The sequence below is a fragment of the Rugamonas rubra genome, assembly GCF_900114705.1.
Taxonomy (GTDB): domain Bacteria; phylum Pseudomonadota; class Gammaproteobacteria; order Burkholderiales; family Burkholderiaceae_D; genus Rugamonas; species Rugamonas rubra.
In genome coordinates this window covers 1-57,671 of record NZ_FOTW01000020.1, presented here as the reverse complement: position 1 = coordinate 57,671, position 57,671 = coordinate 1, and the positions used below count along the sequence as shown (strand labels likewise).

43 protein-coding genes, 4 tRNA genes and 1 pseudogene (1 of these 48 running past the window's edge) are annotated in these 57,671 nt (G+C 66.6%); 5 read left to right on the top strand and 43 right to left on the bottom strand.

Translation table 11 applies throughout. The features are described 5' to 3' along the window. From BM252_RS20300 to BM252_RS20260, 9 genes are all read right to left on the bottom strand, one after another. A protein-coding gene (locus BM252_RS20300) for an RHS repeat-associated core domain-containing protein (protein ID WP_093389495.1) crosses the window boundary here: on the bottom strand, positions 1-1,162 show its 5' end (the start). It extends 4,085 nt beyond the left edge of the window; the window shows 1,162 of its 5,247 coding nt (coding positions 1-1,162); the start codon lies at positions 1,160-1,162; its stop codon lies beyond the left edge, outside the window. A 6-nt stretch (positions 1,163-1,168) separates the two neighbouring features. Continuing rightward, positions 1,169-2,500, bottom strand: a complete 1,332-nt coding sequence (locus tag BM252_RS20295) for a DUF2169 family type VI secretion system accessory protein (RefSeq protein ID WP_174900601.1) — start codon at positions 2,498-2,500, stop codon at positions 1,169-1,171. An 86-nt stretch (positions 2,501-2,586) separates the two neighbouring features. Further along, positions 2,587-4,767 (bottom strand): type VI secretion system Vgr family protein, encoded by a 2,181-nt coding sequence (locus tag BM252_RS20290; RefSeq protein ID WP_093389493.1) that lies wholly within the window; start codon positions 4,765-4,767, stop codon positions 2,587-2,589. Between the two features lie 106 nt (positions 4,768-4,873). Further along, a complete protein-coding gene (gene tssG / locus BM252_RS20285; RefSeq protein WP_093389492.1) occupies positions 4,874-5,941 on the bottom strand; it encodes a type VI secretion system baseplate subunit TssG in 1,068 nt (355 codons plus the stop codon). Further along, positions 5,905-7,746 (bottom strand): type VI secretion system baseplate subunit TssF, encoded by a 1,842-nt coding sequence (tssF, locus tag BM252_RS20280; RefSeq protein WP_093389491.1) that lies wholly within the window; start codon positions 7,744-7,746, stop codon positions 5,905-5,907. Before tssF ends, tssG begins: the two co-directional genes overlap by 37 nt. Positions 7,747-7,801: 55 nt before the next feature. Beyond that, the gene (locus BM252_RS20275) at positions 7,802-8,578 is read right to left on the bottom strand and encodes an OmpA family protein (RefSeq protein WP_093389490.1); all 777 of its coding nucleotides are present in this window, start codon (positions 8,576-8,578) and stop codon (positions 7,802-7,804) included. Positions 8,579-8,597: 19 nt separating this feature from the next. Further along, positions 8,598-9,566 carry a type VI secretion system-associated protein TagF gene (gene tagF / locus BM252_RS20270; RefSeq protein ID WP_093389489.1) on the bottom strand — a complete coding sequence of 323 codons (969 nt, stop codon included), beginning with the start codon at positions 9,564-9,566 and terminating at the stop codon, positions 8,598-8,600. After that, a complete protein-coding gene (tssM, locus tag BM252_RS20265) occupies positions 9,563-13,525 on the bottom strand; it encodes a type VI secretion system membrane subunit TssM (protein ID WP_093389597.1) in 3,963 nt (1,320 codons plus the stop codon). Before tssM ends, tagF begins: the two co-directional genes overlap by 4 nt. A gap of 125 nt (positions 13,526-13,650) precedes the next feature. Next, positions 13,651-14,502, bottom strand: a complete 852-nt coding sequence (locus tag BM252_RS20260; protein WP_093389596.1) for a M15 family metallopeptidase — start codon at positions 14,500-14,502, stop codon at positions 13,651-13,653. A gap of 127 nt (positions 14,503-14,629) precedes the next feature. Between BM252_RS20260 and BM252_RS20255 the strand changes: the two genes are divergently transcribed. Next, positions 14,630-15,583 carry a hypothetical protein gene (locus tag BM252_RS20255; RefSeq protein ID WP_093389488.1) on the top strand — a complete coding sequence of 318 codons (954 nt, stop codon included), beginning with the start codon at positions 14,630-14,632 and terminating at the stop codon, positions 15,581-15,583. Positions 15,584-15,680: 97 nt separating this feature from the next. Here the strand turns inward: BM252_RS20255 and BM252_RS20250 are convergent, their stop codons facing one another. From BM252_RS20250 to BM252_RS20210, 9 genes are all read right to left on the bottom strand, one after another. After that, a complete protein-coding gene (locus tag BM252_RS20250) occupies positions 15,681-16,112 on the bottom strand; it encodes an Hsp20/alpha crystallin family protein (RefSeq protein ID WP_245774355.1) in 432 nt (143 codons plus the stop codon). Positions 16,113-16,362: 250 nt separating this feature from the next. Further along, positions 16,363-16,438, bottom strand: a tRNA-Asn gene (locus BM252_RS20245). A gap of 97 nt (positions 16,439-16,535) precedes the next feature. Then, the gene (locus tag BM252_RS20240) at positions 16,536-17,225 is read right to left on the bottom strand and encodes a DUF3334 family protein (RefSeq protein ID WP_093389487.1); all 690 of its coding nucleotides are present in this window, start codon (positions 17,223-17,225) and stop codon (positions 16,536-16,538) included. 25 nt (positions 17,226-17,250) lie between these two features. Next, positions 17,251-17,502, bottom strand: a complete 252-nt coding sequence (locus BM252_RS20235; RefSeq protein ID WP_093389486.1) for a hypothetical protein — start codon at positions 17,500-17,502, stop codon at positions 17,251-17,253. Positions 17,503-17,731: 229 nt separating this feature from the next. After that, positions 17,732-19,918, bottom strand: coding sequence for a TonB-dependent receptor (locus BM252_RS20230; protein WP_093389485.1), 2,187 nt, complete (start codon positions 19,916-19,918; stop codon positions 17,732-17,734). Positions 19,919-20,334: 416 nt separating this feature from the next. Further along, on the bottom strand, positions 20,335-21,534 hold the full coding sequence (locus BM252_RS20225) for a hypothetical protein (RefSeq protein WP_217429936.1): 1,200 nt from the start codon (positions 21,532-21,534) through the stop codon (positions 20,335-20,337). A 370-nt stretch (positions 21,535-21,904) separates the two neighbouring features. Then, positions 21,905-21,980 (bottom strand) — tRNA-Asn (locus tag BM252_RS20220). A 135-nt stretch (positions 21,981-22,115) separates the two neighbouring features. Beyond that, a tRNA-Asn gene (locus tag BM252_RS20215) sits at positions 22,116-22,191 on the bottom strand. 134 nt (positions 22,192-22,325) lie between these two features. Continuing rightward, a complete protein-coding gene (locus tag BM252_RS20210; RefSeq protein ID WP_093389484.1) occupies positions 22,326-23,696 on the bottom strand; it encodes an HD-GYP domain-containing protein in 1,371 nt (456 codons plus the stop codon). Between the two features lie 342 nt (positions 23,697-24,038). On the opposite strand from BM252_RS20210, the gene BM252_RS20205 reads away from it, so the two are divergent. Further along, positions 24,039-24,413 (top strand): hypothetical protein, encoded by a 375-nt coding sequence (locus tag BM252_RS20205; protein WP_093389483.1) that lies wholly within the window; start codon positions 24,039-24,041, stop codon positions 24,411-24,413. Positions 24,414-24,579: 166 nt separating this feature from the next. On the opposite strand, the gene BM252_RS20200 is transcribed toward BM252_RS20205, so the two are convergent. Together BM252_RS20200 and BM252_RS20195 are read right to left on the bottom strand one after the other, a co-directional pair. Further along, positions 24,580-24,655: transfer RNA gene (locus BM252_RS20200), tRNA-Asn, on the bottom strand. 119 nt (positions 24,656-24,774) lie between these two features. After that, complete coding sequence (locus BM252_RS20195; protein ID WP_174900600.1) at positions 24,775-25,989, bottom strand: amino acid aminotransferase; 1,215 nt, start codon at positions 25,987-25,989, stop codon at positions 24,775-24,777. A gap of 122 nt (positions 25,990-26,111) precedes the next feature. Between BM252_RS20195 and uvrB the strand changes: the two genes are divergently transcribed. Next, a complete protein-coding gene (gene uvrB, locus BM252_RS20190) occupies positions 26,112-28,199 on the top strand; it encodes an excinuclease ABC subunit UvrB (RefSeq protein ID WP_093389482.1) in 2,088 nt (695 codons plus the stop codon). Positions 28,200-28,229: 30 nt separating this feature from the next. Here the strand turns inward: uvrB and BM252_RS20185 are convergent, their stop codons facing one another. Further along, positions 28,230-28,826, bottom strand: coding sequence for a MarC family protein (locus BM252_RS20185; protein WP_093389481.1), 597 nt, complete (start codon positions 28,824-28,826; stop codon positions 28,230-28,232). A 241-nt stretch (positions 28,827-29,067) separates the two neighbouring features. Here BM252_RS20185 and BM252_RS20180 point away from each other — a divergent pair, with 241 nt between their 5' ends. Continuing rightward, entirely contained in the window at positions 29,068-29,391 is a 324-nt protein-coding gene (locus tag BM252_RS20180) for a hypothetical protein (RefSeq protein ID WP_093389480.1), read from the top strand. 85 nt (positions 29,392-29,476) lie between these two features. Here the strand turns inward: BM252_RS20180 and BM252_RS20175 are convergent, their stop codons facing one another. The 16 genes from BM252_RS20175 to ndk all read right to left on the bottom strand — a co-directional run bounded on the left by BM252_RS20175 (position 29,477) and on the right by ndk (position 46,041). Beyond that, positions 29,477-30,022 carry a phosphoribosyltransferase gene (locus tag BM252_RS20175; protein WP_093389479.1) on the bottom strand — a complete coding sequence of 182 codons (546 nt, stop codon included), beginning with the start codon at positions 30,020-30,022 and terminating at the stop codon, positions 29,477-29,479. Positions 30,023-30,046: 24 nt separating this feature from the next. Beyond that, entirely contained in the window at positions 30,047-31,360 is a 1,314-nt protein-coding gene (locus BM252_RS20170; protein ID WP_093389478.1) for an adenylosuccinate synthase, read from the bottom strand. A 4-nt stretch (positions 31,361-31,364) separates the two neighbouring features. Beyond that, a complete protein-coding gene (locus BM252_RS20165) occupies positions 31,365-32,525 on the bottom strand; it encodes an ATP phosphoribosyltransferase regulatory subunit (protein WP_093389477.1) in 1,161 nt (386 codons plus the stop codon). Positions 32,526-32,736: 211 nt separating this feature from the next. Next, positions 32,737-33,633 (bottom strand): protease modulator HflC, encoded by an 897-nt coding sequence (hflC, locus tag BM252_RS20160; RefSeq protein WP_093389476.1) that lies wholly within the window; start codon positions 33,631-33,633, stop codon positions 32,737-32,739. Then, positions 33,633-34,913, bottom strand: coding sequence for an FtsH protease activity modulator HflK (gene hflK, locus BM252_RS20155; protein WP_093389475.1), 1,281 nt, complete (start codon positions 34,911-34,913; stop codon positions 33,633-33,635). Before hflK ends, hflC begins: the two co-directional genes overlap by 1 nt. A gap of 1 nt (position 34,914) precedes the next feature. Then, positions 34,915-36,180: a GTPase HflX gene (hflX, locus tag BM252_RS20150; RefSeq protein ID WP_093389474.1), complete on the bottom strand. Its 1,266-nt coding sequence runs from the start codon at positions 36,178-36,180 to the stop codon at positions 34,915-34,917. Positions 36,181-36,231: 51 nt separating this feature from the next. Further along, positions 36,232-36,468, bottom strand: coding sequence for an RNA chaperone Hfq (hfq, locus tag BM252_RS20145; RefSeq protein WP_008450615.1), 237 nt, complete (start codon positions 36,466-36,468; stop codon positions 36,232-36,234). A gap of 162 nt (positions 36,469-36,630) precedes the next feature. Beyond that, entirely contained in the window at positions 36,631-37,974 is a 1,344-nt protein-coding gene (der, locus tag BM252_RS20140) for a ribosome biogenesis GTPase Der (RefSeq protein WP_093389473.1), read from the bottom strand. 6 nt (positions 37,975-37,980) lie between these two features. Further along, entirely contained in the window at positions 37,981-39,126 is a 1,146-nt protein-coding gene (gene bamB, locus BM252_RS20135; protein WP_093389472.1) for an outer membrane protein assembly factor BamB, read from the bottom strand. Between the two features lie 26 nt (positions 39,127-39,152). Further along, positions 39,153-39,806, bottom strand: a complete 654-nt coding sequence (locus BM252_RS20130; protein ID WP_093389471.1) for a YfgM family protein — start codon at positions 39,804-39,806, stop codon at positions 39,153-39,155. A gap of 65 nt (positions 39,807-39,871) precedes the next feature. After that, positions 39,872-41,230, bottom strand: a complete 1,359-nt coding sequence (gene hisS, locus BM252_RS20125) for a histidine--tRNA ligase (protein ID WP_093389470.1) — start codon at positions 41,228-41,230, stop codon at positions 39,872-39,874. Positions 41,231-41,250: 20 nt separating this feature from the next. Further along, positions 41,251-42,519 carry a flavodoxin-dependent (E)-4-hydroxy-3-methylbut-2-enyl-diphosphate synthase gene (ispG, locus tag BM252_RS20120; protein ID WP_093389469.1) on the bottom strand — a complete coding sequence of 423 codons (1,269 nt, stop codon included), beginning with the start codon at positions 42,517-42,519 and terminating at the stop codon, positions 41,251-41,253. 27 nt (positions 42,520-42,546) lie between these two features. Then, a complete protein-coding gene (locus BM252_RS20115; RefSeq protein WP_093389468.1) occupies positions 42,547-43,509 on the bottom strand; it encodes a RodZ domain-containing protein in 963 nt (320 codons plus the stop codon). Positions 43,510-43,522: 13 nt separating this feature from the next. Beyond that, on the bottom strand, positions 43,523-44,350 hold the full coding sequence (gene pilW, locus BM252_RS20110; protein ID WP_093389467.1) for a type IV pilus biogenesis/stability protein PilW: 828 nt from the start codon (positions 44,348-44,350) through the stop codon (positions 43,523-43,525). Further along, on the bottom strand, positions 44,350-45,534 hold the full coding sequence (gene rlmN / locus BM252_RS20105; protein WP_093389466.1) for a dual-specificity RNA methyltransferase RlmN: 1,185 nt from the start codon (positions 45,532-45,534) through the stop codon (positions 44,350-44,352). The genes pilW and rlmN overlap by 1 nt, the downstream gene beginning before the upstream one ends. A gap of 90 nt (positions 45,535-45,624) precedes the next feature. Further along, the gene (ndk, locus tag BM252_RS20100; protein ID WP_093389465.1) at positions 45,625-46,041 is read right to left on the bottom strand and encodes a nucleoside-diphosphate kinase; all 417 of its coding nucleotides are present in this window, start codon (positions 46,039-46,041) and stop codon (positions 45,625-45,627) included. A gap of 255 nt (positions 46,042-46,296) precedes the next feature. On the opposite strand from ndk, the gene BM252_RS20095 reads away from it, so the two are divergent. Then, positions 46,297-46,983 carry a Bax inhibitor-1/YccA family protein gene (locus BM252_RS20095; protein ID WP_093389464.1) on the top strand — a complete coding sequence of 229 codons (687 nt, stop codon included), beginning with the start codon at positions 46,297-46,299 and terminating at the stop codon, positions 46,981-46,983. Between the two features lie 92 nt (positions 46,984-47,075). Here the strand turns inward: BM252_RS20095 and BM252_RS20090 are convergent, their stop codons facing one another. The 6 genes and pseudogenes from BM252_RS20090 to BM252_RS31445 all read right to left on the bottom strand — a co-directional run. Beyond that, the gene (locus tag BM252_RS20090) at positions 47,076-47,489 is read right to left on the bottom strand and encodes a type II toxin-antitoxin system HicB family antitoxin (RefSeq protein WP_093389463.1); all 414 of its coding nucleotides are present in this window, start codon (positions 47,487-47,489) and stop codon (positions 47,076-47,078) included. A 40-nt stretch (positions 47,490-47,529) separates the two neighbouring features. Next, positions 47,530-47,706, bottom strand: a complete 177-nt coding sequence (locus BM252_RS20085) for a type II toxin-antitoxin system HicA family toxin (RefSeq protein ID WP_093389462.1) — start codon at positions 47,704-47,706, stop codon at positions 47,530-47,532. A gap of 95 nt (positions 47,707-47,801) precedes the next feature. Further along, positions 47,802-49,892, bottom strand: a complete 2,091-nt coding sequence (pbpC, locus tag BM252_RS20080; protein ID WP_174900599.1) for a penicillin-binding protein 1C — start codon at positions 49,890-49,892, stop codon at positions 47,802-47,804. Continuing rightward, complete coding sequence (locus tag BM252_RS20075; RefSeq protein WP_093389461.1) at positions 49,889-55,720, bottom strand: alpha-2-macroglobulin family protein; 5,832 nt, start codon at positions 55,718-55,720, stop codon at positions 49,889-49,891. The genes pbpC and BM252_RS20075 overlap by 4 nt, the downstream gene beginning before the upstream one ends. A gap of 154 nt (positions 55,721-55,874) precedes the next feature. Next, positions 55,875-57,215, bottom strand: coding sequence for a 23S rRNA (uracil(1939)-C(5))-methyltransferase RlmD (rlmD, locus tag BM252_RS20070; protein ID WP_093389460.1), 1,341 nt, complete (start codon positions 57,213-57,215; stop codon positions 55,875-55,877). A gap of 210 nt (positions 57,216-57,425) precedes the next feature. Then, a pseudogene (locus tag BM252_RS31445) lies at positions 57,426-57,671 on the bottom strand (IS4 family transposase); the annotation flags it as partial.

Sequence of the window (57,671 nt, the reverse complement as noted above, 5' to 3'; positions counted from 1 at the left end):
GCGTCGCCGCGCTGGAGCGGTAGCAGCGCGTCCACACCAGCGGCTCGGCGCCCTCCAGCACGAAGTCGGCCTGGTGCAGGATTTCCTCGCCGGTGCCGAAGTGCACCGGGTGCCTGCTGCGCACCTTTTTCTTGCCGGGCGCGGCGTTCTTCGGGCAACAGTCGGACGGCGGATCGGACTTCTCGTCCTTTTTCTTGGTGGTCTTGCCGCCGTCGCGCTTGTCCGGCGGGCGCGGCGGCGGCGGCTTGTTGGATTTCTTGCCGGGGGCGGGTTTGTCCTTAAATAGTTTGCCCAGCGATGGGAATTTTTTCTTCAGCCATCCACCCGCCGCGCCTAGTCTGCTGAACACGGCTGCTTCGGCCAAATTGGTGCCGATGTCGATCGCGCTGGACACGACATCCGGAGCCTTGCCGGTCAGAATAAAATCGGCGCCCCTGTCCAATACCGTCGCAATGGTGTCGGTCGCCGCTCCCGCTCCCGTCGTGATGCCGCCGACGGCCGCACCGGTGGCGGCCGTCGCCTCCATCGCGGCCGCGACGGGAGCGCCGACACCTGTTGCTGCCACAACCACGCCAGCCCCCCCGATCACCGCGCTGCTAGTAAGTATGTCGCCCCCCAGCGCCATCGTGTCCGCCCCGGACTTGTGCAGCTTCGCCGACACCTTGTCCTTGTACGCCTGCGCGGCGGGTGTCAAGCCGGCCCGCGCGTCGGCCGTCAGCTCGCCGAGCTTCTCCTCCACCATGGCGTTGATCTGTTGCAGCCGGCTGCGCGGCAGCTCGCCGCCCCGTTCATAGATCTTGCCGATGGTGTTCCTGTCGTTCATCCACACCTCGCGCCCCACCTGCACGAGGTAGCTGCCGTTGGCGCGGTAGCTGCTGCTGGCGGTCTTGGTCTCGACCCGCTTGCCGGTGGTGCCGCTCTTGATGCCGCCGGCGGTGCCCGGCTCGTCGCCCTTGACGGTGGGAATGTAGCTGCGCTGGTGCAAGATCACCGGCTCGCTTTGCGACTTGACGTTGGGCGAGGCGCCGACGGCGTCAGCGAACTCGCCGATGATGGAATAGGGAATCGGCGGCGTGCTCGGCCCGATCGGCGTCTTGCAAATATCCGGGATCAGGCTGACGCAATAGAAGCGTTTGGACTTGGTGACGGTTTCGTTGGCCATGGCGGATCACCGGGCGGCGGGCGCGGCTGCTGTGCCGTCCCCGCCCCATTGGTGCCGCACCAGCATGTCGAGCCGTTCGATCTGCGCCGCCTCGGTGATGTGCATCAGTCTGGCGGCGACGATCCCGAGCTCGCTCGGCAGGTTGCCGCGCCAAACCAGCTCGAGCCGGGCGCCGTCCGGCTTGAGGCAGACGGTGTCGAGGTCGAGCCGCAGCGTGATCAATTCCTTGTTCCCGTTGGCGGCGAGGACGAGCAGTTCCTGCCGGGGCAGGACGAGACGCAGCATGGTGTTGCCGACCTCGTCGATCCAGGCGAACGGCGCGTCGTGACGACACACGTTGGTGAGCGCGATCCGCGCCTGGCCGCGTAGGTAATCGCACTGCTGGTCGCGCGGGGCGCAATTCCAATAGCCGAAATCGAACTCGGCCGGCAGGTTGCGGATCTCGTTCACCGCCCGATGCGCCTTCTCCTCGATTTTCCCGATCAACGTCCGGCGCGGCAGCCAGGCGCGGCCGATGGCGCCGAAGCCTGCCGGCTCGGGCAACGGCGCGCCCTTGGCGGAGGCCATGAACTGTTTGGCCGAGCAGGGACTGTCGCGGCGGGTGATCTGCGCGGCGTCCACCGAGCTGGCCTGGCTGGCGGCGAGGAACCATTGCCGGGTGAATCCCCGGCCGACCGGATTGGAATCGCAGGCCTCGTGGGCGATGGCGTCGCCGGGCTGCAGCGGCTTGGCCGAGTCGGGTAGCCGATATTTCTTCTCGACCCTGGCGGCGGCCGGATCGTCCCGGTTGATGCGGCACTGGCCGCCCTCGGCGTACTCGTAGCGCAGGGGCAGTTGCGTCAGGCGGCCGGGCAGGCTTAAAGTCCAGGTCCCCAGCGAGGCCAGGCCCAGCGTCGCCAGGCGGATGGGCAGGCCCAGCAGGCGCGTCAACACGCCGCGTTTCTGGAACTGCCGCCCGCCGCTGACGACCAACACCTTGTCGACCAGCCGCTTGGCCTTGGTGCCGGCGGTCTCGACGGCCAGCCGCACGGGAAACGCATCCACTGCGACACCTTTCGGGGCGTAGGCGCTGCCGACGACGATCACGTCGCAGCGCGGCTTGTGCGGCGCCAGGTCGCTTTCCTCCAGCACGCTCGCGGCCGGGTTGTCGTCGACGTGGCGGTCCGTCGTGTTCAGCTCGGCCGGCGCGGCGAGTTCCGTCAGGCTGGCCCAGCGCTGCGCGTCGCAGGGACCGAGGGCGTAGCCTATCTTGGCGACGAAGACATGGAAGGCGCCGCCGTGCTGGTCGACGATGTCGAACTGCACGGCCGAATAGGGCGTGCGGTTGTCGAACGCCAACCCGGCAACGGCAAGGTCCGCCGCATCGGGCGCGGCGGGTCGGGCCGGCGCGTCCGGCGTCGCATCTGGATTGTTGTCGGCCATGGTCAGCCCGGATTGTTGTCAACGTCGTCGCCGTGGACCTCGACCTTCTTGCGGCCCTTGATCAGGATTTCGTCGGCCATGATCTCGATTCTCGTTGGCGTGATGGTCAGCACGGAGCTGCCCACCGTGATGGTGTGCTCCTCGGTGGCGGTCAAGGAGCTGCGCTCGCCGACGATGACCGTCTTCGACAAGGCCACCTCCTCGGTCTGCGCCATCGCGACCGAGGTGTTCATCGCGCCGAGCACGGTGGTTTGATACACCGCGCCAACGAACAGCGACTTGCCCAGGCCGATGGTCTCCTCCTTGGTCAGCGCCACCCGCTCCGATTTGTGCCGGCCTATCGTCACGCTTTCGCTGTGGCCGACCGTCTCGCTGCGGTTCTCGCCGATGTCGATCTCCTCGTCGTGGTCGACCCGCTCGCCGCGCTTGCCGTGCACGGTGATCTTCTCGTCGTTGCCGACGGTCTCGGTGCGGTCGTGCTTGACCTCCACCGTTTCGTCGTGCCCCACCGTCTTGCGGCGGTCGTTGCCGACCGTGTGCGACTCGTTGCGCTCGACCTCGCCGCGCAGGTCCCGCTCGGCGTGCAGCCAGACCTCCTCGGCGCCCTTCCTGTCCTCGAAGCGCAGCGCGTTGGCCGTCTCGCGGTTGCCGCCCCGGGTCGAGCGCGTCAGGATGCCGCTCTGCGTCTTGTTCGCCGGCAGTTCCCAGGGCGGCATGTTGCTGTCGTTGTAGGCGCTGCCGATGATCATCGGCCGGTCGCAGTTGCCGTCGATGAACATCACGATGACCTCCTGGCCGATGCGCGGAATATGCATCTGGCCGTAGCGCGCCCCTGCCCAACCGGTCATCACGCGCACCATCGGCGAACTGGCCTGGTCCGACTTGCCCTTGCGGTCCCATTGGAAGCGGACGCGGACCCGGCCGAATTCGTCGGTGTAAATTTCCTCGCCTTGGGGGCCGACCACCCTGGCCGACTGGATGCCGTGGATGCGCACGTCGCGGCTGTTGAAGCCGCGCTGCGGACGCCAAGGGGTGTTCTTGCGCAGGCAGGTGAAGGTGTTCTGGTAGTGCGAGGCGGCGCCCTTGCCGTCCTGGTAGTTGTTGCTGGCGCGGTGGAGCACCGAGAGGATCAGGTATTCCCGCTCGGACACGTTGTCGCCGCAGGGCTCGCCGGGCCCGACCGGCTTGTAGCCGCCGCTGAAGTGGCCGGCCAGCTTGAACGAGCGGCGCGGTTCGGCGCGGCGGTCGTTGCTGCCGGCGGCGAAGTCCTGGCCCAGGGCGTCGATCGCCTCCATGCGCCGCTGCGCCGCCGCCTCGCCGTCCTGGTAGTTCTTGAAGCCATAGCCGCCGGTGTCCTCGTACACCTCGTAGGAGGCGACGTCGCCCTGGCGGTTCATCGAGTCGCGCTCGGGCCGCTCGCTGCCGGCGATCTTGAAGTTGTAGCTGTTGAGCGTCACCCGGCCCTGGCCGACCCGCCGCGCCGGGCTCCACTGGCTCACGCCGTCGTCCTCCAGCGCGCCGGCCTGGCTCTGGAAGTCCATCACGCCGTCGCCGTCGATGGGGTCGGCCAAGGTGCTGTCGTCGCCGATGACGAGGGTGTGGCCGTCCCGCCGGTGCTCGTAAAAATAGTGGCCGTGCCAGGCCTCGAGGCGGCGGTGGAAATGGTTGTAGTCGCTCTCGTTGTACTGCACCGCCAACTTCAGCATAGGCGCTTGGCTGACGAGATCGTAGCGGTAGTCGCGCTGATCATAATTCAGGAACATCTGATCGAACAACTCGGTGAGCGTCAGGTTCTGGTAGGCCATGCAGTCCTGCCGCAACCGCAGGAAGGCCAGCCAGGGCTTGAGCACCATCTCGTAGAAGGCGAAGCCGCCGTCGGTCTTGAGCATGCGGAAGGCGAACACGTAGCCGTTGAAATAGCGCAGGCTGCCGTCGTCGCGCACCAGCGAGATGGTGACCATCTTGCCCATCAGCGGTTTGAGGGGGATGCGGGCGTCGTCCGACAGCACCTCCACGGTGAAGATGAAGTCGCGCGAGACGGTCTCTTCTGCGACCAGGGCGTTGGCCAGCATCATGCTTGGCGGGCCGTCCTCGTTGGGGAATTCCAGCCGCAGCAGGCGCTGGCCCTGCGGGTCGTCGCTGAACGCGGCGATGAGTTCGGTGGCGCCTTGCAGCAGGTTCATGGTGGCTGTTCCTTATCATTCGGATACGTGATGGCGAAATTGCACTGTAGCGAGCAAGCTCGGCAATGCCTTGTGCCTGCGCAAGGCCGATGCCGGTGAGGCGAAATCACAACGCGTCGATGATGTAGAAGGCGTCGTCGCGGTCGCTGCCACCGGGGCCGGCTGCCAGGAAGGCGTCCCGGTTCAGCCGCGCCCCGCCACCGTCGGCGGCCGGCGACAGGCAGACGCCGCCGATGTCGGCTGCGCGCAGGACCAGGCGCACTTCGTATTGCAGGGTCGGCGTGGCGAACATCGACAGCATGTTCTTCAACGCGGCGGCGCCTTCACCATCGGGCAGGAAATGCGCGTGCTGCGCCCTGCTCAGCGGCCCCAGCTTGATGCGCGCCCGCATGTCGCGGCGCCAGGTGCGCGGGCCGATCAGGCAGCTCACGTTCAGGCGGGCGATCTTGCCGCCCATCCGCGCCTGCAGGGCCGGCGCGATGTTCTGCCAATGGCCCAGATTCGGTTCGACCTTGACGGGAATGCCGAAATAGTCGGCCAGCACGCGTTCGATGAGCAGCGGCGAGGTCGGCCGTTGGCGGAAGGCGGCGGCGTAATACGCGGCCACCTCGTCCGGCACCGGCTGGCCGGTGCTGCCGGCCGGCGTGCCCGACAGGAGCAGCAACAAGGGCAGCAAGCCATCCTGGCCGTCGGCGCCGTGCGGCAGTTCCAGCCGGTATTTGCGCCACGCCTGGTAGAACAGCGCGACGATGCGGTTGGAAAACATATCGAAAAAGGCGCGCGGTCCGGCGTCCTTGTCCAGGTGGAACTTGGCGGCGATGCGCTCGGTATAGTGGTTGGGCAGCACGCCCTGCGCGCCGAGGAAGCCGATGAAGGCGGGCGTGATGTGGATATGCTTGAGCGCGCCGCTGTGCAGCGAGGCCAGCATGTCGGCCTCGCTTCCGCCGGCCACGCCGAGCTCCGGCAGCAGGGCCTCGATCTCGCTGGCGGGAAAGCCCAGCGAGATGCTGTTCTGAAATCGCACGTATCGCGTCAGCGCGGCCTCGCGCGGCACGCCATGCTGGACTAGCCAGCGCTCCAGCAGGCACACGGCCTGGACGAACTTGAACTGATGGGGGCGGTCGAACAGGCGCTGCATCACGCCAGCAGCGCTTCCCCGCTTCTCGGTGGGCATCGTAGCAACTCCTCTCCGCTGCGTTTCGACAAGACCAGCAGTTGGCTGAACACATTGATCTGGCTGTACAGGCCGAAGAAATGGTCGACCACCTGGGCGAACAAGTGGATGCCGCCGCCGACGAAGGCCTCCTCGTCCAACGTCATGCGCACCTCGATGCCGGGCATCAGGGCGGCGCAAGGCGTGCCCTCCACCCAGGCCATGACGACCTTGTACTCCAGCCCGACCACGCCTTGGATCTGGCGCTGCGTGATGGGCGAGCGCGGCAGGTCGTACAGCGTCAACATCTGGCGGAACTCCTCCACGCCGACGGACGACAAGGAGCGGTGGTTGAGCGACAGGTGCGAGATCAGCCGCCAATGGGCGCCGTTACCGGCGTCGAAACGGCAGGCGGCGCTCGGCTTGCGCAGGAAGCGCGCGCTGGCGGTCTGGTTCAGGCCGTCGACAGTCATGTCGTCGCCGGGCTGGCCGTAGACAAGCGCGCTGGGCAGGTCGCGGTTGCTGCAGGTGAATTCAACGGACAGCGTTTGGATGTCGGCGGCGATCGGTGTCAAGTCGTGGTCGACCAGGGCGATGCGCAATTCGTGGCCGGGACTGAGCTCGGCCACCATCTCGTCGCGCCGCACCACCCAGTAGCGCGCGTCCTTGGCCGCCCCCTGGCCGTGGTGGCGGCTGTAAAACGGCTGCAACTGGTGGGCGGTCCGCTCTTTCTTGCCTGTGTTCATCAACAGTGCCGACTCGACGGTATGGATTTCGTAGGCCTCGGGGTGCGGGCCGTCCGCCAGCAGCGGGTAGTCCGGCGCGGTATGCGAGATTTTCACCGGCGAGCCGGCCTTCCTGAATAGGTTGACCACCGGCACGCAGTTGAGCAACAGCTTCTGCGCCGACAGGCCGCCCAGTGTGCGCGCCAGGCTGGCGTCGGCGCGCAGCCGCAGCGCCAGATGGAGCGTGAAGCGTCGGCAGCGCGCCGGCAGCAGCGGCGTGATTTGGTCGAACGCGATGTCGAAGAAGTTGAACTTTTCCGGCATGGCGAAGTATTCCGTCAGCAGGCGGTAGGCCGGGTGCGAGCGGGCGGCGACGGGCACCAGGGCGTCTTCCTGGTCGAAGCCGGCGGCGCGGATCGGCGACGTCTCCAGCGCGGTCCAGGGGCCGCCGTCGGCGGCATCGACATAGGCGCCGCAAACGCGCATGAACAGAGCGTCGCGCACCGCCGCGCAGAACGAGGGCTCGCCGTCGATGAAGACGCGCAATTGTCCGAGGCCCAGCCGCTGCCAGCCCTCCGCCTCGTCCGTTTCGATGGTGATATCGATGCCCGCGCTGGCGTCCCGCGCCAGGCGCACAGAGGCGGGCGCGTTGATGATGGGATCGAAGCGCACGCTGGCCAGCCTGACGGGGGCGACGGTCATCGCGCTGGCGGTGCTGAAGCGGCAGCGCACGCCGGCCACCTGCGCCGTGTGCATGAGGGTGCCGCGCGGCACCGCCACCACCGCGCTCGCGTCCTTGCCGCCGGCCACGTCGAGGATGAGCTGGGCGATCGAACACGAGGGGAAGGTGCGCAGATAGTGCGGATACAGCGTTTCCAGCAAGGTTTCGCTGAACTGCGGGTAGTCGTCGTCCAGGCGTTTCCCCACGCGCGCGGTGAGCAGCGCGCAGCCTTGGATCATCCGTTCGGCGTGCGGGTCCTCGCAGGCGACGCCGGACATCAGCAGCTCGCCTGCGATGCCAGGGAAGCGCTCGCCGAACTCGCGGCCATTTTCGCGGAACCAGGCCAGTTCGCGCTGGTAGTAGGGCAACAACTGCTCCATCGTCTTCTCCTCTTGTGCGCTGCAAACAGGCGGCGGCGCGGACCGCCGCCGCCCCCTACTGGGCGATGCGGAACTCGATGCGGCGGTTGCGCGCGCGGCCGTCGGCGCTGGCGTTGTCGGCCACCGGCCGGTCCGGGCCCTGGCCGGAGACGGCGATCATGTCCGGGCTGATGCCCTTCTCGCCCAGGTACAGGCGCACCGCCTCGGCGCGCGCCTGGCTCAGCCCCAGGTTGCTCTGGCGCAGGCCGACGTTGTCGGTGTGGCCGATCACCTCGACCTTCTTGCCCTGCACCTTGCGCAGGGCGGCCGCCATCTCGTCGAGGATGCCCCGGCCGGAGGCGGTCAGCGTCGCCTTGCCGCTGTCGAACTCGATGATGCGCATGGCCAGCGTCTGGTCGAGCAGGTTCTGCTCGGCGGCCGAGACGCGCAGGCCGTTGTTGACGGTGTAGGTGGGGTTCAGGCTGGTGGCGATGTCGCTGGCGATCTGCTGGCGCTGCGCCTCGTTGGCCACCTCGCCGCGCAGGCTGACGTTGTTGCCGTCGACCTTGACCTGGCCCTTGCTGATCAGCTTGAGGTTGGGGCCGATCAGCTTTTGCACATAGCCGCCCCAGTTGGGCGGCACCGAGACGCTGCCGATGCCGAGCTGGTCGACCACCCGCTCGGCGCCGTACAGCTCGCGCAGGCGGCCCAGCAGCGCGGCCTTGCTGGCCTCGTCCGGCACGGTGCCGTTGACCACGATCTGGCCCGGCTTGGGCGTGGCCGGCGGCGGCACCTGGGCGGCGCCGGCGCCGGCCAGCAGGCAAAGCGACAACAGACTGGCTCGATAGCGCATGGCGACACTCCTGGCGGACTCAAACGAAGGCTTCGTGGAACAGCGCGTAGACCGAGCGCAGCGACAGCTGGTCCTGCTCCAGATAGTTCGACAACTTCTGCACGGCGGGCTGCTCGGCCAGGGTGGCATCGACCCACTCGGTCCGCTCGAAGTCGATCAGTTGCTCGGCGGCGCAGTGCGGGTCGATGATGGCGCGCAGCGTGTCCGGCGCGGCGCCGCCGAAGCCGAGCACCAGCGCCGGCCGGCCGTTCAGCGCGGTGAAGAACAGGCCCAGCTCGAAGTCGCCCTGCTGCAGGAAGGGGCCGACCAGCGCCAGCCAGAACGCGGCGACGGGGAAGCGGTAGCGCTCCTCCTGCGGCAGCGGCAGGGCCAGGCCGCGCTCGAGCCGCGCCGCGTCGCTGGCGCGCACCGGCTGCAGCAGTAGGCCGACGGCCAGGATCATCCGGCGCACCTCGCGGCGCCCCAGCATCGCGCGCAGGGCGGCGAGGTTGTGGCGGTCGAGGAAGTGCAGGAAGCCGTCCTCGTGCTCGGCGCTGGCCGGATCGAGCTCGAGCACCGCGCCGGCCAGCGCGTGCAGCGGCGCGGCCGGCTCGGCGGCGGCCAGCACCTGGCCGGCCAGCGGCGCCAGGGTCAGCCACAGCGGCGCCAGCACCAGCGGGCTGAGCGGCACGAAGGCGGCCGGCGCGGCGACCTCGAGCGCGCACATCACCAGGAAGGGGTAGCGGCGCTGCGCCTGGTCGCCGCTGGAGACCAGGTGGCCGGCCACGGCGCGCCGGCTGCGCGTGCCGACGAAGGCGAAGTGCAGCGGCGCCAGCGCGTCGTAGTACTGCTTCCAGCGCGGCTCGGCGGTGAGCTGGCTCATCGCCCCGGCCAGCCACTGGTCGAGCAGCTCGACCAGCGCCGGGTTGTCGGCCGCCTTGACGAAGTCGCTGCGGCTGGCGATCTTGCCGAAGTAGCCGACCCGGATGCGTTGCGGCGCGCGGCTCATTTAGCCGCCCCGACGATGGTCTCTGGCAGGCGCATGCCACGGAAGCCCTGCTCCTGCGGCTGGGCGGCGCCGGCGCCGCTGGTCTCCGGGCTGCTGGTGATCTTCAGGTCGAGCGCGACGGTGATCGCGCCGTTGCTCCAGCGCAGCTCGTAGACGCCGCCCTCCTTGCGCTTCTTGGCGGCGGCGTCGATCATGCGCTTCAGGCCGAACTGGCCCGGCTCGTTGAACAGCTCGACGCTGCGGCCGTCGAAGGCCACCGCCGTGATGCGCGCGCCGGGCGCGCCCTGCGGGCTGGGATGGACCATGTTGCTCCACTGCGCGGGCGTGTTGCGGTAGCGCAGCTGCTGGCCGTCGATCTCGACGGTGTACTCCAGCGTGCCGGGCGCCGGCATCGGCTGGATCTGGAACACCGTCTGCGCCGCCGCCGAGGCGGTGGCCACGCCGCCGGCGCCGACCGGCGCGATCCAGCCGGGGAAGCGCGCCACCACCTGCGGCTGCAGGACGATGCCCATGTCGGCCCAGGTGCGCGCCGCCAGCACGTCGCCACGGCGCACCACCAGCGGCCCCATCGCCGTGCCGACGAACTTGGCGATCAGGCCGTCCGGGCCGAAGAACTGGGCGATCTCGGCGCCGCTGGCCTCCACCCGCGAGTTGGGCGCGAACGGGTACTTGTTGGCCAGCGACTGCTGGAACGGTTCGTACACCTGGGCCAGCCAGGTCTTGTTGAGCTCGGCCTCGGCCGGGCCGATGATGACGGCGAAGGTCTGCATCAGCGGCCGCACCAAAATCGGCCGGATGGCCTGCTTCTGGCTGTCGCTCATGCCGGTGAGCATCTGCTCGTCGACGTAGCGCAGCGCCTCGGCCAGCTCGGAGCCGCTGCCCTCGAGCGTCTGCTGCATGAACTGGCGCGCGCCGGGGCCGGGGTCGCCCTGGTTCTTCAACTGGTTGAGCCGGCTGCGCAGCTTGGACAGCGCCTCCATGTAGGAGCGCATAAGCGAGGCGTCCTTGTCGCGCGCCGAGACCAGCTTGCCGACGCCGGCGAACTCGCGGCCGATCGGCCCCATCGGCTTGTCGAGCTTGCTCTGGTCCAGCTGCAGGTTGACGTTGACGCCGCCCAGGCCGGACGGCGCGTTGCGCGAGAACAGGTTCTTGACCCACTCCACCGCGCCGCTGCGGGCCTGCCGCATGTCGGCGTTCATCAGGGTCGGGTTGTCCCACGAGGTTTGCTCGTAGATCGTGGTGAGCAGCTTGGCGATCGGCGAGGACTGCGGGTCGCCCAGCCGGTTCATCGCGCTGACGGCGCCGTTGAAGCCGTTCAAGTCGGCGACGCTGACGCCCTGGACGAACTTCAGCCACTCCCGGGCGTAGTCGGCCTTGTACAGGTCGACCAGGCCCTTGTGGATCTGCTCCGGGCTGCCCTCCAGCGTCAGGTCGTCCTTGGAGGCGGTCTTCAACACCCAGTCGGCGCTTTGCAGCTCGTGGGTGGCGGCCTCCTTGAAGGCGGCGTTGACGTATTTCTCCCACGCCTCGCGGGTGAAGGCGCCGGCCACGGCGTGGCTGCCGGCCAGCAAGGCCTGGTCCTGCTCGCCGACGATGCGCGCCACCGTCACGCCGGGGAAGCGGGTCGCCGCGCGCGCCCGCACGTCGGCGTAGACGCGCTCGCGCGCCGGCATGCCGCGCACCACCCGGCGCAGGTTCTCGCGCGCCTGGTCGACCAGCGCCAGCCGGGGCTCGACGCGCGGCCAGCTGGTGTCGCCGATCTGGCCCAGGTAGAAGGTCATCAGCCGCTCGGCGCTGCGGATCAGTTGCTCGCGCGGCATGGCGCCACGGTTGGCCTCCAGCCAGCCGCGCCAGTAGCGCGTCATCTGGTCGTTCAGGTGGCTGGGCTCGGCGTGGGACTTGTCGACCAGCATCAGGTAGGTCTTCAGGGCGTTGTAGGCGTCCTCGACGTTGGTCGGCGAGGCGTCCAGGAACTGGCGCGGGGAGGCCGACGAGGCGGCCAGCGGTGCGGCGGCCGGGGCCGCGATCGGGGCCGCCGCCCCGCCCGGGGCCGGCTCGGCCGAGGTGGGCGCCCTGCCGGCTTGCGCGGCCTCATGCGACGCGACCGGCGCGCCGGCTGGCGTCGGCGCAGCGTTGCCAGCCGTGGCTGTGGCCGTGGCCGCAGCCGCATTTGTAGCCGTGGCCATAGCAGCAGCCGTGGCCACCGCCGGCAGCGGGCCGCCCACCGCGCCGACGGCCGCCGCGCCCCGGCCGGCCGGGCGCAGTTGGTCGGCGTTGGCGTTCATCTCGGCCAGCAGGGCCTCCAGGCCGCCGACCACCGGTTTGAGCATGACCTCGCGCGCGCCGGCGAAATACTCCTCGCGCAGCTTGCGCTCCAACAACTCGCCCTGGTACAGCCCCATGCGCAGCGACCACGGCCGCTCGCGCCGGTAGGTATCGAGCTGTTCTATGCGGTCCTGCAAGATATCCAGCGCCTCCAAGCGCGACTGCAGGTCCAGCCGCCGGTCCTGCAGTTTGACGATCTTGTCCAGGTCGGCCCGCACATTGCTGACCAACTGGCGGTTGCCCAAATAAGACCAGCTCCAGCCGCCCAGCGACACGCCCAGCATGATCACGGCGGCGAAGAAGGCGGCGTAGCGCAGCTGGAGCTTGTTCTTGCTGGCGTACTGCGACACCAGGTCGCGGTCGGCGAAGATCACCTTGCGGAACAGGTCGAGCAGGAAGTAGCCGGACTGCGCCGGCGGCTCCCCGGCCGGCTCCTGGGCCGCCTTCAGGCCGAAGCGGCGGGCGATGCGCAGCGACTCGTCGCTGGCCGGCACGCCCTCCTGCAGCGCGCTGGTGAAGTAGTAGCCGCGAAACACCGGCTTGAACTGGAAGGCGTTCTCCTCGAACAAGGTGGCCAGGAAGGCGCGCAGCGACACCCTCAAGCTGGCGAACTCGATCGGAAAAGTGAACACGCCCGCCGCCATGTGCTCGCGCCGGCCGCGCCCCATGTTGGCCAGGCTGAGCTCCTGCACGCCGGCGCACAGCTCGTCGAAGCTGTGCTCGAAGAAGCTCAGCACTTGCTGGCTGCTGGCCTTGCGCTTGTAGGGCATGGTGGCGCCCCAGGCGCGCTCGCGCTCGCTGCGCTCGGCGCGGCCAAAGAAGTCGCCGAAGCCGGCCAGCAGGTCGGCCTTGGTGAACAACACATACACCGGCGCGAACACCTCCAGCCGCTCGATCAGGTCCTGCACGCGCTGGCGCAGCTTGCGCGCCAACGCTATGCTGGCCTCCGGGTTGCCGCCGCGCAGCTCGGAGACGTTGACGGCGATGATGATGCCGTTGATCGGCGCCCGCTTGCGGTACTTCTTCAGCAGGTCGAGGAAGCCGCACCACTCGGCGCGGTCGCCCTCTTCGGCCGAGTAGCGGCCGGCCGTGTCGAGCAGGATGCCGTCGGTGGTGAAGAACCAGTCGCAATCGCGGGTGCCGGCCACGCCGCGCACCACCTTGGCCTCGGCGATGGGGAACTGCAGGCCGGAATTGGTGACGGCGCTGCTCTTGCCGGCCGCCGGATTGCCGATGATCATGTACCAGGGCAGCTCGTACAGGGCGCGCGCGCCGGAACTCTGCCCCAGCTTGGAGCCACGGATGGTGGCGATGGCCTTCAGCATGTTCTCGCGCAGCAGCTTGACCTCGGCCCGCTCCGGCGGCGCCGCCGGATCGGCCGCCGCCGCTGCCGCCTCGGCGGCGGCCTGGCTGCTGATGGCGTCGCCCAGCAACTGCGCCTCGCGCTTGGCGTAGCCGCGCCGCGCCAACCACACCACCACCCACAACAACAACGCCAGCGCCATTCCGGCAACGGCCCAGATCAGCGCCAGCTCCAGCCGCTCGGCGCCGAAGTAGAACACCACCGCCAGGGCGACAAAGCCCATCACGGCCCAGTAGCGCCGGTCGGTCAGGAAAATCCAGATTCGTCGCATCATGGGCGGGCTCGCAAGGTGGGCTGGGAACGGGCGCGGCGACTGGCCGGGCAGACCGAGCCATGGTGCCACCTTCGATGCGGCGATTTCTTGACCGAAAACAATGATCGCAAGGGCCAAGCGGCTTATTTCCTCACCGTGCCGGGTAGGCGCAACTCGGTGTGGCCGAAGTCCATCATGGTCCAGCGGCCGCCCCAGTGCAGGCCCACCGTCTCGGCCGTTTCGCCGTACAGACGGTAGCCGCGCATGGCCCAGGGGTCGCGCTCCGAGATCACCAGCTTGCCGTTGCGCAAAAAGGCGCAGTCGGCCGCCAGGCCGAACTGGTGGTAGCTCTGGAAGGCCTTGGCGTTGGTGACGGCCGACCCGGCGGCGGCCAGCAGATCCTGCCGCTGCGGGCTGCGGTAGCCTTCCAGGATCGCCATGTCGTAGCCGTGGCTCTCCTTCATGATCTTAAACACCAGCAGCAGGCGTTGGGCGAAGGCGGCGTCGAGCAGCTGCCAGTTGCGGTTGGCGCTGTCGAGCAGGGGCCGCACCTGCGCCACCTCGGCGGTGGTGAAGGCCAGCGGTGGCGGCGACAGCGGCGGCGCCAGCTGTTCGCCCTCCAACAAGGCCAGCACCTGGGGGTTGACGTCGTGCGCCGCGCCGTCGAAACCGCCCAGCATGCTGCCGTCGCTGACCAGCCAGGCCAGCAGCGGCGGCACGGTCAGCAACACGCCGGCCGCCAACAGCAACAGGCAGCGGCGGCGCAGCCAGCGCAGCAGCCGCGCCGCGCCCTGGCGTGCGCCCTCGCGCGCGCCCTGCCCCGCAGCGGCGGCCCGCTGGCCGCCGGCCTGGTTCAACCGCTGCCAGCGCTGCTCCAAGCGGCGCCCCAGTTGCGCCAGCGACTGCGTCACCAGCGCGCGGCCGCCGTCGAACAACAACAGCCAGGCGCCGGCGCAGGCCAGCAGGAAAAATAGCAGCACGGAAAAGAGAAACATGGTGCGCTCCGTCAAAGCGGGCCGGACGCGCAGATCGGACACTTGCTGTCAGCCCAGTCGAGATCGCTACATCGTAGACCTGCCAACAAATCGCATCGAAGGCTATATCAAAGTCAGGGAGGATATTTTGGACGCTTCGAATCAAAGGCCGAACCTGCTGTCGAAGGGCACGGTCGGCAACGGCAACACCGGCGGCCAGCGCATCCTGGCCAGCCTGGAGCATGGCGGCGCCATGCTGGCGCCGAACCGCCTAACCCGCCTGCAACTCAACGGTTGGACGCTGGCCCTGTTGGCCTTGTTGTTGATACTCAGCGTGTTGGCCTGGATGACCCACCGCGACGGCGCCCCGCCGCTGCGGCACGCGCTGCCGCTGAGCGCGCGCGCGCCCACCAACGACGGCGCGAGCACGCCGCCGCTCGCCGACCTGGTGAACAGAACGGCACCGGCGGCCATCATCAACGAGCCGAGCAGCACCCTGCCCGTGGCTAGGGGCAACGAGCGGAACTACGAACGGAGTAGTGAACGGAACAATGAGCCGGTGGTGGACATTGTGCGGCCGGACAAGCTGGTGGGCCGGCCTGCCAACAAAGCGGCAATGCCGGCTAGGCGCGCCGACTACATCGTGGCCAAGGCCGCCAACGCCGCCGACAACACCGGCAACGCGGCGCATAGCCCGACGGCCGCGTCGGCGGCCAGCACGTCGAAGGCAGGCGCTAGCAAGCCGACACCGGCGCCGTCCGGTGCCGGCCGGAACTTGGCGGACAGCGCCGGCGCCCGCGACAACAGCCGGCCCCCGGCGCAGCTTAAAAAAGCCGCGACGCTGTCCTTCCAGCCGAGCACCGCCCTGGCCGCCGACACCGACGTCACCCTGCTGGCGGCACTGGTGGCGCACGCCAGCCAGCCGACCATGGTGGTCGCAGAGAACAGCCGCGACGTGGTCGAGCGCAAGGACGGCGACGCCACCGCCGGCCTGCTGCAGCGCTGCAAGCAGTTGGGACAGATCGAGGGCATGCTGTGCCGCTCGCGCATCTGTTCCGGCCGCTGGGACAACGACCCGGCCTGCCGCGCGCCCAGCCACTAGGGCCGGCCACCAGCATCGTCGCGCCACCATCACTGCCGCAGCCATCCCACCACGGCCTCCGCCTGCGATGGGTGCGCCGGCTGCGCCCACGCGCAGGCTACTGGATCGCCAACTGCTTGCCGCCGCCGCCGCTGCGTTTCGGCAGCCTCAGGTGCAACACGCCGTTCTCGTAGCGCGCCTGGGCCTGCTCGTCGTCGACCTCCTGCGGCAGCGTGAAACTGCGCTGCATTTGGCCATAGTAGCGCTCGCTGCGCAGGCTGCCGCCCTCGTTCTCGCTCTTTTCCTGCTTGATCTCGGCCGACAGCGACACCTGATTGCCGTTGATCGCCACCTTGATGTCTTCCTTGTTGACGCCGGGGATCTCGGCCTTCACCAGATACTCCTGCTCGTTCTCGTTGACGTCCATGCGCAACCGTGGCGCCACCTCCATGCCGCCACGGAAGGCGGCGGGCGAGAAATCGCGGAACAGTTCGTCTATGTCGCGGAACGGATCGAAGCGCGTCAAATCGCGAAACGGGTCAAATCGCATCAGATTGTTTGCCATCATTCCTCCCTTGTGGTGCCTGAGCACCTGCTGACGGGATCCGGTGCGCACCAGACGACACGCGCCCTCCCGACCTCCATCATAAAAGTCGGTCCCGCCGCAGGCATGACGCACATCAAACCCGCCGCAGCGCTCCTTTCATCCCGCGCAAGGCGGTCTGTCGCCAAGCGTCGCCACCGTCGCGCCCAGACGCAAAAAAGCCCAACCGGATTAGGATTGGGCTTTCTATGTGTTCTGGCTCCCCGACCTGGACTCGAACCAGGGACCTGCGGATTAACAGTCCGTCGCTCTACCAACTGAGCTATCAGGGAAAAGAGGCCGCATTATATACGGCGAAATTTCCGCTGTCCAGCTCACCTGCGGGGATTTTTGGCGGCACCGGAAAACGCGGCGCCACCGCCCCGTCCGCTACATGCCCAGCGACTTGAGCAGCTCGTCGTTGTCGCCCGCGTCCGAGGCCGGCGGCGAGCTTTCCGCGTCCATGTTGGCGCGCTCCTTGTCCATCAGCGTGTCCGGATCGGTCTCCTCGTTGGGGTCGAAGTCGTACAGGCGGACGAACTCGGTGCGGTCGATCGCCAGCTCGAGGTAGAAGATGTTGCTCTTCTCCGTGTAGAAGGAGACGCGGCGCATCTCCGGCCGGTCCAGCGGCGTGTCGACGCTGAGCATCACCTGTTTGGTCAGCACCAGCATCTTCGGCTGGTTCTGCGTGATGTTGGTCTGCAGCTCGCGGCGCACCTTGCCGGTGAAGTCGCCGACGATCTGGTTCATCAACTCGCCGAGGATGTTGGACACCTCGTCCGAGGTGTGCGAGCTGGCCAGCTCGGACTTCGGCATGCCCATGTGCAGCATGTAGCGCTCGTAGATCTCCATCGCCGTGTCGGCGGCGAAGTTGAGCACCACCAGGCCGGTGAAGCCGCCGTCGAACAACACGAAACAGCCGATGTCCGGCTTCAAACCAACCTTGGTGATGCGCTGGACCATGGCAGAGTAATAGACTTTGCTTTGCGTGGCGATACCCAGCACGCGTGTCACGGAGTTACACAGACTGGTCAGCAGGTCTTCCGTGCCGTACACAATACCCTTGTCGTTCATGGTCATGTTTTCCCCTAATTATTTTTGAAACCTACTTGTTGTCCGTCAGCGCCAAGCGGAACAGGGCCACCTGGCTGAGCAGGCGGCCGATCTCCTCGCGCCGCTGCGGCGAGCACGCCTCGCCGGCCGGCATGGCGGCGAGCCGGTCGCGCAGCTGATTGACCGCGCCCTCCAGCTCGCCCATGCGCCGCACGGCCAACGACGCCGACGGCGCCAGCGGCCGCCCGGCGGGCAATTCGGCCACCAGCAGTTCTGTCTGCGGCGCCGCCTCGGTGATCTGCATGGCCTTTCCCCTTTGCTTGCCGGCGCGCCCGCGAAACGCGGTTCCGCCTCCCCCAGGGGAAGGCGGCGCTCGCACGGCCGAATACCTAGAGAATACTGAACCGTGTATATCCCGTCCACCTGATTCATACATTCCGCAAGGAAATGTCGTTTTCCCAGTGGCGCACCAAATAAAAAACCCAGCCGGCGAGGGCTGGGTTTTTTAGGCGGAGGGTATCGCCGGCAAGGACTTAGAAGCCGCCCTTGAACTGCACGCCCCACAGGCGCGGCTCGTTGACGAAGCCGGTGCGGTTGTTGAAGTCGATGGCGCCGGTCACCACTTGCTTGTTGGTGATGTTGCGGCCGTAGGCGGCCAGCTCATACTTGCCATCCTGCCAGATGTAGCCGATCCGCACGCCGCCCTCGGTCAGCGGCTTGCCGGTGAACTCCTTCGACTCGTACAGGAAGAAGTTGACCTTGGTGCGGTAGGACCAGTCGGTGAACAGGAACAACTCGCCGTTTTCCAGCGGGATCGAGTAGCGCGCGGTGGCGTTGGCGATCCACTTCGGCGCGTTCGGCAGCGCGTTGCCGTTGAGCAGCATCTGGCCGTTGACGACCGGGTTGAGCGGCGTGCAGGTGCGGCACGCCGGCAGGCTCAGGCTCGGATCGCGGATCTCGGTGAAGTTGTAGCTGCCGCCGATGCTCATCTTCAACTGGCTGGTGACGAAGCCTTCCAGATCCATCTCGGCGCCACGGCCCTTGGTCTTGGCGGCGTTGATCAGCTTGGTGACGTTGGACTGGCCGCCGACCACGGTCAGCTGCTGGTTCTTGATGTCGAAGTCGTACACGCTGAACGAGGCGCGGGCACGGCGGTTGAACAGGTCGGCCTTGATGCCCGCCTCGTAGGAGGTGATGGTCTCGGCGTCGGCCACGGTGATGGCGACCTTGTCGTTGGCGGCGGCGATGCTCGGCGCGCGGAAGCCGGTGGCGACGCGGGCGTAGACGTTGACGTCCTTGTTCAGCTTGTAGACGGCGCTGACGTCCCAGTTGACCTTGGACTTGCTCTCGCCGACCGACTGCGGCGCGATCTGCACCACGTTGACCGCCTCGACGGTGGCGAAGCGCTTCTTGTCGTAGGTGTAGCGCAGGCCGCCGCGCAGCGAGAAGGCGTCGCTGACCGCGTAGTTGACCGAGCCGAAGGCGGCCCAGGCGGTGTTGACCTGCTGGCTCAGCAGGTGCGAGGTCTGGATGTTGCCCTTGGTGCTGTCGAAGCCGTCGGAACCGCCCTTGCCGTCCTCATGGAAGTAGTACAGGCCGCTCTGCCAGTTCAGCGGGCCGGCGTTCTTCGATTCGACGCGGAACTCCTGGCTCAGTTGCTTCAGGTCGGGCATGGTGGCGGCCGATTCCACCTGGAACGGCACGCCCGGCTGCACGCTGCCGCCGTCGATGTCGCCACGGCTTTCGTACTTGCCGACCGACTCGTAGCCGGTGATCGAGAACAGCTTGACCGCGTCCAGGTCCCAGCTCAGGCGCATGCTGGCGCCGTTGGTGCGCAGGTTCTGGTAGTTCAGGCCGTTGTTGGCGACCTTGCCGTTGTCGTAGCCGTCGACCAGGTCGTTGCTGCCGAACTTGATGATGTTGGCGCGGAACACGCGCGAGCTGCCGGTGGTGGTGCGCTGGTGCACATTGAACAGGGCGTTGAAGGCCGCGTTCGGCGCGTACAGCAGCTGCACGCGCTCGGCGTGCTCGTTGTAGCCCTCCAGCGCGTCCTGCTTGCCGGTGGTGGTGTTGTCGACGAAGTTGTCGCGGTGCTGGCGCAGGGCAGACACGCGCAGCGCCCATTCCTTGCTCAGCGGCACGTTGACGGCGCCTTCGACGTTGGCGGTGTTGTAGGTCGCCCACGACAGGTTGTAGTAGCCCTCGACCTTTTTCAGGTTGGGCTTTTCCGATTCGAACTTGACCACGCCGGCCGGGGTGTTGCGGCCGAACAGGGTGCCCTGCGGGCCGCGCAGCACTTCGACGTTCTTCGTGTCGAACAGCGGGAAGCCTTTGAGGATGGGGTTTTCCTGCACCACGTCGTCATAGATCAGCGAGACGGGCTGCGAGGCGAAGATCGAGAAGTCGCTGTTGCCATAGCCACGGATGTAGAAGCGCGGGAAGACGCGGCCGGTCGACGACTCCACGTTCAGGCTCGGCACTTTGCCGGCCAGCAGGCGGATGTCCTGGCCGCCGGACAGCAGCACGTCGAGCTTCTCATTGTTCAGCGACGACACCGACACCGGCACTTCGCGGATGTTCTCGGTGCGGCGCTGCGCCGTGACGGTGACGGTTTCCAGTTGCGGTGCGCTGGCGGGGACGCTTTGCGCCATGGCCGAGCCAATAGGCATCGCCGCACCCAGCGCCAACAGGCGCTTGTGCATCTTGGACAGTTTGATCATTTGCATTCCTCGGTTTAATAAAATTCGTACAAAGAGTGGTTCACAGTTGTCTCCTGCTTCCTCTTGTATGGACGCCGTCCAATCCGCCCGGTCTGGCCCGGGGCGGCGGCGCAAGCGGGGGATCACCCCGCCCTCGGCAAAAACTGGGCGCGCCATGCGCCTCGCCTTGGCGGCGGTTCGCGTAAAGGAACTGGCCGGGATGGTGGCGGGCGCTGGTCTGGCCCGCATCTTGAAGATGTCTGGAATGTGCCGACTTGCAGAAAGGCGGTATTGTCTGGCATTGATAGTGGGTATAGCAAGACCAATATAGCCATAGCTGCGCCATATACAACAGTTTTCAGCTAAGCAAGCATGAATTCCGCATATCGCGAGAAAATATCTTGCATTTCAAAAGGAAATAAAATTGAACTGCGACATCAACCATCCGTCGCAGGGTCCCGCCCGGGCGCCGCAGACAGCGATTTCACCAACGCCTCGATATACGCGTTGCGGGCGGCTTGATGGATTTCCAGGTCACGTTGCAGCTCCACAAGCTTATCGTCGATGACTCGCACCATATCGAAATTCCGGCGCGCTTCTTCGGACATGGCGGCAGCACTGAACTCCGTGCCATTGATCGTAATTTTCCCGGGTGCGTTCATGCCAGCTCCACTTTTTACAGGTGTAGGGGGTGGTTCAGATGGCGCGACGTAAGGCTGGGCCGTGCTCGCGTGCAGCAAGCTGCGATTGATTTCATGGGTAGCCATGACGAGTTTTGCGCCATGGCGCGGCACGGCGTAGCAGCGCTTGCTGCGGTATTCGCGGCAAGCCCGCAGCGCCATGACTCGCCCCTCTTCCGCCGTGCGCGGCAATGTCAATTTTACTTCGCCCAATGCCTGCACAATGTACTGAAACAAGGCGGCCGGCATCGGCTGGTCCGACAGCACTGCCTCGCTGGGCGCGAAGCGCCCCGCCCTGGTCATGCCAACCATATATTCCGTGCAGTCCATGATCGCCAGCACACCATCCGCCGCGAGATGAATCAGCGGACAATACGGCGCCAACTCGGGCAGCACATGGTTCGGGTAGACGCGATGTTTCCAGTAACGCGAGGAAATCCGCGCGAAATGACGGTAATCGGCGATCGGTATCAGGCGCGCCTGCTCGAATGGCAGGATTTCCACCTTGGGCTTGGCAGGGGTCACCGTATCGTTGGAAACATCCAGATACAAGGTGCCCAGCTGAAAGGCGTTCTGGAAAAATTCGCCACGCAGATCACCCCACACTAGGCGGAACGCGCCGCCAGCCTTACGGAAGGCGGCAAATGCCTTTCGGCCGGCAACGGCGGCATCCGACAGCCGCACTGCGGACACATCGCCCTGCTCCAGCAGCCGCATCACCGCTTGCGAGATTTCAAGACATTGGCCGAGCGGATACGTTTTCCCCAGCTTGACCGGCTGCGCGCGCTCCAGCGTCAAATCCACATGCAACCGGATTGCCAGGAAGAAAGCTTCAAGCTCCAGCAACGCAGGCAACAGGTGGCGCTCGCTGAGCACGGTCTGGCGCCCGAGATCGACAATGCGAGGCTCGAAAGGCAGCATGACGTCGGTGACGTTGAGAATTGAGTGCTTGGACAAATCCAGCCACTTTCGATATGTTGGCTCCCCGACCTGGACCCGAACCAGGGACCTGCGGATTCACAGAATGGGGCTCCAGTTTGCGGGTCAGTGTACGCGCACCATCATCTTTACGACGATGCGACCGTTTGCCCGATCGCTCGATAAGCGCAGAAGGTCTGATATCGCAATTGCCGCACCCGGCCGAATTCTGCCGCACCCGATCAGAATAACACCTTGCCCAAACGAAAACCTCACATATTGTCACGAATTACATGAGGCCATGCCGACTTCCAACGGCATCTCTGCGGCCCGCGATGCTGGAACATCCAGCCTCCAAACGCAAAAAGCCCAACCGGTGAAGGCTGGGCTTGTTGGTCTTGCTGTATTCTGGCTCCCCGACCTGGACTCGAACCAGGGACCTGCGGATTAACAGTCCGTCGCTCTACCAACTGAGCTATCAGGGAAAAGTGCGCGAATTAACTATGCCGATCTCGCTTTGGGCGAGGCCGAGGCGGAAGATTCCCACCTGCTGCATGCCGGGCTTCGGCTCCCGGCGCTCATTAAAAAAGCCACGCTAAGCAACGTGGCTTTCGAAATTCTGGCTCCCCGACCTGGACTCGAACCAGGGACCTGCGGATTAACAGTCCGTCGCTCTACCAACTGAGCTATCAGGGAACAGAGGCAGCATTATAGCTGTTCAACGCGCATTTGGTTGCCCCGAATGGAAATTATTTCGCAAAAAAATTGTGTGCATGAAAAACATGCCAAGCGGAGCACTCGGCGGCGGCGTGCGGCAGCGCGCGCCGCCCTCAGGCGCCGCCATGCCGCATGCTGCCGCCGGCCAAAACCGAACCGCTCCAGGCCGCCGGCGCGGGCGCGAGCGGCTTGGCGCGCGCCGCGCCGGGCAGGTCGTCGTCCAGCATGCGCACCAGCGGCGCCAGCAGCACCTGCTCGTCCGGTGCCGAGGTTTGCAGCGCCAGGTCGCGGGCGATATCGCGCAGCCGCCACTGGATCTCCCGGCCGGCCACCTCGCGCTCGAACAGCAGCATCTGGTCCGTGCCGGCGCCCAGGTCCGACTCCGGCCGCACATACACGTCCAGGCCGGTGCTGATAAAGGCGCGGCGGATGGTGCGCACCCGCTCCATCGTCTTATGCAATAGCTCCAGCATGCCGGGCGACTTCGCCGCCACCCCCACCATCAAGCCCTCGCCAACGTCGAGGATGGCGGCGATGCGCCAGAACAGGTGTTCCACGCCCTCCCCGCCCTGCGCGCGGACGGGATCGGCCGCCGCGTCCGGGGTGGCCATGCGCAGCGCGCCCGAAATGGCCGACAACAGCTCGTGCGAGTATTCGCCGGGAATGATCTTCAACGCCAACTCGGCCCGCTCCAACGGATGGTCGGTCAACAGCAGGCCGGCGATCACCTCCGCCACCGCCACCGCCTGGCCCGGCGCGCTGATCTGGCCGCCGCCGATCTGGCGTGGATAGCCGCTGCCGTCGAAGCGCTCGTGGTGCTCGGCCACCGCCCGCCCGACCGCCGCCGGGTAGCCGCCCAACTCGTCGATCAACATCTGCCCGATGCGCGGATGCACGACAATGTGCGACCACTCGTGCGGCAGCAGCCGCTTGCCGCGTGCCAGGAAGGCGGGCGCGACGTACAGCTCGCCGATGTCGTGCAGCATGCCCGCCAGGCCGGCCACCATTTGATCCTGTTCGCCCAGGCCCAGCTTCTGCGCCATGCAGACGGACAGCAGGCTGACCAGCACGGCGTGCTCCAGCGCGTGGGCGCCGTTGCGGTCGGCCACGGTCAACATCATCCGCAGGGCGTCGCCGAACTCCAGCCGGGCCAGCTGCGCCAGCACCGCCGCACTGCCCTTCCCGCTGGCGCGCAGGATGTGGGCCAGCGAGGGACTGGTCTCGACGAGGCGGCCGGCGATGCCGGCGATGGCCCTCTGATCGACGCCGCCGCTCACCCGCACGCAGCTTTCGAAGGGCTGCCGCAGCTTGTGCAGGATCAGCTTTTCCTGCAGCGCCCGGGTGACCCTGGTGCCCTTGGCCACCAGCTTCAAGCCGCGCACGTCAAGGATGTCGACGATCACCTCCACCGCCATGATTTCGGCCACCGCCATCACCTTGTCCAGGTAGTGGCGATTGACGGGGGCGGCGTGCAGAGCTGGCATGGGCTTCCTTCAGGGTCGGCGCGGGAGCGCGACTTAACTTCCTGAATGATAGCGATGAAATTACCGAAATGGAATATTTATTACTACGTAGAAACTTTTGCCACAGTTGCCGACCCAGCACCCGTCACCGCAAGACACACCCGGCCAGCAATATGCTTCCCGAGGTTGTCGACACAGTCGCCCCCCCTCCCCGAGCCAATTGACGGCTTGCCACGCCCAGCGGCCGCGGAATTTTACGAATTGCATATACAAATCGCAGCAAGATTGACAAAAAATTTACGAGTGATTCTCTATCCTAATGCATTCATACAGCAACCGCTGTACGGATGAATGGAGAGATTTATGTTCGAACTTAACAAAGACTACAGCCGTGAAAACATTCATCAGACTGTAGGCGGTAACAAGGACTCGTTCTTGCCTGCCAGCAATGGAAAAATCGTCGCAGCCTGCCTGCGCCTCGAATTGAATCCACGGGCGCCAGAGTACATCGTCTGCAATAGTGGCGCGTCCGCGCGAGCTGCCGGCCTTACGCTGTCGCGCCAAGCCGAACCGGTGCCTGTTTTCATTCGCCAGGACTCGGATCGATACCGCTTCGTCGGCCATTTCGCGGCGCAGGAAACCTATACGACGCAGGTCGAATGCACTCCCTTCACGCAGGGCGCCGGACTCACCCCCAGCCAAGTTTCTCGCGTGATCAAGATGCGGCCCCACAAATAGGCCGGCGGCGGAGAAAACAACACGGCCCTGCGGTCACTCGCGGGGCCGCGTCATGCCCAGCCAGTCCGGACTGGAGCCGTTGGCGGTGGCGGCCGAGCAGGAACGCATCCATGCCAGGCGCAAAAAACAAAAAAGGCCGCATCTTTCGATGCGGCCTTTTAAATTCTGGCTCCCCGACCTGGACTCGAACCAGGGACCTGCGGATTAACAGTCCGTCGCTCTACCAACTGAGCTATCAGGGATTAGAGGCAACATTTTATACTGTTTCTTTCACGCCATCAAGGTTCTGATGAAGCAATCTGATTCGTATTCCGTGCTGCCTTCCGGATCAATCTTTCGATCAACCCGAAGAAGCAAGATCTTAAAGGACTTTGGCGATGGCGTCAATGACGATGTCAATGTTGCGCGAATTCAATGCCGCCACGCAGATGCGGCCGGTGTCCACGGCGTAGATCGACTGGGCGCGCAACTGCTCCACCTGGGCCTTGCTCAGGCCCGAATAGGAGAACATGCCGACCTGGTCGCGCACGAAGGCGAAGTCGTGCTCCGGCGCTTTTTCCTTCAGCTTCTTGACGAAGGCGTCGCGCATTTCCTTGATGCGCACGCGCATGCCGGCCAGCTCCTCTTCCCACAGCTGGCGCAGTTCCGGCGTGGTCAGCACGGTGGCGACGACCTTGCCGCCGTGCACGGGCGGGTTCGAGTAGTTGGTGCGCACCACGCGCTTCAGCTGCGACAGCAGGCGGCCGGCCTCCTCCGCGCTGGCGGCCACCACGCTCAAGGCACCGACGCGCTCGCCGTACAGCGAGAACGACTTCGAGAACGAGTTGGAGATCAGCAGCGGACCGCCGGCGGCGGCGAAGCGGCGCACCACCGCGCCGTCCTCGGCGATGCCGGCGCCAAAGCCCTGGTAGGCCATGTCGAGGAAGGGCACCAGGCCGCCGGCGCTGACGGCGGCGATCACCTCGTCCCACTGGGCGCTGCTCAGGTCGGCGCCGGTCGGGTTGTGGCAGCAGGCGTGCAGCAGCACGACGGAGCCGCGCGGCATCGCCTTCAGGTCGGCCAGCATGCCGGCGAAGTTGACGCCGTGCGTGGCGGCGTCGTAGTAGGCGTAGTTGTTGACGACGAAACCGGCGCTCTCGAACAGGGCGCGGTGGTTTTCCCAGCTCGGGTCGCTGATGTAGACCTGGGCGCCCGGCGCGAAGCGCTGCAGGAAGTCGGCGCCGATCTTCAGCGCGCCGGTGCCGCCGATGGCCTGCACCGTGATGGCGCGGCGCTCTTGAATGACGGCGCTGTCGGCGCCAAACACCAGCTCCTGCACCGCCTTGTCGTAGGCCGCCAGGCCTTCGATCGGCAGATAGGTGCGCGGCGCGGCCTGTTCGATCAGAATCGCTTCCGCCTTTTGCACGCACGCCAGCAGCGGCACTTTGCCGTTGTCGTCATAATAGACGCCGACGCCAAGATTGATCTTGGCCGGATTGGTATCCGCATTGAAGGCTTCGGTGATGCCCAGGATAGGGTCGCGGGGGGCCATCTCGATGGCGCTGAACAGGCTGGCTGAAACGGAAGGGTTCGTCATGATAAGATTCGATTCGATTGGAGGCGGTTCGCGGCGGGTTGTCTGCAGTAGCCCTGAGTTACCGCACCAGGGCCGTTGGCAGGCCAATATTTTAACAAAGGTCTGAGGATATGGCAGAGAACATGGCAGAATTACCATTAGTAGACAACTGCGCGCCCAACGTGGTTACATTCGAGAATTCCCCGTTCAAGCTGCACCAGCCCTTCCCACCCGCCGGCGACCAGCCGACCGCGATCGCCCAGTTGTGCGAGGGCATCAGCGACGGCCTGTCCTACCAGACCCTGCTCGGCGTGACCGGCTCCGGCAAGACCTACACCATGGCCAACGTGATCGCCCGCATGGGCCGGCCGGCCATCGTCTTCGCGCCGAACAAGACCTTGGCGGCCCAGCTCTACAGCGAATTCCGCGAGTTCTTCCCGGAGAACGCGGTCGAATACTTCGTCAGCTACTACGACTACTACCAGCCCGAGGCCTACGTGCCGCAGCGCGACCTGTTCATCGAGAAGGACTCGTCGATCAACGAGCACATCGAGCAGATGCGCCTGTCCTGCACCAAGTCGCTGATGGAGCGGCGCGACGTCATCATCGTCGCCACCGTGTCGGCCATCTACGGTATCGGCAATCCGAAAGAGTACCACCAGATGATCCTGACCTTGCGCGCCAAGGACCGCGTTGCCCAGCGCGACATCATCGCCCGCCTGATCCAGATGCAATACACCCGCAACGAGGTCGACTTCGGCCGCGGCACCTTCCGCGTGCGCGGCGACACCATCGACATCTTCCCGGCCGAGCACGCCGAGCTGGCGGTGCGCCTGGAGATGTTCGACGACGAGCTCGAATCGATCCAGCTGTTCGACCCGCTCACCGGCCGCGTCAAGCAGAAGATCGCCCGCTTCACCGTCTACCCCGGCTCGCACTACGTCACGCCGCGCTCGACGGTGCTGCGCGCCATCGAAACCATCAAGGACGAGCTGCGCGAGCGACTCGAGTTCTTCCGCCGCGAAACCAAGCTGATCGAAGAGCAGCGCATCGAGCAGCGCACCCGCTTCGACCTGGAGATGATGGCCGAGATCGGCTTCACCAAGGGCATCGAGAACTACTCGCGCCACCTGTCCGGCGCGCTGCCGGGCGAGCCGCCGCCGACCCTGATCGACTACCTGCCGGCCGACGCGCTGATGTTCCTCGACGAGTCGCACGTGCTGATCGGCCAGCTCAGCGCGATGTACAACGGCGACCGCTCGCGCAAGACCAACCTGGTCGACTACGGCTTCCGCCTGCCGTCGGCGCTGGACAACCGGCCGCTCAAGTTCGAGGAGTTCCAGGCCAAGATGCGCCAGACCGTGTTCGTCTCGGCCACCCCGGCCGACTACGAAAACACCCACGCCGACCAGGTGGTCGAGCAGGTGGTGCGGCCGACCGGCCTGGTCGACCCGATGATCATCGTGCGCCCGGCCAGCAGCCAGGTCGACGACCTGATGTCGGAGATCCAGGACCGCATCGCCAAGAACGAGAGGGTGCTGGTGACCACGCTGACCAAGCGCATGAGCGAACAGCTCACCGAGTATCTGGGCGACCACGGCATCAAAGTGCGCTACCTGCACAGCGACATCGAGACGGTGGAGCGGGTCGAGATCCTGCGCGACCTGCGCATCGGCACCTTCGACGTGCTGGTCGGCATCAACCTGCTGCGCGAGGGCCTCGACCTGCCCGAGGTGTCGCTGGTGGCCATCCTCGACGCCGACAAGGAGGGCTTCCTGCGCTCCGAGCGCTCGCTGATCCAAACCATCGGCCGCGCCGCGCGCAACCTGAACGGCGTCGCCATCCTGTACGGCGACCGCATCACCGACTCGATGCGCCGCGCCATCGACGAGACCGAACGGCGGCGCAACAAGCAGATCGCCTTCAACGCCGCCAACGGCATCGTGCCGCGCGGCGTCACCAAGGTGATCCGCGACCTGATCGATGGCGTCTACAGCCCGCAGGACGCGCGCGAGGAACGCGAGGTGGCGCAGGAGGCCGCCAAGTACGAGGCGATGAGCGAGAAGCAGATCAGCAAGGAGATCAAGCGGCTGGAGAAGGCCATGCTCGACCACGCCAAGAACCTGGAGTTCGAGAAGGCCGCGCAGGTGCGCGACCAGTTGCACGTGCTCAAGCAGCAGCTGTTCGGCGCGCCCGGCGCCGACAACCTGGCCGCCATCGCCGCGCCGTAGGGCCGTGCCGGGCGGGCGGCCCGGTGCGCGTTACAGGGATTTGACGAACTCGCGGATGCCGCCCAGCAGCATCTCGACCGACATCGCCGTCAGTATCAAACCCATCAGCCGCTCGAAGGCCGTCATCACCTGCGGGCCGAGCACCTTCTGCAGCCGCTCGGCACCGAGGAACACGGCCAGCCACACCGCCAGCACGGCGGTCAGCGCGGCGACATGGACCAGGATCTCGCCGGTGCTCTCGCGCGAGAACAGCAGCACCGTAGCCAGCGCCGACGGCCCGGCCAAGGCCGGAATCGCCAGCGGCACGATGAAGGGTTCGCCGCCCTCGGTCTTGCCGAGCACGCCGTCCGGATGCGGGAAGATCATGCGTATCGCGATCAGCAACAGGATCACCGCGCCGCCGATGCGCAGCGACACCTCGGACAGTTGCAAGGCGGTGAGGAAGTGGCGGCCGAAAAACATAAACACCAGCAACAGCACGAAGGCGATCATACACTCGCGGATGACGATGCGCGGCCGGCGCGCCAGCGGCACCGGGTTGAGCGCGCTGGCGAACAGCGGCACATTGCCGAAGGGATCGGTCACCAGCAGCAACAGGATGAAGGTCTGGAAAAAATTCTGGGTCATTGAGGGCTTTGTCTGAAACGGTGGATAGCGGCTATGACGCCCCTTCCACAATGTTACTACAAAGCAGCCTATTCACTCAAAAATCCAGCCTCCACTGCTCTCCGCGCAGGCGCCGCCGCTGCGCCGGGAAGCCCTCGGGCACCTCTTCCTCGGCCACATTTTCGAGGCTTTCCTCTATGGACAAAGAAGCGGCCCCATCCTATGCTGCGAATTATAAAATTCACAACTAGAGACGAGCCACATGACGAAATCAGCACAACTCCTGACCGCCCTCGCCTTCGCCGGTCTCAGCGCCTGCGGCGGCGGCTACGACGCCGGCCCGGCCGCCGGCCTGCCCCTGCCGACCATATCCGGCAAGCCGGCGGTGCTGGCGGCGGGCAAGAGCGTCATTCTCAACGCCGGCCAGAGCGTCATGGTGCCGGCAGGCACCGTGGTGCGCGGCACCAACAACACCGTCATCACCATCAAAGGCAACCTGAACACGGTGCACACCACGCCAGGCGCCACCGTGTCGGTACCGGCCGATGCCAGCGGCCCCGCCGACAACACCATCATCGCCGGCTGAACAAGCGGCAAGACGGCCGCGCACGGCGCGGCGGGCGAAAAAAAAAGCGACCTCGCGGTCGCTTTTTTTTGTTGCTCGAGGCTGCTTACGCGGCGCTCTCGCCCTTCTTGATCCAGGCCGCCAACTGGTGCGGACGCAGGCCGTCGTAGTCTTCGAACGGCTGGTGGATCCACGGGTTGTGCGGCAGTTCTTCCATCTGGTAGTCCGGCTTGAACACCGAGCTGCCCTTGGTCCAGATCACCGCCGAACGCACCTCGGTGACGCCTTCGAAGTTGTCGGTCAAATGCTTCATCACCTTGACCAGGGTCACGCCCGAGTCGGCCAGGTCGTCGACCAGCAGGATCTTGCCTTGCAGCGGGCCCTTGGTCATCGTCATGTATTTGGCGATGTCGAGGTCGCCGCGCACGGTGCCGGCTTCTTCGCGGTAGGAGCTGGTCGACAGGATCGCCAGCGGCACGTCGAAGATGCGCGAGAACACGTCGCCCGGACGCACGCCGCCGCGCGCCAGGCACAACACCTGGTCGAATTTCCAACCCGATTCATGCACCTTCAGCGCCAGGCGCTCGATCAGGCGGTGGTACTCGTCCCAAGACACCCAGAGATGCTTGTCGTTGGTTTGTGGGTTCGTCATGCAGATGTTTCCTTTATTGCTGAATTACTCGAACGGGTGGCGCAGGACGATCGTTTCCTCGCGATCTGGACCGGTCGATACCATGTCGACCGGCACGCCGACCAACTCTTCGATACGTTTGATGTAGGCGCGGGCGGCGGCGGGCAGCGCGGCGAGCGATTTCGCGCCGACGGTGCTGTCGGTCCAACCCGGCATTTCCTCGTAGATCGGCACGCAGCGCGCCGCTTCCTCGGCGCCGGCCGGGAAGATGTCGACATGCTTGCCGTCGACCGTGTAGCCGGTGCACAGCTTGAGCGTTTCCAGGCCGTCGAGCACGTCGAGCTTGGTCAGGCACATGCCGGTGACGCCGTTGATCTGCACCGAGCGGCGCAGCAGGGCGGCGTCGAACCAGCCGCAGCGGCGGGCGCGGCCCGTCACGGTGCCGAACTCGTGGCCGACCTGGGCCAGGTGGTGGCCGACGCCGGCGTCGGTCGGCAGTTCCGACGGGAACGGGCCGGAGCCGACGCGGGTGGTGTAGGCCTTGGTGATGCCCAGGATGTAGTGCAGCATGTTCGGGCCGACGCCGGAACCGGCGGCGGCGTTGCCGGCCACGCAGTTCGACGAGGTGACGAACGGGTAGGTGCCGTGGTCGACGTCGAGCAGCGAGCCCTGGGCGCCTTCGAACAGCAGGTTGGCGCCGGCCTTGTGGGCGGCGTACAGCGCGCTCGACACGTCGGTGACCATCGGGCGCAGGCGCGGCACGTAGGCCAGCGCGTCGTCCAGGGTCTTCTGGTAGTCGACCTTCGGTGCCTTCAGGTAGTTTTCCAGCACGAAGTTGTGGTAGTCGAGGTTCTCGGCCAGTTTTTCGGCGAAGCGCTTCTCGTTGAGCAGGTCGGCGATGCGGATCGCGCGGCGCGCCACTTTGTCCTCGTAGGCCGGGCCGATGCCCTTGCCGGTGGTGCCGATCTTGGCGGCGCCACGGGCCGCTTCACGGGCCGCGTCGAGCGCGCTGTGGTAAGGCAGGATGACCGGCGAGGCTTCCGACACCTTCAGGCGCGAGGCGACTTCGACGCCGACCGCTTCCAGCTTGTCGATCTCGCGCAGCACGTCCGGCACCGAGACCACCACACCGTTGCCGATGTAGCAGGCCACGCCTGGACGCATGATGCCCGACGGGATCAGTTGCAGCGCGGTCTTGACGCCGCCAATGACCAGCGTGTGGCCGGCATTGTGGCCGCCCTGGAAGCGCACCACACCCTGTGCATGATCGGTCAACCAATCGACGATCTTGCCCTTACCTTCATCGCCCCACTGGGTACCGATGACGACGACGTTCTTAGCCATATTTTTCTTTGACATCACACTAACCTAAGTTTTTAAGAATCCAGTTATTACCATTGTCGGCGAGCACCAGCGCGCGGTCGCACTCGAACTCATCCTGCTCGTTGCTGTGACCCGGCAGAGACTGGATCACCACTTCGCCGGACTTGCGCAGCTCGGCGATTTTTTCCTTCAATTCGGGCGCGTTGCCCCACGGTGCGCGGATCGAGTGCTTGCGCTCGGCGGTCGGCAGCAGGCGCGCCAGTTCGCGCAGGTCGAGCGAGAAGCCGGTGGCGGGACGGGCCCGGCCGAAGGCTTCGCCGACGTGGTCGTAGCGGCCGCCGCGCGCCACCGCGTTGGGCAGGCCGGGCACGTACAGCGCGAACATCGCGCCGCTCTCGTATTGGTAGCCGCGCAGGTCGGCCAGGTCGATCGCCACCTCGGCGCGGCCGATGGCCGACGCCGCCAGCGCGGCCAGCTCGGCCAGCGCCTTGGCGATGCCGGGCAGGTCGGGCAGCTCGGCGCGGGCACGGGCCAGCACCTCGACGTCGCCGTACAGGTTGGGCAGGGCCAACAGCGCGGCGCGCACCGGCGCGGCGTAGTGCGCGGTCAGCTGGTCGAGGCCGGGCACATCCTTGGCGCGCAGCAGCAGGTACAGCGCCGCCTCGTCCTTGGCGGCGGCCGGGTCGGCGCCGATGATGGCGCGCAGCACGCCGACGTGCGACAGGTCGAGGCGCACCTCGGCGAAGCCGGCCAGGGCCAACGAGGCCAGGGCCAACTCCTGGATCTCGGCGTCGGCCTCGAGGCCGGCGTGGCCGTAGATCTCGGCGCCGATCTGCAGCGGCTCGCGGGTGGCGTGCAGGCCCGACGGACGGGTGTGCAGCACGCTGCCGGCGTAGCACAGGCGGGTGACGGAGTCGCGGTTGAGCAGGTGGGCGTCGATGCGCGCCACCTGGGTGGTCATGTCGGCGCGCAGGCCGAGCATGCGACCGGAAATCTGGTCGACCAGTTTAAAGGTGCGCAGATCGGTGTCCTGGCCGGCGCCGGTCAACAGCGACTCCAGGTATTCGAGCAGCGGCGGCATCACTAGTTCATATCCGTATAGACGGAAATTATCCAGCATCAGGCGACGCAGTTCTTCGATCTTGCGTGCTTCCGACGGCAAAACGTCGGCGATATTCTCGGGCAGAAGCCAATTCGGCATGGGGAAACTGGATACGGAAAAGGATTAAAAAATGAACCGTGAGGCGCGTGGCCGCGACCGTCAAGCGGAAGGCCGAACCTGATATTTTACGCGAAATCGGAAGGCGAATGGATAAATTCGCGCGGGGAGCCGGCAAAAAGCCGGTGGCCGGGGGCGGCGGCGGCGGTTTTCTGGTGGAAAACCGCGCTGGCCGCCCCCGGCCTCCAGGGGCTTACTTCTTGGCCGCGGCGGCGCCGCCGGCGGCGCCAGAACCTTTGAAGTACTTGAAGAAGTCCGAGCTCGAGTCCATCACCATCACGTCGCCATGGTTCTTGAACGTCGCGCGGTAGGCTTCCAGACTACGGTAGAACTTGTAGAACTCGGGGTTCTTGCCGAACGCCTCGGCGTAGGTCTGCGAGGCCTTGGCGTCGCCCTCGCCGCGGATGTTCTCGGCGTCGCGGTAGGCCTCGGCCAGGATCACGGTGCGCTGCTTGTCGGCGTCGGCGCGGATCTTCTCCGAGTCGGCCGAACCGGTCGAGCGCAGCTCGTTGGCCACGCGCACGCGCTCGGCCTTCATCCGGTCGTACACCGAGGCGTTGATCTGCTCGACGTAGTCGACCCGCTTGAGGCGCACGTCGATGATCTCGACGCCGATCTGCTTGGACTCCAGCACGACCTTGGTGCGGATCGCCTCCATCACCTTGCCGCGTTGGCCGGAGATCACTTCGCGCACGGTGCGCTTGGTGATCTCGTCGTTCAGCGCCGCCTTGACGATCTGCGACATGCGGTCGCGCGCCCGGCTCTCGTCGCCGCCGAAGCTGACGAAGTACAGCTTGGGCTCGACGATATGCCACTTGACGAAGGCGTCGACCAGGATGTTCATCTTCTCGGCGGTGATGAAGCGGTCCGCCTCGGGCGACTCGATGGTCATGATGCGCTTGTCGAGATACAGCACGTTTTGGAACGGCGGCGGCAGCTTGAAGTGCAGGCCCGGCTGGCTGATCACCTCTTTGACCTCGCCCAGGGCGAAGACGATGGCGTAGCGCCGCTGGTCGACCACGAACACGGTCGAGGACAGCAACATCAGGGCGATGAAGCCGGCGATCAGGGTGGTAACTATACGATTCATTAACGGCTCTCCCGATCACGTGAGGATTCGCGCGCCCGACCGTCGCGCGGGCGCGACATCTCGACCGTCGGCATCAGGTCGGCCGGCAGCACGCTGGTCGACGACGGCACGGCGGCCTTGGCGGCGTCGCTGGCGGCGGCCTGGGCGATCAGTTTGTCCAGCGGCAGGTACAGCAGGTTGCTGCCCGACTTGGCGTCGACCATCACCTTGCTGGCGCTGGAGAAGATCTGCTGCATCGTCTCCAGGTACATGCGGTCGCGCGTCACGGCCGGCGCCTTCTGGTACTCGGCCAGCACCTGCTTGAAGCGGTTGGCGTTGCCGACGGCGTTCTCGGTGACCATGGAACGGTAGGCTTCGGCCTCCTGCACCAGGCGGAAGGCGGCGCCGCGCGCTTTTGGAATCACGTCGTTGGCGTAGGCTTGGCCTTCGTTCTTCTGGCGCTCGCGGTCCTGGCCGGCCTTGACGGCGTCGTCGAAGGCGGTCTGCACCTGCTCGGGCGGTTGCACGCCCTGCATGGTGACGTTGGTGATCTGCGCGCCGGAGGCGTAGCGGTCGAGGATCTGCTGCATCAGCTGCTGCGTCTCGAAGGCGACCTTTTCGCGGCCCTCGTAGAGCACGAAGTCCATCTTGCTCTTGCCGACGATCTCGCGGATCGAGGTCTCGGCGACCTGGCGCACGGTTTCCTCGGCGTCGCGGTTGTTGATCAGCCAAGACACCGGGTCCTTCAGCTTGAACTGGACGGCGAACTGGATGTCGATGATGTTCTCGTCGTCGGTCAGCATCAGCGATTCGCGCGCCTGCTTGTTCTTGATGTTCGAGCGATAGCCGACCTCGACCGTGCGCACCTGCGAGACGTTGACCGTCTCGTCGTGCTGGAAGGGATACGGCCAGCGCCAGTTGAAGCCGGCCGGCGTGGTGTGGCTGACCTTGCCGAAGGTGAACACCACCCCGGTCTGGCCTTCCTGCACGATGAACGAGCCGCTGGCCAGCCAGATCAGCGCGGCCACCGCGCCGACGGCGCCGGCGGTGATGCCGGCGCCCTTCATGTCGGGACGGCCGCCGCCACCGCCGCCGGGGGTGTCCGGACGGTTCTTCTGGCCGAACAGGCCGTTCAGGCGTTGGTTGAAATCGCGCCACAGCTGATCCAGGTCGGGAGGTCCCTCGCCTGGCTTTTTGCCTTCTTGGGCTTGCTTGTTGCCGTCTTTGTTACCTGAACCCCAGCGCGGGTCGTTCAGCGACAGCTTCAAGCCGATTCTTTTCATGAGAGAGGAGACAAGCATGCTAATGTGATCCGACATGAGTGATGGTTGGAATACTATCCGGCCCGCCAGCTTCGTCAGCCTGGTCCGGGTCGCGCTCGTCCGTCAAATCCTGGTCCTGCAAATCCTGCTGTTCCTGGTCTTGCTGGCTCTGCCAGTCCTGCCACTCGCGCTGCAGGTCGGCGCCGCCGCCCTCGGTGTACAAGTGCTGGGCGCCGGGCGCCTTCTTGGCCGACTCGACGATGGCGTCGCGCAGCAGGTCCAGGCCGGCGCCGGTGTGGGCGCTGATGAAGACGCGCGACAGGCCGCCCTCCTCGTTGCGTTCGACCAGCGGCTCGAGGCCGGCGGCGTCGATCTTGTTCCACACGAGAATCTGCGGAATGTGGTCGGCGCCGATCTCCTTGAGCACCAGGTTGACCTGTTCGATCTGCTCCATGCGCGAGGGCGACGAAGCGTCGACCACGTGCAGCAGCAGGTCGGCGTGGATGGTCTCCTCCAGCGTGGCGCGGAAGGCCGCCACCAGCTGGTGCGGCAGTTCGCGCACGAAGCCGACCGTGTCCGAGATCACCACGTTGCCGACGTCCTGGCCCATGTAGACCCGGCGCGAGGTCGTGTCGAGCGTGGCGAACAACTGGTCGGCGACGTACACGCCGGCCTTGGTCACCGCGTTGAACAGGGTCGACTTGCCGGCGTTGGTGTAGCCGACCAGCGAGACCGAGAAGGTCTGGCTGCGGCCACGGGCGCGGCGCTGCGTCTCGTGCTGCTTGCGCAGCTTGTCGAGACGGGCGCGCAGCGCCTTGACGCGCTCGCCGATCAGCCGGCGGTCGGTCTCGAGCTGGGTCTCGCCGGGACCGCGCAGACCGATACCGCCCTTTTGCCGTTCCAAGTGGGTCCAGCCGCGAATCAGCCGGGTGGCCAAGTGTTGCAGCTGGGCCAGCTCGACCTGCAGCTTGCCCTCGTGGCTCTTGGCGCGTTGCGCGAAGATGTCGAGGATCAGGCTGGTGCGGTCGAGCACGCGGATGTTCAGGCGCTTTTCCAGATTGCGCTGCTGGGCCGGCGACAGGGCGTGGTTGAAAATGACGATCTCGACGCCGTGGTCGAGCACGGACAGGCCGATCTCGTCGGCCTTGCCGCTGCCGACGAAATAGGCCGCGTCGGGACTGGAGCGCTTGGCCGTGATGGTCGTGACCGGATCGGCCCCGGCCGATCGGGCCAGCAACTGCAGTTCCTCGACACTGGCGGCGAAGTCGCCTTGGCCGAAGTCGACGCCGACTAAAGCTGCGCGCATGGGGCGTTCAGACGGGAGGCTGGGAGGCGGTGGTGCGGATGGCGCAATCGCTTATTCCGCTTCGGATTCGATGTTGAGGTTGACGGCGCGGGCCGGCACCACGGTCGAAATGGCGTGCTTGTAGACCATCTGGGTGACGGTGTTGCGCAGCAAAACGACGTATTGGTCGAAGGATTCAATATGGCCCTGCAGCTTGATGCCGTTGACCAGGTAGATCGAGACAGGAACATGCTCTTTGCGCAAGGCATTGAGGAATGGGTCTTGTAACAGTTGCCCTTTGTTGCTCATAACAGCTCCGTTTTATGTTGTTGTGTAGGAATTGGAGGCGATTCGCTCGATTTCAAGTGCTTCCTAGTGCAGAAACACCACTCTCCCACCGGGAGAGTGATGCTTTGAGGCTACTGTAACCTGTTTTCGCCTTCTTTGCAGGGCGCACCTGCATAAATCATACTATTTCTGCGTTTTGTTGAATGGATTCTTACCGGTGCGCAATTCGATGCGCAGCGGCGTGCCGACCAGGGCGAAGGTGTCGCGGAAGTGCTTCTCCAGGTAGCGCTTGTAGGGCTCGCCGACGGCGTCCAGGGCGTTGCCGTGGATGACGATGACGGGCGGGTTCATGCCGCCCTGGTGGGCGTAGCGCAGCTTGGGTCGGATCGAACCCTTGCGGCGCGGCTCCTGCTTCTCCACCGCCTCGATCAGGGCGCGCGTCAGCTTCGGCGTCGACAGGTCGGCCATGGCCGCCGCGTAGGCGGCGTCGAGCGACTTCATCAGCGGACCGATGCCCTGCGACTTCAGCGCCGAGATGAAGTGCGTCTTGGCGAAGGAGAGGAAATCGAGCTTGCGGTCGATGTCGATCTTGATCTCGTCGCGCTCGTCCGAGCGCAGGCCGTCCCACTTGTTGACGGCCACCACCAGCGCGCGGCCGGTCTCGAGCACGAAGCCGGCGATGTGGGCGTCCTGCTCGGAGATGTCCTGTTGCGCGTCGAGCAGCAGCACGACCACGTTGGCCTCGGAGATCGATTGCAGCGTCTTGACCACCGAGAACTTCTCGATCGCCTCGAACACCTTGCCGCGGCGGCGGATACCGGCCGTGTCGATCAGCGTGTACTGCTTGCCCTCGCGCTCGAAGGGGATCTCGATCGAGTCGCGGGTGGTGCCCGGCATGTCGAAGGCGATCACGCGCTCCTCGCCGAGCAGGGTGTTGATCAGGGTCGACTTGCCGACGTTGGGCCGGCCGACCAGGGCGATCTTGATGCCGCGGTCGACCTTCTCCAACTCCTCCGGCTCGTCCGGACGCTGGGCGAAGGCCAGGTTGAGCGCCTCGTCGACCAGGTCGACGACGCCGTCGCCGTGCGCCGACGAGATGGCGTAGGGGTCGCCCAGGCCGAGCTCGTAGAACTCGGACACCACGGCGGTGTAGCGCATGCCCTCCGACTTGTTGACCACCAACAGCACCGGACGACCGCTCTTGCGCAGGAAGTCGGTGATGGTCTTGTCGTGCGGCGTCAGGCCTTGGCGGCCGTCGACCAGGAAGATGACGACGTCGGCTTCGGCGACGGCCTGCTTGGTCTGCAGCGCCATCTGGAACATGATGCCTTCCTTGGCGACCGGCTCGAAGCCGCCCGTGTCGATGACGAGGAAGGGACGTTCGCCGACACGGCCCTCGCCATAGTGACGATCACGCGTCAACCCAGGCAAGTCCGCCACCAGCGCGTCGCGCGAGCGGGTCAGACGATTGAATAAGGTCGATTTCCCAACATTGGGTCGACCCACTAGTGCGATTACCGGCTTCATTTAGTATTACTCGACCGCGAGAGCGGTCACTGTCCCTGATTGGGTTTGAAAAATCAAATTCGTGCCGGCGATGACGGGTACCGATTGAATCGGGCTGCCGTCGGTGCTGACGCGACCTATTAAAGCTCCATCTTCCCGTGACAGGAAGTGGATGTAACCCTGGTAGTCGCCGAGCGCGACTGCGCGACCGTACGACAGCGGGGTAGACAAGCGGCGCAGGGCCAGCTTGTCGTTTTTCCATGCGCTCTGTCCGCCTTCGCGGCTGTAGGCGGAGACGGCGCCCTTGTCGTCGGCGACGAAGACAAAGCGCTGGTCGACGGCCACGCCGGTGTCGGACGAGGTGTCCTTGGTCCAGCGCGCCACCCCGGTGGTGGAGTCGAAGCAACCGACCCGGCCCTGGTAGGAGACCACGCAGACGTCTTTTTCAAACACCACCGGCATGCCGGCGATGTCGGTGACGCGTTCCAGTTCGGTGGCGCCGCGCGGCTCGCCGACCACGACTTCAAAGCGCGGCACGCCGGCCGCCAGGGTCAGCGCCAGCAGCTTGCCGCCCGGCTGGGCGACGTAGACGTTGGCGCCGTCGACCACCATGCCCGGCGCGTTGCGCAGGGTCAGGGCCGGCGTGGTGCGCTGCACCGTCCAGCGCCGCGCGCCGGTCTTGGCTTCGAACGCGGTGATGCGGTTGTCGACGCTGCGCACGACCACCACGCCGCCGCCCACCACCGGCGCCGACAGCACCTCGCTCGAGGCCTGCGCCTTCCACAAGGGTTTGCCGCTGCCGTCGAAGGCCAGGATGGCGCCCTTGGTGCCGCCCACGGCGACCACGTTGCCGTCGCTGCCGACACCGGCGGTCAGGTCGGAACCGGCCTTGACGCGCCATTGTTCCTTGCCGCTGGCCGCGTCGAGGCGGGCGATGGCGCCGTCGGCGCTGGCGACGAACAGGCTGTCGCCGGCCAGCGCCGGCGAGAACACCGCCACGCCGGCCTTGCCGACCGAGTATTTCCACGCCGTGCGCACGGCGATGCTGGATTTGAGCTCGACCAGCGGCGCCGGTTGGGTCTTCGGATCCTTGGTGGCGAACGGATTGAGCGAACTGCAACCGGCCGTCAACGCCAGCAGGCCTGCACCAACAACTATTCCGGTAATACGCATAAGTTTAACCTTGTTCTGGACTTCGATTACGCGGCGGCCTGGTCGGCCGGCACGGTGCCGCCGATGGCTTCGAACTTCAACTCGATCAGGCGGCGGCCCGGGTTCTTCTTGTCGATCGCCGCCAGCGCGGCCTGGTAGGCGGCGCGCGCCTCGACCAGCTTGTTCTGCGCCACCAGGATGTCGCCCTTGCGGTCGGCCACGGCGCCGGCGAACTGCGCCGTCGTGTCGCCGGCCAGCACCTTGAGCGCCTCGTCGTAGGCCTTCTCGTCGAGCAGCACGCCGGCCAGGCGCAGCTTGGCGAGCGCCTTGATCTCTTCCTCGCCGTGCTCGGCGGCCCATTGCAGCTGGGCCTTGGCGGCCTTCATGTCGCCCGCCTCGAAGGCGCTCTTGGCGGCCGTCAGCGCGCTCATCGGCGCGTAGGCGGTGCCGGCGAAGCGGCTCTGCATGTCGCCGGCGGCGCGCTGCACCTTGGCGTTGTCCTTGCCCTGCATGGCGTGCTGCACCTCGTCGTACAGCGCCGAGGCCTGGGCCGCCTGCTTGCCCTGGTAGTAGTTCCAGCCGGTCCAGCCCGAGTAGGCGGCCATGCCCGCGATCAGCACCCAGGAAGTCAGGTTGCCATACTGGTTCCACCACGCTTTAAGGGTCGCCAGTTGTTCTTGTTCTTCGAGATCGTATGCCATGAGTATTGGTCAGGTAAAGGTTAGTGGATCGTGCTTGCTAATGGACTGCTGGACTGCTGGTCTGCCTAGTGCTTGCAGTTCTCGTCGTGCACATGGTAGTGGTGGTTGTCGCCGCCGGTGATCTGGTCGACCAGGAAGTCGACCACGTCGTCGAAGGGAACGGTCGATTGCTGCTGCTCGCCCTCCTCCGCCCGCATCGCCTTGACGCTGGCCGAATGGTTGGCCACCTCGTCCTCGCCGAGGATGACGGCGAAGGCGGCGCCGCTGCCGTCGGCCTTCTTCATCTGCGTCTTGAAGCTGCCGGGACCGTTGGCGGTCGAGGCGTGCATGACCACGTCGAGGCCGGCGTCGCGGATGCGCTCGCCCAGCACGAAGGCTTGCAGCTGGGCTTGCTCGCCCTGGTGCACCAGGTAGACGTCGCACTGGTTCGGCTGGTCCGGCTCGCCGGCCGCCTTCATCAACTCGATCAGGCGTTCGATGCCCATGGCGAAGCCGACGGCGGGCGTCGGCTTGCCGCCGAACATTTGGATCAGCGGATCGTAGCGGCCGCCGGCGCACACGGTGCCCTGGGCGCCCAGCTCGTCGGTGACCCACTCGAACACGGTGCGGTTGTAGTAGTCGATGCCGCGCACCAGGCGCGGGTTGATCACGTAGGGGATGTTGTTGTGGTCGAGAATCTTGCGCACGCCGTTGAAGTGGGCCAGCGACTCCTCGCCCAGGTAGTCGAGCAGCTTGGGCGCGCCGTTGACCATCTCCTGCATGGTCGGGTTCTTGGTGTCGAGGATGCGCAGCGGATTGGTGTGCAGGCGGCGCTTGGCCTCGGCGTCGAGCAGGGTCTCGTGCGACTCCAGGTAGGCGATCAGGTCGACGCGGTGGCGCGCGCGCTCCTCGGCGTCGCCGATCGAGTTCAGCTCGAGGCGGATGTTTTCCAGGCCCAGGTCGTCCCACAGGCGGCGGCACAGCATGATCATTTCGGCGTCGATGTCCGGGCCGTTGAAGCCGACGGCCTCGCAGCCGAACTGGAAGAACTGGCGGTAGCGGCCGCGCTGCGGCTTCTCGTGGCGGAACATCGGGCCGGTGTACCACAGGCGCTTGGGGCCCTCGTAGACCAGGTTGTGCTCGAGCACGGCGCGCACCACGCCGGCGGTGCCCTCGGGGCGCAGGGTCAGCTGGTCGCCGTTCATCGAGTCGGTGAAGGAGTACATTTCCTTCTCGACGATGTCGGTGACGGCGCCGATGGCGCGGGCGAACAGCGCGGTGTTCTCGACGATGGGCGTGCGGATCTGCTGGAAGCCGTAGCTCTGCACCACCGACTGGGCGGTGTTCTGGAACAGTTCCCACAGGTGGGCGTCGCCCGGCAGGACGTCGTTCATGCCTTTGACGGCGACAATCTTCTCGGCTTTTTCTTTTTTAATTTCGGACATGGTCTTCTCTTCTATTCTTTTTATGCGGTGACGGTCTTGCCGTAGTTGCTTTGCACGTAGTCCAGCACGATGGCCTGGAACTCCTCGACGATGCGCTCGCCGCGCAGGGTGGCGAACTTCTGGCCGTCGACGAACACCGGCGCGGCCGGCGACTCGCCGGTGCCGGGCAGGCTGATGCCGATGTTGGCGTGCTTCGATTCGCCGGGGCCGTTGACGATGCAGCCCATCACGGCCACGTTCATCGCCTCGACGCCCGGATAGCTCTTCTTCCATTCCGGCATCTGCTCGCGCAGATAGGTCTGGATGTTGTCGGCCAGCTCCTGGAAGGTGGTCGAGGTGGTGCGGCCGCAACCCGGGCAGGCGATCACCATCGGGGTGAACTTGCGCAGGCCCATGGTTTGCAGGATCTCCTGGCCGACCACCACCTCCTTGCAGCGGTCGCCGCCCGGCTCGGGCGTGAGCGAGATGCGGATGGTGTCGCCGATGCCCTCTTGCAGCAGCACCGACAGCGCCGCCGTCGAGGCGACGATGCCCTTGCTGCCCATGCCGGCCTCGGTCAGGCCCAGGTGCAGCGGGTAGTCGCAGCGGCGCGCCAGCTCGCGGTAGACGGCGATCAGGTCTTGTACGCCGGAAACCTTGCACGACAGGATGATCTTGTCGCGGCCCAGGCCCAGCTCCTCGGCGCGCACGGCGTTCTCGATGGCCGAGGTGATCAGCGCCTCGTACATGACGGCCTGGGCGCTCCACGGCTCGGCGCGACCGGCGTTCTCGTCCATGATGCGGGCCAGCAGCGCCTGGTCCAGGCTGCCCCAGTTGACGCCGATGCGCACCGGCTTGTCGTAGCGCGCGGCCACTTCGATCATTTGGGCGAACTGGCTGTCGCGTTTGGCGCCCTTGCCGACGTTGCCCGGGTTGATGCGGTACTTCGACAGCGCGCGGGCGCAGTCGGGATAGTCGTTGAGCAGCGTGTGGCCGTTGTAGTGGAAGTCGCCGACCAGGGGCACGTCGACGCCCATCTTGTCGAGCTGTTCGCGGATGTAGGGCACGGCGGCGGCCGCCTCGGGCCGGTCCACCGTCAGGCGCACCAGCTCGGAGCCGGCGCGCGCCAGCTCCTTGATCTGGATCGCCGTGCCGACGGCGTCGGCGGTGTCGGTGTTGGTCATCGACTGCACCACCACGGGCGCGTCGCCGCCCACCCAGATCTGGCGGCTGCCGTGCGCCACCAGCACGCGGCGGCGGGCGCCGCGCGGGGACGGTCCGGAGGGGATGGCTGTTTGCGTAGAAGACATAATCTTGGCTGTTTGGCTAACGGTTGCTTACTTGATGTTGACGCGCGAGATGGTGCCGCCGGCCACCGGCGGCAGCGCCAGCGGCGTGCCGCCCAGCGTCGCCTCGACGCCGGTCGGTTTGCCGACGATCAGCAACGCCGGGTCCTTGATCTCGAAGGTTTCGGTGTTGCCGGCCTTGACCAGGCGCGAAATCAGCGCGGCGGCGCCGGGACGGCGGATCTCGATCCACGAGTCCTGGTTGACCTTCAGCACCAGCGTGCTGCCGGCGGCGGCGGCCGGCGCCGGGGTGGCGGCGGCCGGCGCCGGGGTGGCGGCGGCCGGCGCGGCGGCCGGCGCCGGCGCCGATGCCGGCGTGGCGGCGGTGCCGCCCGGCGGCGCGACGGAAATCAAGGGCACGGAGATCGACTGCATGGGCGCGGTCTCCTGGCCCGGCTTGACCAGCGTGGTCTCGAGCGGGGCAATTTCGGCCGGCTTGTCGGCCGGCTTCTCGGCCTGCGCCGAGGCGCTGGCGTCCTTGTCGGCGCGGCTGAACATGGCCGGCGAAACCAGCCCGGCGTGGTAGGCGTAGGCGCCGGCGGCGGCCACCACGGCCACGGCGACGGCGCCGACCAGCCAGCCGGCCGGCTTGCTGGAGCGCTCGGTCAGCGAGGGGAAGCGCGACTCGGTGAAGGTGGCGGCGATCTCGCGGCGGACCGGGGCGGCCTCGGCGCTGGGCGGCGTGCCGACCTCGATCATCGCCACCAGCGGCGTGGCGTCCAGCTTGACCACCTTGGCGTAGGCGCGCACGAAACCGCGCACCACCGCCATGTTGGGCAGCGCGGCGAAGTCGCCCGCTTCAAGGGCGACCACCTGGCGCGGCGCCAGTTTCAATTGGTCGGCGATCTGCTCGACCGACCAGCCCATCGCTTCGCGCTGGGCCGCCAGTTGTGCTCCGGGCGTGGCCAGGCTGCTGCCCTGGTCCTTTGGCTGTTCTGCCCACTCTGAATTCATTGGTATCCCTGTTTCACTCATCAAACGCCCCACGTTGATAAGCAGCATACTCGGCCGAGCCGGCGTGGTGGCGGCGCAATTGCGTCGCCCAACCAGCTTCCGCGCCCGCATCGCCGAGCTGATGCTGCACCTTAATCGCGAGCCACAGCACATCGGCCGTCATGCTCTCCATCTTTGCTGTCTTGCCCAGCCGGGAAATGAAAAACCCGGCCCGCTGGTAGTCGCGCCGCACATAGTACACGCGCGCCAGGTTGGCGTTGGTCGCCGCCAGGTCCGGCGTCAACTGCAACGCCTGCAGCAGATATTGTTCCGCGCCGGCGTAGTCCTTGCGCTTCAGCGCGCAGGAGCCGGCATTGTTCAGGGCCTTGGCCGGCGAGGCGTAGGCGCGGTTCTTCAGGGCCGCGTCGAAATACCGCATCGCCTCGTCCACCCGGCCGTTTTGGCACAGGAAGGAGCCGTAATTATTGGCCAGGTCGGGATTGTCCGGCGCCAGCTTGAGGGCGCGCGTGAAGTTGTCCCCGGCCAGGCCGGTCTCGCCCATGGCCATGTAAATCAGGCCGCGCATGCCGTAGCCGTCGGCGTAGTCGGGGTCGGCCGCCAGGGCCAGCTTGACCTCGTCGAGCGCCACCGTGTACTGGCCCTGCTCATAGTAACCCACCGCCAGTTGCATGCGGATTTCCGCACGGCGCTGGGCCGAGGTTTGGTCCGAGGCGGTGGTCAGCTCGGCCTTGCCGCTCTGGCCGCGCGCCTCCCCCGCGCCGGGCGCGGCGCAGCCGGCCAGCAACCCGGCCAGGCCGAGCGCGGCCAGGCAGAGGCGGCAGCGGTGCGCCAGGACCGTCATCAGGAGCGGATTTCCACGATCTTGCCGAAGTCGGCGCCGAACTTTTGCTGGTACTCGGCCATTTTCTCCATGCGCTCCACTACCCGGGTGCGGTCCTGCACCTCGCCGGCCAGCTGGCCGCAGGCGGCGTCGATGTCGTCGCCGCGCGTCTTGCGGATGGTGGTGACGATGCCGGCGTCCATCAGCACCTGGGCGAAGGCCTTGATGCGCGGATTCTTCGAGCGCAGCAGGCCCGACTCCGGGAAGGGGTTGAACGGAATCAGGTTGAACTTGCAGTTGACGCCGTGCTGGCGGTCCTGCACCAGGGCGACCAGCTCGCGGGCGTGCTCGTCGGAGTCGTTGACGCCGTCGAGCATGCAGTATTCGAAGGTGATGAAGTCGCGCGGGGCGAACTCCAGGTAGCGTTTGCAGGCGGCCACCAGCTCCTTGAGCGGGTACTTCTTGTTGAGCGGCACCAGGCCGTCGCGCAGCGGGTCGTTCGAGGCGTGCAGCGACACGGCCAGCGCCACCGGCACCTCCTGCGACAGCTTGTCCATCATCGGCACCACGCCCGAGGTCGACAGGGTGACGCGGCGGCGCGACAGGCCGTAGGCGTTGTCGTCGAGCATCAGCTTGAGGGCGGTGACGGTCGGCTCGAAGTTCAGCAGCGGCTCGCCCATGCCCATCATGACCACGTTGGTGATTTGTCGTTCGCCCTTGGGGCCGGGCTCGATGCCCTTGGTGCGGCGCAGCTCGAACTCGGCCATCCACAGCTGGCCGATGATCTCGGACACGCTCAGGTTGCGGTTGAAGCCCTGCTTGCCGGTCGAGCAGAAGCGGCAGTTGACGGCGCAGCCGGCCTGGGTCGAGATGCACAGCGTGCCGCGGTTGTCTTCCGGAATGAACACGGTTTCGACGGCGTTGCCGTTGCCCACGTCGACCAGCCACTTGCGCGTGCCGTCGGTCGAGGTGTGGTCGCTGATGACGGCCGGCGCGCGCACTTCGGCGCGGGTGGCCAGCTTGTCGCGCAGCGACTTGGCCAGGTCGGTCATCGAGTCGAAGTCGGCGGCGCCAAATTGGTGTATCCAGCGCTGCAATTGCTTGGCGCGGAACGGCTTCTCTCCCAACTCGGCGCAATAGGCGATGAGCTGCGCGGGATCGAGATCCAGCAAGTTGGTCAGGGTGGCGTTCGTGGTCGTGCTCATTGCAGGCTCAATTCAGTTCAAAAAAACTCGTTCCCGCGCGCGCAGCGCGGCGGGAACGGGGTACTGCCACGGCCCGAAGGCCGTCAATAATTACGCTTTGGCTTCTGGGAAGAAGTAGGCGATTTCAACTTTAGCGGCGTCGACAGCGTCGGAACCGTGCACGGCGTTAGCGTCGATCGATTCGGCGAAATCGGCGCGGATGGTGCCTTTTTCTGCTTTCTTCGGATCGGTCGCGCCCATCAGGTCGCGGTGGGCCAGAACGGCGTTTTCGCCTTCCAGGGCTTGGATCATGACAGGACCGGAGACCATGAAGTCAACCAGATCCTTGAAGAAACCGCGCTCTTTGTGGGCGGCGTAGAAGCCTTCGGCCTCTTCGCGCGACAGCTGGGTCATGCGGGCTGCAACGATTTTCAGGCCAGCGCCTTCAAAACGGCTGTAGATTTGACCGATGACGTTTTTTGCAACTGCGTCAGGTTTGATGATCGACAGGGTGCGTTCGATAGCCATTTAAAAACTCCAATAAAAAGAAAGGTTTAAAACAAAATTGATAGCTCAATCAACCTTTGATTTTACCATAGAACACCCCATCTATCCGATATTGGACTAGACAAGGGCGGCGCGCCCGATGTTTGCGCCGTCGCCGGGCCGATTTTACCTATAGGAAACCCTTGGCGGCGGGCAATTTGACGCCGATTTTGCGCGCTTTTGCCCCAACGTGCTATGCTTTTATCACGCTGTACCCTGAACCAACGAATTGGAGGCATGATGAACTTACAAAATACCTATGACCTGAGCGGCAACCGCCAGGCGGCGGTGCGCCACAATGTGCTGCGCAACACCTATTGGCTGCTGGCCCTGTCGATGATCCCGACCGTGCTGGGCGCCGTGATCGGCGTCGCCTTCCACGTGCCGATGCTGGGCGGCGGCATGGGCGCGCTGCTGTTCCTCGGCGTCGCCTTCGGCTTCATCTGGGCCATCGAGAAGAACAAGGATAGCGGCCTGGGCGTCGCCCTGCTGCTCGGCTTCACCTTCTTCATGGGCCTGATGCTGACGCCGCTGCTGACGCGCACGCTCGGCTACGCCAACGGCGGCTTCCTGATCATGACCGCCTTCGGCGGCACGGCCACCGTGTTCGCCGTGCTGGCCAGCGTGGCCACCGTGTCCAAGCGCGACTTCTCGGCGATGGGCAAGTGGTTGTTCGCCGGCGTCATCGTGCTGTTGCTGGCCTCGGTCGCCAACATCTTCCTGGGCATGTCGGCGCTGTCGATCACCATCTCGGTGATCGCCATCGCCATCTTCTCGGCCTACATCCTGTACGACGTGCAGCAGATCGTCAACGGCGGCGAGACCAACTACGTGCGCGCCACGCTGAGCCTGTACCTCGACGTCTACAACATCTTCACCAGCCTGTTGTCGCTGCTGGGCTTCGGCGGCGGCAGCCGCGACTAGGCGGTTTCTACGCAGCACACCAAGCCGGCCTCGCGCCGGCTTTTTTCTTGGGCAAAGCATTCAACAGTGCGGGAACTCGCGGCGGGCGCCGATCAGACGACGGTCAACTGCAAATCCCTACCCAACGCGGTCATCGCGTCTTCGATCCGATCGATGCGCGTGGTATGCGTCAAGTCGATCAAGCGATTGACCTCTTGACGGGTAGTGAGCATACGCCGAGCCAGTTCGGCGGGAATTACCGCCTGGGCCAACATTTCGTTCAGCAACAACACTTTGACCGCGATGCTTGCCGGCAGAGGGATCAAACGCTCGCCGGGCAGTGCGGCCGATGGCGGCGGGACTTGGCGTTTCTCGTCGAAATAGACCTCCATCGATGCGAGCAGCACGTCCTTGGCCATCGCAAACGCCTCATCAGCATCGTCACCTTGCGTCACCGCCTCCGGGATGTCGCGGAAGGTGACGACGAAACCGCCCGTTTCCGGCGTGAAGCATGCAGGATATTTCATAAGCCCCCCCCCCTAATTCCGCCTCCCTGGTGGAGACGCATTACTTCAAGTTAAGCTGTTTTTTGACAGATTCGACCAGTCCGGTTTTGAGTTCTTTCGCTGGATGCCTGGGAAGGAAGCTGGTCTTGCCGTTCAGTCTGACTTTCACATGGTTGCGACCATCTTCGAACGTCGCCCCAAACTGCTTGAGCCACCTGACAAACTCACTCTGCTTCACGGCGCCTCCGCAGTTTGTCCAAACAGATCAAATGTACCCAAAATTGATTACATGCGCAAACGATTTCCGGCGCGGTGGCGCGGCACCAAATGCGGCTAGCGCACCTCGAAACGCATGGTGTCGACCACCTGCTGGTCGGCGTCGACCAGCGCCAGTTGGTGCGGGCCGGCCACCGGCTGCCAGGCGTGGTCGGCGCCGGCCGGGCCGAGGTCGGCGCCGTCCAGGCGCCAGCGCAGGCCGGCCGCCGCCTGCGCCTGGAACAGCACGCGCTGGCTGGCCGGCGGGATGTCCGGGTCGATGGCGATGATGCTGGCCGGCGCCGGATAGCTGATGCGCGGCGCCCGGCCGCCCTGCCCGGCCAGCTCGACGACGGCGCTCTCGCTGCCCTTGAGGAACCATTCGACGCGCGCCGGCTCGAAGGCCGGCCGGTAGCTCAGCGCCTGGCGCAGCACGCCGGGCGGCGCCGGCGGCGCCTTGCCGGGGCGCTGGCGGTGCAGATAGTCGACCACGTCGTGCCAGACCGGCGCCGCGCCGGTGACGCCGGAGACGTCCCACATCGACTGGCCGTCGAAGTTGCCGACCCAGACGCCGACGGTGTAGCGGTCGGTGTAGCCGACGCACCAGTTGTCGCGCATGTCCTTGCTGGTGCCGGTCTTGACGGCGCTCCAGAAGCCGGTGGCCAGCTCGTTGCTCAGGCCGAAGGTCAGGCTGCGCGCGGCGCGGTCGGACAGGATGTCGCCGACGATGAAGCTGGCGCGCACGTCGAGCACGCGGCGGCGCGGCGCGGCGGCCCGTGGCAGCAGGCCGGTGGCGCTCCACAGGCCGCCGTTGGCCAGGGTGCGGTAGGCGTTGCTCAGTTCGAGCAGGCTGACCTCGGCCGAGCCGAGCGCCAGCGAGTAGCCGTAGTAGTCGGCCGGCTCGCCCAGGCTGTCCAGGCCGAGCGCGCGCAGGCGCTCGTGAAAGCGGTCCAGGCCGGCCATTTGCAGGGTGCGCACGGCCGGCACGTTGAGCGAGCTGGCCAGGCTGGTGCGCACGCTGACGTAGCCCTTGAACTGGCGGTCGTAGTTTTGCGGCACGTAGAGGCCGCCGTCGGTGCTGACGTCGAGCGCGCTGTCGTCGAGCAGCGAGGCGGCGGTCAGCTGGCCGCGTTCGATGGCCAGCTGGTAGAGGAAGGGTTTGAGCGTCGAGCCGGCCTGGCGCAGCGCCAGCACGCCATCGACCTCGCTGCCGCCGGCGTTGCCGACCCAGGCCAGGATGTCGCCGCTGGCGTTGTCGAGCACCACCACGGCGCCGTCGTTGACGTTGCGGGCGCGCAGCGCCATCAGGTGGCGGCGCAGAGTGTCGAGGGCGTAGCGCTGCAAGGCGCCGTCGAGCGTGCTGCGGGTGGCCGGGCCAGCGCCGCGCAGCAGCTGGCGCGCCACTTGCTGGGCCGCCGGCGGCGCCGTGTAGCTGAGCGGCCGGCTCAGCGCGACGACGGTGGTGTTTTCGATGGCGCCGCAGTTGGCGCCGGGCTTCAGCTCGCGCGCCAGCGCGCAGGCGCGCTTGGCCACCAGCTTGGGCGCGGCGCCGGGCGCGCGCAGCAGGCTGGCCAGGATCGCCGACTCGGCCACGTCCAGGCCGGACGGCGCCTTGCCGAACAGGCCGCGCGCGGCCGCGCCGACGCCCTGCAACTCGCCACGGAACGACACCAGGTTCAAATAGGCTTCAAGGATCTCGGCCTTGCTCCAGGCGGCGTCCAACTCGCGGGCGGCCTGGATCTGGTCCCACTTCTGGCCCCAGCTGCGGCCGGCCGCACCGCCGCGCAGGGCCGGGTCGAGCTGGGCCGCCAGCTGCATCGTCAAGGTGGAGGCGCCGCGCGGCCGGCTGCGGAACAGGTTGTCCCAGGCGGCCTGGCCCATCGCCTTCAGGTCGACGCCGTCGTGCTGCATGAAGCGCTGGTCCTCGGCCTGCAGCACGGCCAGCGGCAGCGCCGGCGATATGTCGGCCAGCGCCACCCAACGCAGGCGGCGCGCAGCCAGGTCGATGCGCAGCGATTGCAGCGGTTCGCCGTGGCGGTCGAGCAGCTCTGCGTCGGAGGAGCGGTAGTCCGCCCTCACCTGCTGCGGGGTGGGCACGGCGGCGCCGACATGGCCGACGGCCAGCGCCAGCAGCGCCGGCACCAGAGCGGCTGTCACCCGCAGGCTCATTTGACGCCCAACGCCGCGTTGGGCAGCAGGCCGAACATCTCGGGGCTGTACATCGCCTCGACGCGGGTAGGTGGCAGGTTGAACTGGCCGGCGTTGTTGAGCCGCACGGTGTATTCGACGCTCCACTTCCCCTTCGGTACAAACTCGTAGTAGCTGCGGAAGGCCTCGAAGCTGCGCTCCTGGAAGGCCGGCCAGACCCAGCCGCGCTGCCGCTCGCCGCTGGTGGCGATGGTCGAATCGCGGCCCAGGCCGGTGCCGAGCACGCTGGCGCTGGCCGGGATGGGGTCGTCGACCACCACCCAGGTCATGTCCGACTGCGCCTCCAGATCCAGGTGGACGCGGTAGATGTCGCCGCGCGACCAGACGCCCGGCGTCTTCTGCTCGACCGGGGTGATGGTCTTGCTGATGCGGTAGCCGGTGCTCAGCGCCGCCTTCAGCGGGATCGCCGCCAGGCTTTGCACCGTCACCCAGGGCTTGCCGGCGCCGCCATGCTTGAAGGCCAGGTCGGCCGCGCCGCGCGGCCAAGGCAGCATGACGCTGGCGGTGGGATGCGCCGCGTCCAAGGTCGCGCTGGCGGACACGCCGCCGACGCTGGCGCTGGCCGCGCCGGTCACCGGCGTCGCCTCGAACTTGCGCGAGAAGGCGTCCAGCGCCAGCACGCCCCAGGCGTTGGCGACGGTGGTGTCCCAGTGGCCGCGACGCTGGCGGCCCAGGCTGCCGCGCGCCAGCCGGCCCATGTCGGCGCGCCAGGCCGGATTGTCGGCCATGGCCAGCAGCAGGCGGTTGGCGTTGGCGTCGGCCGAGGACATCAACCACCACCAGTTGTCGCTGCGCTCGGTGGAGAAGGTCATGGTGGTGCCCTGCAGGTTGAGGCGGGCGCGCAGGATCTGCTGCGCCTGCGCCATGCGCGTATCGCGCTGCGCCAGCTTGGGGCTGCGCTGCAGGATCAGATACCAGTCGATCACCGCCGACGTCGGCCACAGGTTCGGCTCCAGCGAGAACGACTCCAGCTCGGCGTCGCCGACCCGGCCGGAGCGCGACAGCGCCTCCAGCGCGGCCAGCTTGCGCACCGCCAGGTCGGCCGTGGCCAGCGCCGAATTGCGCAGCACGCGGCCGTGGACGAAGCCGAGCAGCGCCTCCTCCATGCGGCCCTTGAGTTCAGGCGGAATCGGATAGCCGGCCTCCTGCACCGCCGACAGCACGTAGGCGGTCAGGCTGTCGCTGCCCCGCTCCATCAGCGAAAAATATTTGACCAGGCCGTCGCTGTCCATGTGCGCCGGCAGGCTGGCGGCCTGGTGCTCCCACATGGCGGCGTCGCGCAGGGCGATGGCGCGCGAGGTGTTCTGCTCGAAGCAGGTGTAGGGATACATGGTCATGTACTCGCGCACGCCGGGCAGGTCACTGCCCAGCCGCGCGCTGAACAAGGTGCGCAGGCCGCCACGGCCCGGTTGGGCGTCGGCCGGCATGCGCACCTGCATGGACTGCGGGCCATCGAGCTGCAACAGCGTGGCCTGGATGGTTTGCACCGGCACCGCCGGCTTGACCTTCTGCTTGACGCGCAGGCGGTCGCCGGCGCCGTCGGCACCGACCACCTTGGCGCTGACGTCCCAGGCCAGTTCGGCCACGCCGAGCGGCACCAGATAATCCCAGCCGACCTCGCGCGCCTGGCCGGCGGCCAGCGTCAGTTTCTGCGCCGGCAGCGCCTTGCCGGCAGCGCTGGCGGCCAGCTCGACCTGCATCTCGGCGTCGCTGGTGTTACGCAGCGTGAAGCCGGCCTGGAAGCGGTCGCCCTCGCGCACCAGCGCCGGCAGGCCGGACAACAGCATCAAGTCCTGCGAGCTGCGCACCTCGGTCTTGCCGGTGCCGAACAGGTCGGCGTTGGCGCTGGCGACGGCGACGATGCGGAAGGCCGTCAGCGAATCGTTGAGCGGCACCTGCACGGTGGCCTCGCCCCTGCCGTCGAGCGCGACGCGGGCCTGCCAGAACAGCAGCGTGTCGAACAGTTCGCGGCCGCCGCCCTTGCCGCCGCCGCCGCCCGGCGCCACCGCCTTGCGGCCGAAGTGGCGCTTGCCCACCACCTGCATTTGCGCGGTGGCGGTCTGCACCTGCAGGCTGCGCTGCTGCATCATCGCCTCCAGCAGCTCCCAGCTGGCGTTGGGCATCAGTTCGAGCAGGCCGACGTCGACCGCAGCCAGCGCCACCTCGGCGCCGGCCGGCACCGGCGAGCCGTCGGCGCGCGTCACGCGCACGGCCACGCTGGCCTTCTCGCGCACCTTGTAGACGGCCTTGTCGGCGCTGACCTGCACCTTCAATTCGTTGCCGGCCCAGCCCACGCGCAGCGGCGTGATGCCCAGCTTGTAGGCCGGCTTGCCCAGGTCGACCAGCGCGGTCGGCGCCGCGCCGGCGACGCGGCCGCGCACCACCAGCGCCGAGACGTAGACGTTGGGCGCGTACTGCGCCTTGATCGGAATGCTGAAGGTGGGCGCCTTGCCCGACAGCGCACGCACATAGCTGTCGATGACGCCCTCGCGCTCGACCGTCACCAGCGCGGTGGCCTGGCGGAACGGCATGCGCACCTGGAAGCTGGCCTGCTGGCCCGGCTCGTAGCGCTTCTTCTCCGGCAGCAGGTCGATGCGGTCGTTGTCGCTGGCCTTGAACCACCAGTCGTCGCCGTCGGCCACCCAGGTGTCGATATGGGTGGTGGCGGCGTGGTGCGCGGCGTCCTCGGTGCGGGCGCGCAGGATCAGGTTGCCCGAGGCGGCCGCCTTGGTCTGGCACAGCAGCAGGCCGCGCTGGTCGGTGCGGCCCTCGCAGGCGGCGCCCAGCGCCTTGATCTCGCTGCTGTTCTCGTAGGCGTAGAAGCCGCCGATCAGGCGGCGGCGGTGCGAGTAGTTCATGCGCTGGAACAGGTCGACGCTGACCGGCGCGTCGGCCACCGGCCGGCCCTGCAGGTCGAGCACCACCACCTGGAACTTCAGCGCGTCCTTGCTCAGCACCCAGCCGTCCGGCGCGATGCCGATCTGGTAGCTCGACGGCCACAAGGGAACACGGGTGGCCACCGACAGCGTTTCGCCGTTGGCGTCCTGGTAGCTCAGCTCGGCCAGCAGATTGCGCGGCGTGGCCGCCTGCGGCAGCTGGTCGATGCTGACGCGGGCGCCGCCGGCGCCGTCCAGGGTCAGGCTGCGCGTGCGCACGGCGCCGCTCTTCGGCGCGTCGGCCTCGGCGTCGGCGTCGTTGGCACTGCCGGCGCGCCCGCCCTCCTCCTCGAACATGCCCTCGTCGTCGTCGAACACGGCGCCACTCTTCTCCACGCCGGCCTTGACGTCGCCGGCGCTGAAGCTAAAGCCGTCGTAGTCGGGGAAGCTGGCGGCGTAGGGTTCGATCACCGTGCGCAGCTTGACCGGCGCGCCGGCCGCCGCGCCGCCGGACAAGTAGCTGAGCTGCACGTCCAGGTCCAGCTTGGCGGCCAGCACGGCCGGCGTTTTCGGCCCCTGCAGCAGCGCCTTCATGGTCGGCACGCGGAACTGCTCGACGCGGAAGCGCCCGGCCATGCGGCCGTCCAGCAGCACGCTGTACCAGCCCTGCTTGGCCTCGGCCGGAATCGGCCAGCTGTTGTCGGCGGCGCCGTGGCGCCAGCTGAGCGGCAGCTCGTAGCGCTGCTCGCTGCCCTCGTGCAGGATGAACATCTTGTCCGGCGCCTTGCCGGCGCCGGCCAGCGCGAGGCCGGCGGCGACGTGGCGGCGCAGGAAGTGCTTCATGTGCACCGTCTCGCCGGCGCGCAGCAGCGTCCGGTCGAACACGGTGGCGGCGATGGTGTTGTCGGCGCGGACGTCGTCGGTCGGCAGGTTGAAGCGCCAGGCTTCGATGCCCCGGTTCCAGTCCGACAGCGTGAAGGTCATGTCGGCGCCGCTGCGGGCGCTGATGAAGTAGCTGTCGTTGTAGCCGCAGGAGAAGCGGGCCAGCTCCTGGCGGATGTTGGCCACGCCATTGGCGTCGGTGCTGCCCTGCCACAGCGGCTTGCCGGCGCAGTCGCGCACCGCCACCTTGGCGCCGGCCACCGGCCGGCCCTTGTCGAGCGAGGTGACCCACACCAGCGAGGACTCGGCGCCGTGCTTGAAGTGGGCCACCAGGTTGGTCACCAGCGCCGCCGCGTTGACGTAGGCGGTGCGCGGCTTGCCGCTCAGCGCGCCGCCCAACAGCGGGCTGGCCAGTTCGACCACGTAGAAGCCCGGCTTGCGCAGCGGGATGCCGATCACCTCGAAGGCGCGCTTGCCGCCCGGCTTGGGCAGCGTGAAGCGCTCGACGGCGCCGTCCTTGTGGCCGGCCAGCATGGGCTGGTACAGGTCTTGGCCGTACAACTCGCCCGCTTGCCAGCCGCCGCCGGTGCGCCCGGTCAGGCGCTTGAGCCAGTCGATGATCTGCTGGTCCTGCTGGTCGGCCACGCGCAGCATGGCGCCGCCGACGGCGCTGCCGGACACCTTGGCCAGCTGGGTCGGTAGGCCGGCCTCCACATTGCGCACGGTGACCGGCAGCAGGCGGTCGCCGCGCGCCTCGATGACGCCGAAACGGGCCGGGAACTTGACCAGCGGCGGCTGCGCTCCGGTGCGCACCGTCAGCGGGAAGCGGGCGTGGTTGAGCAGCGGCCGGCCGGCGTCGTCCTTCAGCTTGGCCGGCAGGGTCAGCGTCAGCTTGGCCTGCTCCGGGAAGGGGCCGGCGATGCTGACGCCGCTGACGAATTCGGCCTTCTTCTCGTCGTCGCCCACGCTGGCGCGGAAGCTCTTGCCGCCCGGCGCGCCCAGGCGCACGGCCAGCGCGTCGGCCAGCCGCACCGGCGCGGAGAAATTCAGCCGCGCCGGCAGGAAGGGGATGCAGTCGCCCTTGGCGCTGGGCCGGTCGCAGCTGAAGGTGGCGGTGAAGTCGGGCCGCGTGCGGTAGGCCAGCGTCTGCTCCTTCTGGTTGGCGATGCCGCTCTCGCTGGCGATGCCGGCGCCCCACACCAGCGACACGGCGGCCTTGGCCGGCAGGCTGCGGCGGCACTGCAGCAGCTCGAGCGGCATCTGCTCGAGGCGCTTGTCGCGCACGCCGACGCTGGCGCGCCAGACCACGCCACGGGCGCGGAAGTACAGGTTCAGATAACGGTCGACGAACTGCTTGCGCTGCGCCAGGATCTGCTCGCGCTCGGCGCCGACCAGGCGGCGCACGGGAATCTTCTCGTTGATGCCGTCGGCGCGGCAGTAGGCATGCGCCTCGACGTCGGCGGCGCGCGCCGGCGCGTCCAGGCCGAGCACGAAGATCTGCTGCTCGTCGACCTCGCCGCCCTCGCGCGGCAGCGACTCGACGATGGCCGGGCCGCCGGTGTTGAAGCTGAACTTTTGACTGCCAGCCAGTTCGGCGCCGGCCAGGTCGCGCAGGCCGGCCTTCAGGGTGAAGCTGCAGGAGACGCCGGCCGGCAGGTCGCGCACGAAGTCGTAGCTCCAGTTGCGCCCGTCGATCCAGCGGCCGCTGCCCTGCTCGGGACAGTCGATGGTGAACGGTGCGTCCAGGCGCAGGTCGCCGAAGGCCACCATCTGCGCCGAGAAGCGCGCCTGCACTTGGCGCACTTGCTTGATGGTGCCGCTGGGCGAGAACGATTCGACGCTGGCCGGCGCCGCCGGAGCGGGCACAGCCGGCGGCTGGGGTTTAGCCTGGGCCTGGGGCTGAGCTTGGGCCGCCGGCGCGTGCGCGCACAGCAGCGCCAGCGCGGCCAGCAGCGGCGTCAGACGGCGAACAAGGGGAATATGGGGAAAGCGGGAAAACAAGACGGCGCGAGCCTGGGGCGACTGGGACATTCCAACTCCGTGGTGGGGTGGTCATGCCGCGCGGAAGGTCTGGAAAGCAAACTGGCTTGGCGGCGATGAGCGGACCAAGCCAGTGTTACAAAGAGCGCAAGCCCTGTCAATGGAGCTTGCAAAACAAATCAGCTTACCAAAAAGGCACGGCGCCTCAGGCCAGGTCGAACACCGCCATCGACTCGACGTGCGAGGTGTGCGGGAACATGTTGACCACGCCGGCCTTGCTCAGCACGTAGCCGGCCGTGTTGCACAGGATGCCGGCGTCGCGCGCCAGGGTCGACGGGCTGCACGACACGTAGACGATGCGCTTGGGCAGCATGTCCGGGTGGCTCAGCTTGAGCTCGGCGAGCGCCTCGCAGACCGCCATGGCGCCGTCGCGCGGCGGGTCGATCAGCATGCGGTCGAACTTGCCCAGCACGGCCAGGTCTTCGGCGGTGATCTCGAACAGGTTGCGCGTCGAGAAGCTGGTCTTGGCCGACAGGCCGTTGACGTTGGCGTTGTCGAGCGCGCGCTCGGTCAGCGTGGTCAGGCCCTCGATGCCGACCACCTCGCGCGCCTGGGTCGCCAGCGGCAGGGTGAAGTTGCCCAGGCCGCAGAACAGGTCGGCGACGCGGTCGGTCGGCTGCACCTCGAGCAGGCGCAAGGCCTTGCCCACCAGCACGCGGTTGATCAGGTGGTTGACCTGGGTGAAGTCGACCGGCTTGAACGGCATGCGCACGCCGAACTCGGGCAGCAGGTAGTGCAGCTGCTTGTCCAGCGGATAGAACGGCACGGCGCTCTCCGGCCCCTTGCTCTGCAACCACCATTGCACCTGGTGCTGGTCGGCGAAGGCCTTGAGCTTGTTCTCGTCGTCGGCCGTGAGCGCGGCCATGTTGCGCAGCACCAGGGCGGTGACGTCCTCGCCCACCGCCACCTCGATCTGCGGGATCTGTTCGCGCAGCGACAGCGAGGTGACCAGCGCGCGCAGCGGCAGCAGCATGGCCGAGACGTGCGGCGGCAAAATCATGCAGCTGTCCATGTCGGCGATGTAGGTCGACTTCTTCTCGCGGAAGCCGACCACCGCCTCGTTGCGGCGCGGCACGAAGCGCACCGACAGGCGGGCGCGGAAGCGGTAGCCCCAGGTCGGGCCGTACATCGGCCGCATCACGTGCTGCGGACGGACCTTGCCGATGTGTTGCAGGTTGTCCTCCAGCACGCGCTGCTTGATGGCGACCTGGGCGGTCGGCTCCAGGTGCTGCATCGAGCAGCCGCCGCAGTTGTCGTAGTGTACGCAGGGCGGCTTGACCCGCAGCGAGGACTCGCGCAGCAGCTCGGTCATGTTGGCCATTTCCCAGTTCTTCTTGCGCTTGAAGCTGACGAAGCTGACCCGCTCGCCCGGCAACGCGCCCTCGACAAAGACCACCTTGCCCTGGCTGCCGTCCTCGTTGCGCAGATGGCCAACGCCACGGGCGTCCATGTCCAGCGATTTGATGTCGATGATATTTTCTTGCATAGCGTTCAGTGTTGGAGGTGGGCGGGCGCGCGCGCCGGCAGGGGCTGCCGGGCCGTTTCGGGCGCTCAAAGCGGGGCATATGATATCAGATATCGGAAGGCCGATATTGATTGCAATTTTGGCAATGCGAAGGAAATGTGGCGACTCCCAAACCACCCACAGGCGCAGAGCCAGGGTCAGACCCTAGGGTCTGACCCTAATGCCGTTGACTTAAGCTTTTGACTTCTTGTATGGGTAGCGCTGTGCCTTTGATTTGACGACCCGGTCAAAATGACGGCCGGGTCGTTTGACAGTCAGTTCTGTGACTAGCCTTTGCCGCATTCTTTGTAGTAGGGAAGGCAGCTTGCCATAGGCGCGAGTCGCGGCGGCCCATGTTAGTTCGTATTGAATGATGTGAAATGCACGGACGAAGCTGATGTCGGTGGGGTTGCATTGAGCGTCGGCGGCGACGTTGGC

Coding starts and splice junctions, on each gene's coding strand:
- tssG (WP_093389492.1), bottom strand. CDS start 5,941: ATGCCCACCGAGAAGCGGGGAAGCGCTGCTGGCGTGATGCAGCGCCTG.
- BM252_RS20180 (WP_093389480.1), top strand. CDS start 29,068: ATGACGAAATCAGCACAACTCCTGACCGCCCTCGCCTTCGCCGGTCTC.
- BM252_RS20175 (WP_093389479.1), bottom strand. CDS start 30,022: ATGACGAACCCACAAACCAACGACAAGCATCTCTGGGTGTCTTGGGAC.
- BM252_RS20210 (WP_093389484.1), bottom strand. CDS start 23,696: ATGCCAGCTCTGCACGCCGCCCCCGTCAATCGCCACTACCTGGACAAG.
- hisS (WP_093389470.1), bottom strand. CDS start 41,230: ATGTCCGAAATTAAAAAAGAAAAAGCCGAGAAGATTGTCGCCGTCAAA.
- BM252_RS20090 (WP_093389463.1), bottom strand. CDS start 47,489: ATGAAATATCCTGCATGCTTCACGCCGGAAACGGGCGGTTTCGTCGTC.
- BM252_RS20230 (WP_093389485.1), bottom strand. CDS start 19,918: ATGATCAAACTGTCCAAGATGCACAAGCGCCTGTTGGCGCTGGGTGCG.
- hflX (WP_093389474.1), bottom strand. CDS start 36,180: ATGCGCGCAGCTTTAGTCGGCGTCGACTTCGGCCAAGGCGACTTCGCC.
- BM252_RS20115 (WP_093389468.1), bottom strand. CDS start 43,509: ATGAATTCAGAGTGGGCAGAACAGCCAAAGGACCAGGGCAGCAGCCTG.
- rlmN (WP_093389466.1), bottom strand. CDS start 45,534: ATGAGCACGACCACGAACGCCACCCTGACCAACTTGCTGGATCTCGAT.
- BM252_RS20250 (WP_245774355.1), bottom strand. CDS start 16,112: ATGCGATTTGACCCGTTTCGCGATTTGACGCGCTTCGATCCGTTCCGC.
- ispG (WP_093389469.1), bottom strand. CDS start 42,519: ATGTCTTCTACGCAAACAGCCATCCCCTCCGGACCGTCCCCGCGCGGC.
- BM252_RS20165 (WP_093389477.1), bottom strand. CDS start 32,525: ATGCCGAATTGGCTTCTGCCCGAGAATATCGCCGACGTTTTGCCGTCG.
- BM252_RS20240 (WP_093389487.1), bottom strand. CDS start 17,225: ATGACCATGAACGACAAGGGTATTGTGTACGGCACGGAAGACCTGCTG.
- BM252_RS20290 (WP_093389493.1), bottom strand. CDS start 4,767: ATGAACCTGCTGCAAGGCGCCACCGAACTCATCGCCGCGTTCAGCGAC.
- ndk (WP_093389465.1), bottom strand. CDS start 46,041: ATGGCTATCGAACGCACCCTGTCGATCATCAAACCTGACGCAGTTGCA.
- BM252_RS20170 (WP_093389478.1), bottom strand. CDS start 31,360: ATGTCAAAGAAAAATATGGCTAAGAACGTCGTCGTCATCGGTACCCAG.
- BM252_RS20095 (WP_093389464.1), top strand. CDS start 46,297: ATGATGAACTTACAAAATACCTATGACCTGAGCGGCAACCGCCAGGCG.
- BM252_RS20235 (WP_093389486.1), bottom strand. CDS start 17,502: ATGCAGATCACCGAGGCGGCGCCGCAGACAGAACTGCTGGTGGCCGAA.
- BM252_RS20130 (WP_093389471.1), bottom strand. CDS start 39,806: ATGGCATACGATCTCGAAGAACAAGAACAACTGGCGACCCTTAAAGCG.
- BM252_RS20205 (WP_093389483.1), top strand. CDS start 24,039: ATGTTCGAACTTAACAAAGACTACAGCCGTGAAAACATTCATCAGACT.
- BM252_RS20185 (WP_093389481.1), bottom strand. CDS start 28,826: ATGACCCAGAATTTTTTCCAGACCTTCATCCTGTTGCTGCTGGTGACC.
- BM252_RS20275 (WP_093389490.1), bottom strand. CDS start 8,578: ATGCGCTATCGAGCCAGTCTGTTGTCGCTTTGCCTGCTGGCCGGCGCC.
- tssM (WP_093389597.1), bottom strand. CDS start 13,525: ATGCGACGAATCTGGATTTTCCTGACCGACCGGCGCTACTGGGCCGTG.
- BM252_RS20260 (WP_093389596.1), bottom strand. CDS start 14,502: ATGTTTCTCTTTTCCGTGCTGCTATTTTTCCTGCTGGCCTGCGCCGGC.
- der (WP_093389473.1), bottom strand. CDS start 37,974: ATGAAGCCGGTAATCGCACTAGTGGGTCGACCCAATGTTGGGAAATCG.
- bamB (WP_093389472.1), bottom strand. CDS start 39,126: ATGCGTATTACCGGAATAGTTGTTGGTGCAGGCCTGCTGGCGTTGACG.
- uvrB (WP_093389482.1), top strand. CDS start 26,112: ATGGCAGAATTACCATTAGTAGACAACTGCGCGCCCAACGTGGTTACA.
- pbpC (WP_174900599.1), bottom strand. CDS start 49,892: ATGAGCCTGCGGGTGACAGCCGCTCTGGTGCCGGCGCTGCTGGCGCTG.
- hflC (WP_093389476.1), bottom strand. CDS start 33,633: ATGAATCGTATAGTTACCACCCTGATCGCCGGCTTCATCGCCCTGATG.
- BM252_RS20195 (WP_174900600.1), bottom strand. CDS start 25,989: ATGACGAACCCTTCCGTTTCAGCCAGCCTGTTCAGCGCCATCGAGATG.
- hfq (WP_008450615.1), bottom strand. CDS start 36,468: ATGAGCAACAAAGGGCAACTGTTACAAGACCCATTCCTCAATGCCTTG.
- hflK (WP_093389475.1), bottom strand. CDS start 34,913: ATGCTTGTCTCCTCTCTCATGAAAAGAATCGGCTTGAAGCTGTCGCTG.
- tagF (WP_093389489.1), bottom strand. CDS start 9,566: ATGAGCCGCGCGCCGCAACGCATCCGGGTCGGCTACTTCGGCAAGATC.
- BM252_RS20075 (WP_093389461.1), bottom strand. CDS start 55,720: ATGTCCCAGTCGCCCCAGGCTCGCGCCGTCTTGTTTTCCCGCTTTCCC.
- rlmD (WP_093389460.1), bottom strand. CDS start 57,215: ATGCAAGAAAATATCATCGACATCAAATCGCTGGACATGGACGCCCGT.
- pilW (WP_093389467.1), bottom strand. CDS start 44,350: ATGACGGTCCTGGCGCACCGCTGCCGCCTCTGCCTGGCCGCGCTCGGC.
- tssF (WP_093389491.1), bottom strand. CDS start 7,746: ATGGAGCAGTTGTTGCCCTACTACCAGCGCGAACTGGCCTGGTTCCGC.